This window comes from Streptomyces sp. NPDC048584 (assembly GCF_043199595.1).
Taxonomy (GTDB): Bacteria; Actinomycetota; Actinomycetes; order Streptomycetales; family Streptomycetaceae; genus Streptomyces; species Streptomyces edwardsiae.
On sequence record NZ_JBICWF010000008.1, the window covers coordinates 57,672 to 111,650 of the forward strand.

Sequence of the window (53,979 nt, forward strand, 5' to 3'; positions counted from 1 at the left end):
CGACCCCCTCCGTCCCGGCGACGCAGTGCGCCGGCCAGGACCGTACGAAGTCGGGGTTGTCGGCGAAGTGCCCGCCGGGCGCGATGTGGTGATCGCGGGTGGCCACGACATGGCGGTACCCGCCGGCCGACGCGGCCTGCCCGATCAGCTCGGTGATGGCGGCGGCCACATCCGCCCCGCCGGCCACGGCGAGGCTGCCCCCCTCGCAGAAGTCGTTCTGCACGTCAACGACGATCAGTGCGCGGCGCATGACAGATGTCCTTCGGCTATGAGACGGACGGCCCGGGGACGGGTAACCCCCGAGCCTATTGAACGACGGACGACACGGACAGGGGCAGGACAGGCGGCTAACCGCCCGACCCCACATGCACGTACTCGGTGGGAAGCACCGGCTCCCCCCGCGACAGCTGCGTGGCCGACAGCGGCAGCCCCGCCCGCGCGGCCGCGTGCCGCTCGCGGACCACGTCCAGCGGCTCCCGGGCGATCACCTCACCGCCCGACACCAGCGGCACCAGCAGCTCCCGCCCGGCCGCCTCCTCCGGGACGGCCCCCGTGCCGATCACCTCCGCCTCGGCGACGCCGTACGCGTCCAGCCGCCGCGCGGCCCACTTGCGGCCGCCGATGGAGGTCTTCCCGCCGGTGGATCGTTTCGCCACCGGCACCAGCGGCGCCTTCGGGTCCGCGGACTCGGCGCGGGCGACCAGCTTGTACACCATGGACGCCGTCGGGTGCCCCGAGCCGGTCACCAACTGGGTGCCGACCCCGTACGCGTCCACGGGCGCCGCCGCCAGCGAGGCGATGGCGTACTCGTCCAGGTCCGAGGTCACGATGATCTTCGTGCCGGTGGCGCCCAGCTCGTCCAGCTGCTGCCGCACCCGGTGCGCCACCAGCAGCAGGTCCCCGGAGTCGATCCGTACGGCGCCCAGCTCCGGCCCCGCGACCTCCACGGCCGTACGGACCGCCTCGGCCACGTCATAGGTGTCCACCAGCAGCGTCGTACCGCCGCCGAGGGAGTCCACCTGGGCCCGGAAGGCGTCCCGCTCGCTGTCGTGGAGCAGGGTGAAGGCGTGCGCGGAGGTGCCCACGGTGGGGATGCCGTAGCGGAAACCGGCCGCGAGGTCGGAGGTGGAGGTGAAGCCGCCGATGTACGCGGCCCGCGAGGCGGCCACCGCGGCCAGCTCGTGGGTGCGCCGGGCGCCCATCTCGATCAGCGGCCGGTCCCCGGCCGCCGACGACATCCGGGAGGCCGCCGCGGCGATGGCCGAGTCGTGGTTGAGGATCGACAGGATCACCGTCTCCAGCAGCACGCACTCCGCGAAACTGCCCTCGACCCGCATGATCGGTGAGCCCGGGAAGTACACCTCGCCCTCCGGGTAGCCCCAGATGTTCCCGGAGAAGCGGTAGCCGGCGAGCCAGTCCAGGGTCTCCTCGTCGACGATGTCGTTCGCCCGCAGGAACCGGATCATGTCCGGGCCGAAGCGGAAGTTCTCCACCGCGTCCAGGACCCGCCCGGTGCCGGCCACCACGCCGTAGCGGCGGCCGTCCGGCAGCCGCCGGGTGAAGACCTCGAACACGCTGCGCCGCTCGGCCGTACCGGCCTTCAGTGCGGCGCGCAGCATGGTCAGCTCGTACTGGTCGGTGAAGAGCGCCGTCGACGGAACATCCACCGGCAGCCCAAGATCCGCTACGTCCACCGAACTCTCCTCGTCGTGACTCGCCGGGCACCCCCGGGCAGGCCGGGGGTCCGGGGGGTGTCCCCCGGTATGTGCCGCATACGAGGGATGCTACCCCCATTTCGTCAGTTTGACGATTTCAGTTCGGGCGCCGGAACAGCGGGCCGGTTTGTGCGTCCACCCCCCTGCGGTGGCAGCATGGGGCGTGTGACGTCACCCGCACCCCTGGAGATCGAACGCACCGAGTCGGCGGAGGAGGTCTTCGCCGTACCCGAGCCCGACGTCCCGTGGGTCACGATCGTGCACAACGACCCGGTCAACCTCATGAGCTATGTGACGTACGTCTTCCAGTCGTACTTCGGCTATCCCAAGGACAAGGCCACCAAGCTCATGCTGGACGTCCACCACAAGGGCCGGGCGGTCGTCTCCAGCGGCACCCGCGAGGAGATGGAACGCGACGTCCAGGCCATGCACGGCTACGGACTGTGGGCCACCCTCCAGCACGACCGCAAGTGACCGATCCGGACATGACCGAACCGGACATGACCCGCCCCCGCCCGCAGGACCGGAAGCAGCGAATCGCCGCCATGCCAGGACACTTCGAACCGCTCCCCGGCGGCGGCGCGGCCGTCGCCCTCGACGACGTCGAGATCTCCATCATCCGGTCCCTCGCCGTGCAGCTGCTGGAGCTCATCGGCCCCGGCCCGGCCGAGGACGCCTCCGGCGACCCGCTCGCCGAACTCTTCGCCGAGGGTCCGAGCGAACCCCCCTCCGACCCGGTGCTGCACCGCCTCTTCCCGGACGCCTACCGCGACCCCGAGGGCACCCCCGGGCCCGAGAAGGCCGAGGAGCAGAAGGCGTACTCCGCCGAGTTCCGCCGCTACACCGAGAACGACCTGCGGGCCGGCAAACGCGACAACGCCCTCGCGGTGATCCGCTCCCTGGACGCGCTCAGTCCGGCCGGGGAGGGCGGAGCGATACTGGAACTCTCGCCGGAGAGGTCCCGGCAGTGGCTCGGCGCCCTCAACGACCTGCGCCTCGCCATCGGCTCCCGCCTGGAGATCAGCGACGAGGACGACAGCGACCTCCTCTTCCATCTTCCCGACGAGGACCCGCGCAAGCCGATGGTGATGGCCTACCTGTGGCTCGGCGGCCTCCAGGAGACCCTCGTCAACACCCTTGTGTCCTAGGACCTGTCCGGCACATGCCCGCGGCGTCCTCATACACCGGACACCCTGACCCCGTCCGGGTGACCACCATGCCGTGAGTCGGCGCGGGATGTCCGGAAAAGTGCGCTGACGTGTTCGCTCAGAGGACACTCAAATCCGGATAACGAATCTGTGAAAGAGCCCGCCATCTATGGGCTCTTCAGGTGTCTTTTGTCCGCTTCTCCCTGTGAAGCACGCCACAGACCGACCCTGTGATCAGTATGGCGGCCGTGATAAATCTTCACGACCGCCCGGCGAACACCACCCGAATGTTCCGCCGGGTGCGCCACCGAGCCGGCGACCGCCGGCCAGGCACGGGCGGACTCCCAGAGCCCGCCCAGCTCCATCAGTCCGGGGGGATCGAGACCCGATCCGGGGCCGACAGCGGCCCGGGTCGGCATGGAGAAAGGCGCACCACACATGGCCTCACCGCAGGTCGACACGGAGTCCGTACCCGAAGAGGGGTACGAGCGCGGCCTCAACAGCCGCCAGGTCCAGATGATCGCGATCGGCGGCGCCATCGGCGTCGGCCTCTTCCTGGGAGCCGGCGCGAACATCGCCAAGGCGGGCCCCAGCCTGATCGTCATGTACGCCCTGGCCGGCGTCATCATCTTCTTCATCATGCGGGCCCTCGGCGAGCTGCTGCTCTACCGTCCCGTCTCGGGCTCGTTCGCCGAGTACTCGCGCGAATTCCTCGGCCCGTTCTTCGGCTACTTCACCGGCTGGACGTACTGGCTGATGTGGGTGGTCACCGGCATGGCCGAGCTGACCGCCGCCGCCATCTACATCAACTACTGGTTCCCGGCCATCCCGCAGTGGACATCGGCCCTGGTCTTCCTGGTCATCCTGTTCGGCGCCAACCTGATCTCGGTGAAGCTGTTCGGCGAGATCGAGTTCTGGTTCTCGATGGTCAAGGTCACCGCCATCATCGGCATGATCGTGATCGGCCTCGGCGTCCTCACCCTCGGCTTCAGCCAGGCCGGTGACACCGCCGCCGTCTCCAACCTCTGGGCCTTCGACGGCTTCTTCCCCAAGGGCATCGGCTCGTCCCTGATGACGCTGCAGGGCGTCATGTTTGCCTACCTCGCCGTCGAACTCGTCGGCGTCACGGCGGGCGAGTCCGAGAACCCCGAGAAGACCCTGCCCAAGGCGATCAACACCCTGCCCTGGCGCATCGCCCTCTTCTACGTCGGCGCCCTCACCGTCATCCTGTGCGTCGTCAAGTGGACCGAGTTCTCCGCCGACGCGAGCCCCTTCGTGAAGGCGTTCGCGGTCATCGGCATCCCGGCCGGCGCCGGCATCGTCAACTTCGTCGTCCTCACGGCGGCCCTGTCTTCCTGCAACTCCGGCATGTACTCCACCGGCCGCATGCTGCGCAACCTCGCCGACAACGGGGAGGCCCCGCAGATCTTCCGGAGGCTGTCCTCCACCAAGACCCCGGCGCTCGGCATCACCACCTCCGTGGTCTTCATGGGCGTCGGCGTCGTCCTGAACTACGTCGTCCCCGAGAAGGCCTTCGGCTACGTCACCTCCGTCGCCACCGCGGCCGGTATCTGGACCTGGCTGATGATCCTGATCAGCCACGTCCTCTACCGCCGCAAGGTCGTCGCGGGCCGGCTGCCCGCGTCGTCCTTCCCGGCTCCCGGCGGCTCCGTCTGCTCCTACATCGCCATCGCGTTCCTGGTCTTCGTCCTGGGCCTGATCGTGATCGACGAGGATGCCAGGATCTGCCTCTATGTGATGGCCGGCTGGGCCGCGGCCCTCGGGGTCGGCTGGGCCGTCCTGAAGTCCCGCAATCCGCAGGTCACCCGCCGCGACGAAGGCGACTTCGAGAAGGTGGGCTGACCACCACCCGGGACGCCGGGACGCAGGGAGTACTCGTGGCACCCCCTGCGCCCACCGCTCAGGCGTCCGGCATACGGGCCGTTCCGTACCACCCCTCGGTACGGAACGGCCCGTTGCCTATCCTGGGCCCCATGCTGACCATCACCCAGGACCTGTACGACCGGATCGTCGCCCACGCCCGCGAGGACCACCCCGACGAGGCGTGCGGCGTGGTGGCGGGCCCGGTGGGCGCCGGCCGCCCCGAGCGCTTCATCCCCATGCTGAACGCGGCGCGCTCGCCCACCTTCTACGAGTTCGACTCCCAGGACCTGCTGAAGCTGTACCGGGAGATGGACGACCGGGACGAGGAGCCCGTGGTCATCTACCACTCCCACACCGCCACCGAGGCCTACCCCTCCCGCACCGACGTCACCTATGCCAACGAGCCCGGCGCCCACTACGTCCTGGTCTCCACCGCCGACACCGACGGCTCCGGAGAGTTCCAGTTCCGCTCGTTCCGCATCGTCGAGGGCGAGATCACCGAGGAGGAGGTCAAGATCCTAGAGGCGTACTGAACCGGACGGCAGACCCCCGATCCCGTATCGCGGAAGGAAGGTGTCCGAAGCGTGAGATCACACTCCGGGAACCCGTCCGGGAATCGATACGATGACCCCATGGTTCTCCATGACGTGAGCGAAACGACGCCGGGCACGCTGCTCGTGGCGCGGCTGCACGTCGACCTGTGCAGGCTGAACAGCGCCATCTGTTGATCTTCCGCTGCCGCCGTGGGCCGTGAGCCGCGGCGAACTGCCGCGCGCCCCCGCGCGCCCTTACGTACCCACGACAGACACTTCCGACAGGAGCCCTCAGCCATGGCCATCGAGGTCCGCATCCCGACCATCCTCCGCCAGTACACCGACGGTCAGAAAGCGGTGGACGGCACCGGGAACACCCTCGCCGAGCTCTTCACCGACCTCGAGACCCGGCACACGGGCATCCACGCCCGCCTCATCGACGAGGCGAACGGCGAGCAGCTGCGCCGCTTCGTCAACGTCTACCTCAACGACGAGGACGTCCGCTTCCTCGACGGCATCAACACCAAGCTGACCGACGGCGACAGCGTCACGATCCTGCCGGCCGTCGCCGGTGGTATGGCCTGATACCGGATGCGTTACGACTCCCCGCTGGCCGCGGTGGGCAACACCCCTCTGGTGCGCCTGCCGCGGCTGTCGCCGTCCGCCGACGTCCGCATCTGGGCGAAGCTGGAGGACCGCAACCCCACCGGCTCCATCAAGGACCGCCCCGCCCTCTTCATGATCGAGCAGGCGGAGAAGGACGGCCGCCTCACCCCGGGCTGCACCATCCTCGAGCCCACCAGCGGCAACACCGGCATCTCCCTGGCCATGGCCGCCAGGCTCAAGGGCTACCGCATGGTCTGCGTGATGCCCGAGAACACCTCCCAGGAACGCCGGGACCTGCTCGGCATGTGGGGCGCCGAGATCATCTCCTCCCCGGCCGCGGGCGGCTCCAACACCGCCGTACGCGTCGCCAAGGAACTCTCCGCCGAGCACCCCGACTGGGTGATGCTCTACCAGTACGGCAACCCCCACAACGCCGGCGCCCACTACGCGACCACCGGCCCCGAGATCCTCGCCGACCTGCCGTCCATCACCCACTTCGTGGCCGGCCTCGGCACCACCGGCACCCTCATGGGCGTCGGCCGCTATCTGCGCGAGAACAAGCCCGAGGTCAGGATCGTCGCCGCCGAACCGCGCTACGACGACCTCGTCTACGGCCTGCGCAACCTCGACGAGGGCTTCGTCCCCGAGCTGTACGACGCCTCCGTCCTCACCACCCGCTTCTCCGTCGGCTCCGCCGACGCCGTCACCCGCACCCGCGAACTCCTCCAGCAGGAGGGCATCTTCGCCGGTGTCTCCACCGGCGCCGCCCTGCACGCGGCGATCGGCGTCGCCAACAAGGCGGTCAAGGCGGGCGAGAGCGCCGACGTCGTCTTCGTCGTCGCCGACGGCGGCTGGAAGTACCTCTCGACCGGCGTCTACACCGCCGCCACCACCGAAGAGGCCATCGACACCCTCCAGGGCCAGCTCTGGGCGTGACGCCGCGTGCGTGACCGAGGGGCCGGAGCCGTGCTCCGGCCCCTTTCGCATGTCCCGCGCGGGCTCACTTCCGCTCGCCGTCCCGCCGCCCCGGCCCACGCCGTCGCCGGGGCCGGTGCCCCCGGCCCCACCCGTCGACGAGCGCCGTGACGAACCCGAGCAGTACCACCGCGGCGAGCGCGAGCCACCAGGCCGTGTCCATGTCCCGACCGTACCGGCGTGCACCGCCACCGCGCGCCCCTTCCCGCCCCGGCATGCGCCCCATCCAGCCGAACCGGTGACAGCACAGGTGAGTTCGCCCACAACAGCCCCTGGCGGAGGAGCGACCACAGGTTTTGCGCCTTACGCTCGACAAACCGCACGACCCCCGTCTTCCCACACCCGCCAGCGGAGGTTTCTGCTTCATGAAGCTCACCGTCGTCGGCTGCTCGGGGTCGTTCCCGTCCGCGGAATCGGCCTGCTCGAGCTACCTCGTCGAAGCCGACGGCTTCCGGCTGCTCCTCGACATGGGCAACGGCGCCCTCGGCGAGCTGCAGCGCCACTGCGGTCTCTACGACCTCGACGCGATCTTCCTCAGCCATCTGCACGCCGACCACTGCATCGACATGTGCGCCTACTTCGTGGCCCGTTACTACCGGCACGAAGGCGGCCGCTGCGCCCCCCTGCCGGTCTACGGCCCCGAGGGCACCGAGCACCGGCTGACCACCGCCTACGCCGACACACCCACGGCCTCCTCCATGAGCGAGGTCTTCGACTTCCACACCGTCAAGCCGTCCACCTTCGAGATCGGCCCGTTCCTCGTCCACACCGAGCGCGTCGCGCACCCGGTCGAGGCGTACGGCATCCGTATCGAACACGGCGGGAGGACGCTTACGTACTCCGGCGACACCGGAGTGAGCCCCGCGCTCGACGACCTCGCCCGCGACGCCGACCTCTTCCTGTGCGAGGCCGCGTTCACGCACGGCAAGGAGAACATCCCCGACCTGCACCTCAACGGCCGCGAGGCGGGGGAGACGGCGGCCCGCGCGGGCGCCCGCCGCCTGATCCTCACCCACATCCCCCCGTGGACCGACCCGCAGATCAACCTCACCGACGCCCGCACGGCGTACGACGGCCCGGTGGGGTTGGCGGCGCCGGGAGCGACGTACGTGATCTGACCAGGCGCAAAGGGGAGGGCCCCGGAACCGAACTCGGTTCCGGGGCCCTCCCGTTCGTACGGGACCGCTCACGCCTTGGTGAGGTCCTCGACCTCCTCCTCGGGCTCGCGGCCCGGAGTGGTCAGGTTGAACCTGGTGATCGCGAAGCGGAAGACCACGTAGTAGATCGCCGCGAACACCAGACCGATCGGGATGATCAGCCATGGCTTGGTCGCCAGGTTCCAGTTCAGGAAGTAGTCGATGGCGCCGGCCGAGAAGCTGAAGCCGTGGTGCACGCCCAGCGCCCAGGTGACGGCCATCGAGATGGCGGTCAGTACGGCGTGGATGACGTACAGCACCGGCGCGATGAACATGAACGCGAACTCGATCGGCTCGGTGATGCCGGTGACGAACGAGGTCAGCGCGAGGGAGACCATCATGCCGCCGACGGCCTTGCGGCGCTCGGGACGGGCACAGTGGGTGATGGCCAGGGCAGCGGCCGGCAGGGCGAACATCATGATCGGGAAGAAGCCCGTCATGAACTGGCCGGCGGTCGGGTCGCCGTGGAAGAAGCGCGGCAGGTCACCGTGCCAGACGGCACCGGCGGAGTCCTTGAAGGAACCGATCTCCTGCCAGGCCACCGTGTTGACGAACTGGTGCATGCCCACCGGGAGCAGGGCGCGGTTGATCGCGCCGAAGATGCCGGCGCCGACTGCGCCGAGCCCGGTCATCCATTCGCCGAAGTCGGTGATGACACCGCCGATGGGCTCCCACACCAGGCCGAACAGGACACCGACGGCGGTGCCGATGAACGCCATCAGGATCGGCACGAGGCGGCGGCCGTTGAAGAAGCCCAGCCAGTCGGGGAGCTTGGTGCGGTGGTAACGCTGCCAGACGACCGCGGCTATCAGGCCCATGACGATGCCGCCGAGGACCTTCGGGTCGTTGTAGGTGGCGGCGATGTCCGCACCCTTGGTGACCTTGGCCTCGGTGATCGGGAAGGCGGTCAGGACGTTCTTGTAGACGAGGAAGCCCACCAGCGCGGCGAGGGCGGTGGAGCCGTCGGCCTTCTTGGCGAACCCGATGGCGATGCCGACGCAGAACAGCAGGGGCAGGTTCGCGAAGACGGCGTCACCAGCGGTGGCGAACACGTCCGCCACCTTGCCCCAGCCCAGGCCGTCCGCGCCGAACACGTCCGGCTGGCCCAGCCGGAGCAGGATGCCCGCCGCCGGCAGGACGGCGATCGGGAGCTGAAGGCTGCGGCCGACCTTCTGCAGGCCCTGGAACAGGCCGGATCCCCGCTTCTTCGCGGGGGCCGCCGAGGCGGTGGCGGTGCTCATACTTCCTCCATCGGTGGTGGTCTACACCACTAGTGGTGTAGACCTGTTGTAGCACGATGAAGGCCGCATAAGGAACCCACGATTCCTGCTATCGCCGGGCTACACACGGTGGCCGCCGCACCGGTTAAACGGAACCCGCGCGAAGGCGCACCGAAAAGCCCCCGGACCACCAGGTCCGAGGGCTCCACAAGCCGCCTCCAGCCTACGAGATCACCCCTTCGCCGCGTCCTCGACCTCCTCCTCCGGCTCCCGCCCCGGAGTCCGCAGATCGAACCGCGTGATCGCGAACCGGAAGATCGCGTAGTACACCGCCGCGAAGCACAGCCCGATCGGGATGATCGCCCACGGCCGGGTCGCCAGGTTCCAGTTGATGACGTAGTCGATCAGCCCCGCCGAGAAACTGAACCCGTCGTGCACCCCCAACCCCCACGTCACCGCCATCGACACACCCGTCAGCACCGCGTGCGCCACGTACAGCAAGGGGGCGACGAACAGGAACGAGTACTCGATCGGCTCCGTGATCCCCGTGACGAACGACGTCAGCGCCACCGACAGCATCAGCCCGCCGACCTCCTTGCGCCGGTGCGGCTTCGCACAGTGCGTGATCGCCAGCGCCGCCGCCGGCAGCGCGAACATCATGATCGGGAAGAACCCCGAGGTGAACTGCCCCGCGTCCGGATCACCCGCCAGGAACATGTTGATGTCCCCGTGCACCACCGTGCCGTCCGGCCGCGTGTACGAGCCGAACTGGAACCAGATGGGCACGTTCAGGAACTGATGCAGCCCCACCACCAGCAACGCCCGGTTCGCCAGACCGAACACACCGGCGCCCCACGCGTCCAGCCCGTCCATCCAGTCGCTGAAACTCTCCAGCGCGTCACCGATCGGCGGCCACACCCACAGACACAACGCGGCGAACACGATCGCCGCGAACGCCATGATGATCGGCACCAGCCGCCGCCCGTTGAAGAAGCCGAGCCAGTCCACCAGCCGCGTACGGTGGAACCGCTGCCAGAAGTACGCCGCCATCAAACCGATCACGATGCCGCCGAAAACCCCCGGATTCTGGAACGTGAACGCCGTGACCGTCCCGTCCGACACCTGGCAGCCCACCATCGGCACCGCCTTCGAGCCCCCGGGACAGTCCTCCGGGAACTGGCGCAGCACGTTGTAGTAGACGAGGAACCCGGCCACCGCCGCGAGCGCCGTGGATCCGTCCGACTTCTTCGCCATCCCGATGGCCACACCCACACAGAACAGCAGCGGCAGCCCCAGCGAACCGTCCAGCAGCGCCCCGCCCGCACCCACCATCACCTTGGAGACGTCCGTCCAGCCCAGACCCTCGTCCCCGAACACGTCCGGCTGCCCCAGCCGGTTCAGAATGCCCGCGGCCGGCAGCACCGCGATCGGCAACTGCAGACTCCGGCCCATCTTCTGCAAACCCTGGAACAAACGGTTCCAGCCCTCCCGCGCGGGAGAGACCGCACTCCCGGCGCCGGAACTCTCGGCACTCATCAGGGCCCCCTCGATCCGCGGCGGTGACGACGGGTTTGGCGGCAGTCCACCCGGTGGTGTAGACCAGTGAGGCAGGACGGTACCGCTGTCGTGACGCCATCATTCGGCACCCACGACGGGACCGCTCGCAAAGATGGGCCAACTGTGGGTTACTGCGACAAAGCGGTTCGGATCAGGGAGAACGAACATGGCCACCAAGGCTGAGAAGATCGTTGCCGGGCTCGGCGGCATCGACAACATCGAAGAGGTCGAAGGCTGCATCACCCGCCTCCGCACCGAAGTCGTGGACCCCGCCAAGGTCGACGAAGCCGCCCTCAAGGCCGCCGGCGCCCACGGCGTCGTCAAGATGGGCAGCGCCATCCAGGTCGTCATCGGCACCGACGCCGACCCCGTCGCGGCCGAGATCGAAGACATGATGTAAGCACCCCCGCTTACACCTTCGGGGCCCCGTCCACGCATCCGGAAGGGGCCCCCACCCCTGTACGGCTAGGCTCGGCGCCATGTCTCGAATCGACGGCCGCACCCCCGAACAACTCCGCCCGGTCACCATCGAACGCGGCTGGAGCAAGCACGCCGAAGGCTCCGTCCTCGTCTCCTTCGGCGACACCAAGGTCCTCTGCACCGCCTCCGTCACCGAAGGCGTCCCCCGCTGGCGCAAGGGCAGCGGCGAGGGCTGGGTCACCGCCGAGTACGCGATGCTGCCCCGCGCCACCAACACCCGCGGCGACCGCGAATCGGTCCGCGGCCGCATCGGCGGCCGCACCCACGAGATCAGCCGCCTCATCGGCCGCTCCCTGCGCGCCGTCATCGACTACAAGGCCCTCGGCGAGAACACCGTCGTCCTCGACTGCGACGTCCTCCAGGCCGACGGCGGCACCCGCACCGCCGCCATCACCGGCTCCTACGTCGCCCTCGCCGACGCCATTCACTGGGCCCAGGGCAAGAAGCTCATCCGCGCCGGCCGCCAGCCCCTCACCGGCACGGTCAGCGCCGTGTCCGTCGGCATCGTCGCCGGGGTCCCCCTCCTCGACCTCCGCTACGAGGAGGACGTCAAGGCCGACACCGACATGAACGTCGTCTGCACCGGCGACGGCCGCTTCGTCGAAGTCCAGGGCACCGCCGAGGCCGAACCCTTCGCCCGCGACGAACTGAACGCCCTCCTCGGCCTCGCCGTCACCGGCTGCGCCGAACTCACCGCGGTCCAGCGCGCCGCGCTTGAAACGGTCCTCGAAAGGTAAAAGACACACCAAGGCACGTGGCCGACGCGGGCAACCGCGCCGGCCACCGCCGCGTCTCAAGGGGTACGGGCGCACGGATCGACCCCGGGCGCCCGGCCGACGACCAGGGCCCCACCGGCCCTACAAAGGGGAGGGACCCATCCATGGCCGCGAGCCGCCGACGCCGCACCGCAGCCGTCGCCGCCACCCTGGCGGCCGTCGCGCTGACCGCCGGACTCACCACCGGCTGCGCCGCCGTCGACAAGGCACTGGACTGCGTCCAGACCGCCGACGCCATCGCCGACAGCGTCACCGACATGCAGCAGGCCGTCGAGAACGCCGGCGACGACCTGACCCAACTCGAGGAATCCCTCGACTCCATAGACAAGAACCTCGGCGAGATCGGCGACAAGACCGACAACGCCGACGTCGGCAAGGCCGTCGACGACCTCCAGACGGCCGTCGGGAACGTCCGCACCTCCATCCAGAACGGCGACGAGACCCCCGACATCAGCCCCGTCACCGACGCGGCCGGCGAACTCACCAAGGTCTGTACGCCGTAAGGACCCGAGCATGGGCCCAGGGATACTTGGGCCCATGACCCGCCTCATCCTCGCCACCCGCAACACCGGAAAGATCACCGAACTCCGGTCGATCCTCACGGACGCGGGCCTGCCCCACGAACTCGTCGGCGCCGACGCCTACCCCGACATCCCCGACGTCAGGGAAACCGGCGTCACCTTCGCCGAGAACGCCCTCCTCAAGGCCCACGCCCTGGCCCGGGCGACCGGCCTCCCCGCGGTCGCCGACGACTCCGGCCTCTGCGTCGACGTCCTGAACGGCGCCCCCGGCATCTTCTCCGCCCGCTGGTCCGGCACCCACGGCGACGACAAGGCCAACCTGGACCTGCTCCTGGCCCAGCTCGCGGACATCGAGCCCCCGCACCGGGCGGCCCACTTCGCCTGCGCGGCGGCCCTGGCCCTGCCCGACGGCACGGAACGAGTGGTCGAAGGCCACCTGAAGGGCACCCTCCGCCACACCCCCTCCGGCACGGGAGGCTTCGGCTACGACCCGATCCTCCAGCCGGAGGGCGAAACGAGGACGTGCGCGGAACTGACGGCCGCCGAGAAGAACGCGATCAGCCACCGGGGCAAGGCGTTCCGCGCCCTGGTCCCGGCGGTACGGGATCTGCTGGGCTGAACACCGGTGCGGCCGGAGGGACTCGAACCCTCACGGGAGTTACCCCACTGGGACCTAAACCCAGCGTGACTGCCAGTTCCACCACGGCCGCGTGATGCTGCCCGGCCATGCTAGCGGCCGGGCAGCGGGGTCAGATCCCCAGATCCTTGATGATCTTGGCCACGTGGCCCGTCGCCCGGACGTTGTAGAGGGCGTGCTCGACCTTGCCCTGCTCGTCCACCACGATCGTGGAGCGGATGACGCCCAGGTAGGTCTTGCCGTAGTTCTTTTTCTCGCCGTAGGCGGCGTAGGCGTCCAGGACCGTCTTCTCCGGGTCGGCGAGGAGGGTGACCTTCAGGGACTCCGCCTCGCGGAACTTGGCGAGCTTCTCCGGCTTGTCGGGGGAGATGCCGATGACGTCGTAGCCGGCGCCGGCCAGCAGGTCGAGGTTGTCCGTGAAGTCGCAGGCCTGCTTGGTGCAGCCGGGAGTGAGGGCGGCCGGGTAGAAGTAGACGATGACCTTGCGGCCCTTGTGGTCGGCCAGGGACACCTCGTTGCCGTCGGCGTCGGGCAGGGTGAAGGCGGGGGCCTCGTCCCCGGGCTGGAGGCGTTCACTCATCGGTCGGGTCTCCTCGTGCGTGGATCGGGTGCCGGGATCGAGGGTAACCGGGGGTCCTGACCGTGCGTGGCGGTGTGAAGCTGACAGACTGTCCGGCACAGGTACACACAGGTATCAGCGGATATCGGAGGCGGCACGGTGGCGGACACGGCGGACACCAGAACCCCGGCGCAGATCGAGGCGGACATCAGGCGCCGCCGTGCGGTGCTGGCCGAGACCCTGGACGAGATCGGTGTGCGGGTGCATCCGAAGACGATCGTGGGGGATGCCAAGGCCCGCGTGGTGTCGAACGTGGATCACACGCTGGGCCGGGCGTACGTCCGTGTCAACGGGGTGGTGAGCGATGTGAAGGCACAGTTCGTGGACCCGGAGGGCTCGCCGCGGCTGGAGCGGGTCGTTCCGGTGGCGGTGCTGGTGGTGGGTGCCGTGGGGCTGCTGGCCCTGGGGACCCGTCGGCGCAGGCGTTGACCCCGGCGGCGTGCGGCCGGCCCGGAGGCAGGTAGGTTTCAGGACGTGAGCGCCAAGAGACTCGAGCACGGTTCCCAGGACGACAAGCTCCCCATCCGGATGCTGCACGATCGCGTACTCGTGCGGCAGGACGCGGGTGAGGGCGAGCGGCGTTCGGGGGGCGGCATCCTGATTCCCGCGACGGCGGCGGTGGGCCGCCGGCTGGCCTGGGCCGACGTGGTCGCGGTGGGGCAGAACGTCCGGACCGTGGAGCCGGGCGACCGGGTGCTGTACGACCCGGAGGACCGGGCGGAGGTCGAGGTGCGGGGCACGGCGTATGTGCTGATGCGGGAGCGCGATCTGCACGCGGTGGCCGCGGACCGTTTCGAGGGTTCCGAGGATTCGACGGGTTTGTACCTGTAGTTCAATGGCCGGAAAGGGCTGGTGACCATGGTCACCAGCCCTTTTCGTGTGTCCGGGCCGGGCGGGGCCTAGGCTGGGGGGACCCGTGAGGGCCCCGACGAGACGCGCCGTACCGGGGTGAAGGCAAAGACGACGCACCCCCGTTTCCGTTCGTGTCCCGGAGGTGCCTGTCATGGCGTGGGTTCTGCTGGTGATCGCCGGTCTGCTGGAGGTCGGCTGGTCGGTGGGGATGAAGTACACCGACGGTTTCACCCGTCTGGTCCCGAGTGTGCTGACCGGCGCGGGCATCGTGGCGAGCATGCTGCTGCTGTCGTACGCGGCTCGTACGCTGCCGATCGGTACGGCGTACGGCGTGTGGGTGGGCATCGGCGCGGCCGGGGCCGCGGTGCTGGGCATGTGGGTGCTGGGTGAGCCGGTGACGGCGGCGCGGATCTTCTTCATCTGTCTGCTGCTGGTGGCGGTGGTGGGGCTGAAGGCGACGTCCGGGCACTGAGAGCGGAGGGCCGGGTCACTCGTCCCAGCGGGTGCCCTGGGTGAGTGCGCCGGTGAGGCCGTCGGAGACGGGGTTCTCGTCTCCGTTGGCGTCGCTCTCGCCGGTGTCGTCGGTGGGCGCCGCGCTGCCGTCGGTCTGCCGCCGGGGTGTCTCCGGCTCGTCCTGGCCGTCGGCGGACTCCTCGTCCGTCCCCGTCTCCGTCCCCGTGTCCCTCCCGTCCGGCGCCCCGCTGTCGCTGTCGTCGGGTTCGCCGGAGAAGGACGGGCTGTTGCTGGAGTCGCTGGGCGGCGGCTGGGTCTTGTAGGCGCCGGGCTGGAGCCGCAGGCTGAAGGGCGTGACCGGTACGCCGTCGAGGGCTTCGCGGGTGTACTGGCCCCAGATCTCGGCCGGGGCGCCGCCGCCGTTGATCCTGGGGAGGCCCATGACGCCGTAGAGGGGTTTGTGGCCGGCGGTGACCGGGTCCTGGCCCATGACGGCGACGACGGTGGCGAGGTCGGGGGTGTAGCCGGCGAACCAGGCGGCGGTGTCCTCCTCGGCGGTGCCGGTCTTGCCGGCGGCGGGGCGGCCGGCGGTCTGGGCGGCGGTGGCGGTGCCGTTCTCGACGACGCCGCGCAGCACGGAGGTGGTGGTGTCGGCGGCCTGGCGGGTGACGGCCTGGCGGGTGTGCCGTTCGGGCAGTTCGACGTTCCGGCCGTTCTGGGTGATCTTCTCGATCATGGTGTAGTCGCCGTGTTTGCCGTGGTTGGCGAGGGTGGCGTAGGCCTCGGCCATGTCGAGGACGCTGGCGGTCGCGACACCGAGGGCGATGGAGGGCCCGGCGTCGTCGAGGCTGGGGGTGTCCTCGGACAGGCCCAGGGCGACGGCGGTCTCGCGGACGCGGTCGGGGCCGACGTCGGTGGCCATCTGCGCGTAGACGGCGTTGACGGACTTGTCGGTGGCCTCGCGGACGGTGATGTCGCCGTAGTCGCGGTGGTCCTCGTTCTCGGGGGCGTAGCGGGCGCCGGGCCAGCCCTGGACGGGGCGTTCGCTGTTGCCGTCGTAGATGGCGTTGGGGGTGATGGGGCGGCCGTCCTGGGTGCGGGAGCCGTTCTCGACGGCGGCGGTGAAGACGAACGGCTTGAAGCTGGAGCCGACCTGGAAGTCCCGGCGGGTGGCGTTGGGGGTGTACTGCTTGACGTAGTCGATGCCGTTGTACATGGCGACGACCTTGCCGGTCTTGACGTCGACGGAGGCGCCGCCGGCCCGGACGTAGGTGTCGGCCTTGCGGTTCTTCTGGTCGAGGCGGTCCATGAGGTTGTCGTTGACGGCGTCGACGAAGGCGTCCTGCTTGTCCTTCTGCAGGGTGGTGGTGATGCGGTAGCCGCCGGTGCCGAGGGCGGCCTCGTCGACGATGTCGTTCTGGACGAGGTGGTTCTTGACGATGTTGACGATGTAACCGCGCTGGCCGGAGAGGCTGGTGGAGACGGTGGTCTTCTCCGGCATCGGGAACTTCATGCCGGCGCGTTCGGCGACGCCGAGCCAGCCTTCGTCGACCATGCCGTCGAGGACGTAGTTCCAGCGGTGTTCGACGGTGTCGCGGTTCTCGGGGTGGGTGATGACGTCGTACTGGCTGGGGGCGTTGACGAGGGCGGCGAGGTAGGCGGCGCGGCCGGCGTCGAGCTCGGCGGCGTCGATGCCGTAGTAGGCGTGGGCGGCGGACTGGATGCCGTAGGCGCCGCGGCCGAAGAAGCTGGTGTTGAGGTAGCCCTCGAGGATCTGGTCCTTGGTCTGTTCGCGGTCGAGCTTGATGGAGATGAAGAACTCCTTCACCTTGCGGGTGACGGTCTGCTCCTGGCGGAGGTAGTAGTTCTTCACGTACTGCTGGGTGATGGTGGAGCCGGACTGGCGGCCTTTGCCGGTGGCGGTGTTCCAGGCGGCGCGGACCATGGCCTGGGGGTCGATGGCGGACTCGGTGTAGAAGTCCCGGTCCTCGGCGGCGAGGACGGCGTGCTGGGCGTCCTCGGAGATCTGGGAGAGGGTGACGTTCTCCCGGTTGACCTCGCCGTCGCGGGCGATGACGGTGCCGTCGGCGTAGAGGTAGACGTTGGCCTGCTGGGTGGCGAGGGCGTTGGCGGCGGGGATCCGTACGAGGTGGTAGCCGAGGAAGAAGCCGCCGACGACGACGGTGGCGGTGATGAGGAGCCCGCCGAGGGTCATGCGCCAGGTGGGGACGAACCGGCGCCAGCCGGTGCGTCCGGGCTTCTTGGGGGCGCCGGCCGCCCGGGGGTCTCTCGGCGCCCAGCCCTTCTCCGGCTGCTGCGGCTGCGGCTCGTCGCTCATGTCGTGCACGGACTCCTGTTTCGCCTTGTTCGTTCCACTGCGCCGTAGTGTGTGCGGCTACGCCGTGTTGTGTGCCTCTTATTCAAGACTGTCCCATCCGGCGGGGCGTGCCCGGTGACGCCGCGCGTGGAGCGCGCACCCGGCTTGTCACGCGCATGGCCGCACCTCGCGGGGGAGGGCCGCCGTCGAAAATGCGTGGCAGGGGGTGTGGCGGGCGGTTTAGGCTCCTGCGCTTTGGTGCCGATTGCGGGAGGAGGGTGGGGCGTGGGCTCGGCGCGGTTGTATCTGTCCGTCGCGGTGGGGGGTTTCAGGCGGTACGCGTCGTATCGGGCGGCGACGGCGGCGGGGGTGTTCACCAATACGGTGTTCGGGCTGATCCTCGTGTACACGTATCTGGCGCTGTGGGACGAGCGGCCGGGTCTGGGCGGCTACGACCAGGCGCAGGCGGTGACGTACGTGTGGCTGGGGCAGTGTCTGTACGCGACGCTGGCGATCCAGGGCGGGGGTGCGGAGAAGGAGCTGATGGAGCGCATCCGCACCGGTGAGGTCGCCGTGGATCTGTACCGGCCGGTGGATCTGCAGCTGTGGTGGCTGGCGGGTGATGTGGGGCGGGCGGCGTTCCAGTTGCTGGGGCGCGGGTTGGTGCCGTTCCTGTTCGGTTCGCTGTTCTTCACGATGGCGCTGCCCACGGAGGCCGCCGCGTGGCTGGCGTTCGCGGTGACGCTGGTGCTGGCGGCGGTGGTGAGTTTCGCGATCCGCTATCTGGCGGCCCTGTGTGTGTTCTGGCTGATGGACGGCATGGGCATCGGCCAGGTGCTGATGATCACGGGGGTGTTCTTCTCGGGCATGGTGCTGCCGCTGAACGTCTTCCCGGGCACGCTCGGCGAGGTGGTGCGGGTGCTGCCGTGGGCGGCGCAGATCCAGGTTCCGGCGGATGTGCTGATGGGGGAGACGGATCCGTCGGCGGCGTTCGCGTTCCAGGCGGCGTGGGCGGTGGCGCTGCTGGCGGCGGGCCGGCTGCTGCAGTCGGTGGCGACGCGCAGGGTGGTGGTGCAGGGTGGGTGAGCGCGCTGTGTTCGTGGAGGGGCTGCGGGCGTACGGGCTGATCGCGGGGATGTGGGTGCGCTCCGGGATGACGTACCGCACGTCGTTCGTGTTCACGGTGTTCGGGAACCTGCTGATGACGGGCCTGGACTTCGTGGGGATCCTGCTGATGTTCACGCAGGTCGACTCGCTGGGCGGCTGGTCGCTGCCGGAGATCGCGATGCTGTATGGGCTGTCGGTGACGTCGTTCGGCATCGCCGACATGCTGCTCGGCTCGATGGACGTGCTGGGCGCGCGGATGCGGGACGGCTCGTTCGACGTCCTGCTGGTGCGTCCGGTGCCGGTGCTGGCGCAGGTCGGCGCGGACCGGTTCGCGCTGCGCCGGCTCGGCCGGGTCGCCCAGGGCGCGGTGGTGCTGGGCTGGGCGCTGTCCTCCGTCGACGTGGAGTGGACGGCGGTGAAGGTGCTGCTGGTGCCGGTGATGGTGCTCAGCGGTGCGGCGATCTTCTCGGCGGTGTTCGTGGCGGGCGCCGCGTTCCAGATCTTCGCGCAGGACGCGGCCGAGGTGCAGAACGCGTTCACGTACGGCGGGACGACGCTGCTGCAGTATCCGCCGACGGTGTTCGGGAAGGATCTGGTGCGCGGGGCGACCTTCATGCTGCCGCTCGCCTTCGTCAACTGGGTGCCCGCCGCCCACATCCTGGACCGCCCGTACCCGATCGGTCTGCCCGGGTGGGCGTCCTTCGCGTCGCCGCTGGTGGCGGTGGGCTGCTGCGCGCTGGCGGGACTGGCGTGGCGGACGGGACTCAGGTCGTACCGGAGCACGGGGAGTTAGCGGAAGATGGACGACGTATTCATCGAACTCGACGGCGTGGAGAAGGTCTTCGACGTCCGCAGGAAGACCGGTTTCCTGAAACGGGAGCGGCGTCGGGTGCGGGCGGTCGACTCGATCTCCTTCACGGTGGCGCGGGGCGAGATGGTCGGCTACATCGGCCCGAACGGTGCCGGGAAGTCGACGACGATCAAGATGCTGACCGGGATTCTCACGCCGAGCGGGGGACGGCTGCGGGTCGCCGGGATCGACCCGTCCCGTGAGCGGACCCGGCTGGCGCACCGGATCGGGGTGGTGTTCGGGCAGCGTACGACGCTGTGGTGGGACCTGCCGCTGATCGACTCGTACAAGCTGATGCACCGCATGTACCGCATCCCGGACGCCCGTTACCGGGAGAACCTGTCCCGGCTGACCGAACTCCTGGACCTGGGCGACCTGCTGGACGTACCCGTCCGTCAGCTCTCCCTCGGCCAGCGGATGCGGGGGGACATCGCGGCGGCGCTGCTGCACGACCCCGAGGTGCTGTACCTGGACGAGCCGACGATCGGTCTGGACGTCATCTCCAAGACCAGGGTGCGGGACTTCCTGCGGCAGTTGAACGCCGAGCGGGCCACCACGGTCCTGCTGACCACGCACGATCTGCAGGACATCGAGCAGTTGTGCTCGCGGGTGATGGTCATCGACCACGGCCGTCTGGTGTACGACGGTGCCCTCGCCGGGCTGCACGAGGCGGGGGAGAGCGAGCGGACGCTGGTGGTGGACCTGGAGCGGGAACTCCCGCCGATCGAGGCGCCGCCGCCCGCGCGGGTGGTACGGGTGGAGGGGCCGCGCCAGTGGCTGGCGTTCCCGGCGTCGGCGTCGGCGTCGGAACTGGTGTCGCGGATCGCGGCGGAGTACCCGCTGGTGGACCTCTCGGTCCGGGAACCGGACATCGAGGCGGTGATCGCGAGAATGTACGAAGATAGGGCGGACCGGCCCGTCACGTGACCCTCGTAGCCGTGTGGCGGAGATAACTCGTAGGCTGCTGTGTATGACCGAAGACGCAGCCGTCCCGGACCTTCGTGCCTCCGACGCCGACCGTGAACGGGTCGCCGAGATCCTGCGGGACGCCCTCGCGGAGGGCCGCCTCGACATGGAGGAGTTCGAGGAGCGGCTGGACGCGACGTACCAGGCGCGCACCTACGGGGAACTGACGCCGATCACCCGCGACCTGCCGGACCACGCGGCGGCCGTACCGGCGGTGTCGCTCACCAAACAGCCGGAGCGCGGCGGCGGTTGGGCGAGCCGGATCGTCGGCGGCGACGACTCCGGCACGTCGTCGTGGGCGGTGGCGGTGATGTCGGGCTTCCAGCGCAGGGGCCACTGGACGGCACCGCGCCGCTTCAACTGTCTCGCCTTCTGGGGCGGCGGGGAGATCGATCTGCGGGAGGCGAACTTCGCGGACCGCGAGGTCGTCATCAACGCGGTCGCGATCATGGGCGGGGTGGAGGTCATCGTCCCGCCCGGTGTCGAGGTCATCGTGCGCGGCATCGGCGTCATGGGCGGCTTCGACCACCGCGAGGAGGGCGTACCGGGTGACCCCGGCGCCCCGAGGGTGATCGTCACGGGCTTCGCCTTCTGGGGCGGGGTGGGCGTGGACCGCAAGCTCCCGCGCGCGGAGAAGCAGCGCCTGCGGGAGGAGCGCCGCAGGGAACGACTGGAGCGCAAGGAGGACCGCCGTCGGGAGCTGGAGGGCTCCCCGGAGCGCGAGGACCGCGGCTGAGGTCTCCTGGGGGGCTCTTCAGCCCCTCCGGCGTTTGAGGAGCGGGGGTCCGGGGGCAGAGCCCCCGGTTCGGGACGGGAAGGGGCGGCGGGGGCGAGAAAACCCCGCCCCTACAACCGTGCCGGCGCCCCGCCCCTCAGCACATCGAGGTCGAAGACCTCACCCATCCGCGCATACCCCCGGTCACTCGGATGCAGATGATCCCCGGAGTCGTACTCCACCCGGAACCGCCGGGGGTCGTACCCGTCCCGAACAGCCCGGTCGAAATCAACCACCGCGTCGAACACCCGCCCCGCCCGAACCTCCGCGTTGACGACTTCCCGCACACCTTCCCGTCCCTCACTCCAGCCCCGATGCCCCCCGAACGGCATCAACGTCGCGCCGACCACCTTCACCCCCTGCCCATGAGCCCGCTCGACCAGCGACCGCAGCCCGTCCACGATCCGCCCCGGATCAGCCACCCCCGGCGTCCGCAGAATGTCGTTGATCCCCAGCACGACCACCACGACCCTGACATTCGGCCGCCCCAGCACATCCCGCTCGAACCGGTTCACCCCACTCGGATTCTCCGCGGGCCGCCCCAGCCCGTCCGCGAGCACCTGGTTCCCGCTGATCCCGGCGTTGACGACGCTGTACCGCGGCACATCCCGTCCGTCCCCGATCGCGGCCCGCAGCCGGTCGGACAGCACGTCGGGCCACCGCCGGTTCGTCCCGGTCGTCGAGGTGATCCCGTCGGTCAGCGAGTCCCCGAGGACGACGACGGTCCCCTCCGCCTCGGCACTCAGCACATCGAGCGCGGTCGCATACCGCCAGACCACGCTCTCCCCGCTGTACGGCATGCCCGTCGCGTCCCGGGTGTGCTCGCCGTCCGCGACGTACGAGATCTGACGGGCGTGCGGATGATAGGTGACGGGCCCGGACGCGCTCGGCGAGTACGTCGTGATGAGCACGTCCCCGTCCCGCGGAACGGCGACCCGCACGGCATCGCTCACCACCTCCCCGCCCGGCGGAACGACGACCCCCGCGCTCCCCGCGAAGGCCAGCGGCCGCACGCTGTCCACGACCGCCGCCGCCGTACCCGCCCCCGCGGACACCGCGACCGACGCGTGCGTGATGGTCAGCGGCGCCTGCCCGTACAGGTTGGACAGCGTGACCCGGGCGCTCGTACCGCCGACGCTGGTGTGCACGACGTTGCGCACCGAGCGTCCAGCGAGACCGCCGGTCTCCGTGCCGGGCTCGCCCCCGACCGGGGAGGCCGCCCAGGAGGCGACCCAGGTACCGCCGGCGACGGGCGCGGCCGGACCGTTCTGCGCGCCACGCCCCCCGGCGAGGGCGTCGCGCTCCCGCGTACCGTCACCGGACCCCACCCCGACGCCGGCTCCGACGTATATGGCGGCGGCGACCGCCACGATCGCGGCGACGACCGCGGCGAGCAGCGCGCGCTGCTTGGCGTCAGGCGCGTCCGCGCCCCCGTCACGACCCCGGGTCATGCTGTTCCGTTCTCCTCGGGCGATGGGGAGCCCGAGGCTCCGATCCGATGAACCCATGATGATCCATGAGCGGGGAAGACTGTCCGGGGGGACCCGCACGGGACCCCCCTGGGAGCCCCTAGGGGATCCCCCTGGACAAACCCCCTCCGAACAGACGCCGGGAACTCCTGTTCCGTTCCAGGAGTCGGTCAGGAAGGGACAATGTGTGAGGGATCACCGAACGGGTGGAGCGGATGGAACGGACCGAAGAGGCCGAAGCGGCCGGCACGGCGGAAACCGGCGACCGGATCGCCGACGGGCAGCATGCCCCCGCCGGCGCCTTCGTGAACCGCGCGATGGCGACGTTCAGCCCCGCGGACGAGGAGAAGCGGCGCGGAGTGCGCCGTATGAAGCTCACCGCCACCGGGCTGCTGCTGTTCGTCGCCGTCGTCTACGTCCTCACCACATGGGCGTCGCACCAGGGCGCAGGCCCGTGGGCGGGCTATGTCGCCGCCGCGGCCGAGGCGGGCATGGTCGGCGCGCTCGCGGACTGGTTCGCCGTCACCGCCCTGTTCCGTCACCCGCTGGGGCTGCGGATCCCGCACACGGCGATCATCCCCACCAAGAAGGACCAGCTGGGCGTCTCCCTCGGCGAGTTCGTCGGCGAGAACTTCCTCTCCGAGGCCGTCGTACGGCAGCGGCTGCGCGCGGTCGGCATCGGCAGCCGGCTCGGCGCGTGGCTCGCCGTCCCGGAACACGCCGACCGGGTGACGGCGGAACTCTCGGCGGCGCTGCGCGGCGCCCTCACCGTGCTGCGGGACTCCGATGTGCAGGCGGTGGTCGGGGAGGCCATCACCCGCCGGGCCGACGCGCAGGAGATCGCGCCCGGCATGGGCAAAATGCTGGAGCGGATCGTCGCGGACGGCGGCCACAAGCGGGCCGTGGACGTCATCGTCACCCGTGCGCACGACTGGCTGGTGCTGCACAGCGACACGGTGATGGACGCGGTCCACGGCGGCGCGCCCGGCTGGACGCCCAGGTTCGTGGACCGCAAGGTCGGCGAGCGCGTCTACAAGGAACTGCTGCGCTTCGTCACCGAGATGCGCGACATGCCGTCCCACCCCGCGCGCGGCGCCCTCGACCGGTTCCTCACCGACTTCGCCTCCGACCTCCAGTCCGACACGGACACCCGCGCCCGCGTCGAACGCCTCAAGAGCGAGGTCCTCGGCCGGGGCGAGGTGCAGGACCTGATCGCGTCCGCCTGGACGGCCGTACGGTCCATGATCGTGTCGGCGGCGGAGGACGAGCGCAGCGAACTCCGCCTGCGTGTACGTGCCTCGCTGCTCTCGCTCGGCGCGCGCATGTCGCTCGACCCGAAGCTCCAGGGCAAGGTGGACGGCTGGCTGGAGAGCGCGGCGGTGTACGTGGTCACCACCTACCGCAAGGAGATCACGTCCCTGATCACGGACACGGTGGCGGGCTGGGACGCGGAACACACGACGAAGAAGATCGAGGCCAACATCGGCCGCGACCTCCAGTTCATCCGCATCAACGGCACGGTGGTCGGCTCCCTCGCCGGCCTCGTGATCTACACGGTATCCAGAACACTGGGCGCGTAACGCTCCGCGCGGGTGCGTGGGGGGTCGTCCGCGCAGTTCCCCGCGCCCCTAGGGGGGCGACCCCGCCGCGGGTCCCCGAGCCCTTGCATGTCGGCCGGACGCCTCCCGGCCCGGGAGGGGCCGGCTCAGCCGCGCCGGTCGGCCACCGCCCAGGACGCCAGCGCCACCGCGCCCGCCACCCCGAACACCGCAGGCCACGCGCCCACCTTCTTCGACAGCGGGTGCGACCCCGCGAACGCGGCGACGTACGCCACCGTCAGCGCACCCGCGGCCTTGCCGCCGGCCCGCTCCCGCCACTGCTGCGCGGCAGCGGCCCCGGCGGCGGCGAGGACGACCCCGCCCAGCTGCCGCTTCCGGGTCCAGCGGGCCACGCCGTACCCTCCGACGAGCCCGCTCGCGGCCACCACGGAACTGGGAACCTTGGCCATGCCTGCCTACCTCCTGCCACACCGCCCACCCGGACGGCCTCTCACCGATCTCCGAGGCTAACGCCCCCGCAACCGGTTGGCGCATTCGCCCACGACCGTTCCCGGCAAGCCGCGCGCCACCCCCCCCGCCGCCCCCTGAAGAGCCATTTCCTCCCACCGGCCCGCCTCCACCGTCAAACGGTTGGACGCGCACCCTCCCCGGACGGCATCCTGCGACCGGCCGATCGGCCAAACGCGTCACCAACCGACCGTCCCCGGAGGACCGTTGAACCCCACCATCCGCCACATCACCTTCGACTGCACCGGCGACCCCTACGACCTGGCCCAGTTCTGGGGCGCGCTGCTCGGCAGGCCGCTCGCCGACGACGACAAGCCGGGCGACCCGGAGGCCTTTATCGCGGACCCGGACGGCGGTCCGGGCCTGCTGTTCGTCCGGGTGGAGGAAGGCAAGACCGCCAAGAACCGAATCCACTTCGACCTGCAGCCGAAGGGCCGCACCCGCGCGGAGGAAGTGGAGCGCGCCATAGCCCTGGGCGCCCGCCAACTGGCCGACCACACCCGTCCCGACGGCAAGGGGTGGATCACGATGACGGACCCGGAAGGCAATGAGTTCTGCGTGGAACGGGGTGAACGGGGCTAACCCTCACCCTCCCGGGGAGTGTACGGTCGTACACCTTCGAGGCGTACGATCGTACGCATGCCGACGGACGACTACTTCGCGAACGACCCGCGCACCAACCTCGAGCGCATGCTCGCGGGCGACCTCTACATCGCCGACGACCCGGAGATCGCCCGCCGGCAGCGCGAGGCCATGCGGCTGACCGCCCGCTACCAGGCCGCTTACCTGGAGGACCCCGCCGAAGCGCGCCCGATCCTCACCGAGCTGCTCGCCTCCGCCGGGGAGGACATCGACGTACGCCCGCCGCTGTACGTCGACTACGGCAGCAACATCAGCATCGGCGCCCGTACCTTCGTCAACTACAACCTGACCGCGCTGGACGTCGCCCGGATCACCATCGGCGAGGACTGCCAGATCGGCCCGAACGTCCAACTCCTCACCCCCACCCACCCGGTGGAGCCCCAGCCTCGCCGCGACAAGCTGGAAGCCGCGCTCCCCATCACCATCGGCGACAACGTCTGGCTCGGCGGCGGCGCGATCATCTGCCCGGGTGTGACCATCGGCGACAACTCCGTCATCGGCGCGGGCGCGGTCGTCACCAAGGACATCCCGGCGAACGTCGTGGCCGTGGGCAACCCCGCCCGCCCGGTCCGCACGCTCTGAGCCCCGTACACACTCCATGGCCACCGGACACACGGACCCCCACCGCCGCGCGCGCATCCTCGCGGCGGCGCTCGACCTGATCGCCGAGGAGGGCGTGGCCGGCGTCTCCCACCGCAAGATCGCCGTGCGGGCCGGGGTCCCGCTGGGCTCGATGACGTACCACTTCACCGGCATCGACGGCCTGCTGCTCGAGGCGTTCACCGGCTACGCCGACCACATAGTGACCGTCTTCGAACACCACCTGGCCCCCGCCACCACCCCCGACGAGGCCCGCGAAGCCGTCACCGACCTCATCCACACCCTGGCCGAGGGCCCCCGGCGCGACCTGATCCTCACCCAGGAGCTCTACACCCTGGCTGCCCGCCACGAGCCGTACCGCACACTGTGCGCCCACTGGATGGCCCGCAGCCGCACCCTCCTGGAGCACCACTTCCCCCCGCGCACGGCCCGCCAACTGGACGCCCTGATCGAGGGCTTGACCCTCCACCGAGCCCTGGACGACACCCCACCCGACCGCACGCTGACCCGCGACGCGGTGGTCCGCGTGACAGCGGTTTCGTAGCGCTGGGCGCGAAATTACCGCGCTCCCACCGCTGTTGACCCCGTCATGACCAACCGACCCGGGCCACGCCCCCTGTCCGACGAAGCCCTCTCCGACCTCCTCGCCCGACAGCAGTTCGGCACCCTCGCCACCGTCAAGCGCAGCGGCCACCCCCACCTGACCACCATGGTCTACAGCTGGGACCCCGAGTCCCGAACGGCCCGCTTCTCGACCACGGCAGACCGCGTCAAGCTCAAACACCTGCGCCACAACCCGCGCGCCGCGCTCCATGTGAACGGCGGCGACGTGTGGTCGTTCGCCGTGGCTGAGGGCGAGGCGGAGGCCTCGGAGGTCACGACGACACCGGGCGACGCGATCGGCCGCGAACTCCTGGGAATGATCCCGGAGAACGCGAGACCGGAGAACGAACAGGCCTTCCTGGAACAGCTGGTGGCCGAACGCCGACTGGTCATCCGCCTGAAGGCCGACCGCCTGTACGGAACGGCACTCGACATCGAGGGCTGACGGACGGAGGCCGGGGCGTTGTCAGTGGCCCCGGGTACCGTGCTCCGCGTTGGGCCGGACGGAGATCGTGAGGGACTCGCGGCCATGGGGGGTGGGTCGTACAGGCCCCGGCAGCCGGCTCGGGACTGTAGATGATTTGCCGTCACCTCACCCCCCATCCACATCCAACCGGCCCAAAAGGCGTTGCCGGGGCAGGCCGGATTGAATAAGGATCTCTCCGAGCCGCAAGAGCGCTCACGAGGCGACGGGGAGTACTGCATGGAGCCACCGGAACTCCGCCGAGCGGTCGAGGCGGCACGCGCCACGGCCGCGGAGCTGGGACTCGAGACCGACGACGTGACCGTCATCCACAACTCGGACCGCGTAGTACTGCGCCTACTCCCCTGCGATGTCCTGCTCCGGGTGGCCCCGCCGGGACACCTCGCCGACTCCGAGTTCGAGGTGGAGGTCGCCCGCGCCCTCGCCACCACCGACGCCCCGGTGGCGGAACTGGACCCCAGGGTCCCCCCGAAGGTCCATGTCCGCGACACCTTCGCCATCTCCCTCTGGACCTACTACGAACCGCTGGGCACGGACATCACCCCGCCCGCCTACGCGACCGCGTTCCTGCGGCACCACGCGGCGCTGCGCCACACCGACCTGAACGCACCGCATTTCACGGACCGGGTCACCGCGGCCCTGCGCGTGGTGAACGACGCGGACCAGTCCCCGGACCTCCCGCCGGCCGACCGAAGGTTCCTCGCCGACACCCTCACCGCCCTGAGCGCGGAAATCAGCACAGGCGGGGCCCCCGACCAACTGCTCCACGGCGAACCCCACCCGGGCAACCTCCTCAACACCACCACAGGCCCCCTCTTCGTGGACCTCGCCACCTGCTGCCGCGGACCGATCGAATTCGACCTGGCCCACGCCCCCGAGGAAGTGGCCGAGCACTACCCGGGAGCCGACCAGCCCCTGATCAACCGCTGCCGCGCCCTGAACTGGGCGATGTTCTCGGCCTGGCGCTGGCGCGAAGCCGACCAGATGCCGGACCGGGCCCACTGGAGAGCCGAGGGCCTGAACAAGGTCCGTACCGCACTGGATCGTTGCCGACGGGACTGACCCGAGCCAGAGGGCCACGGCCGGTCCCGGTCCCCTGTGTAGCATCCCGGCGAGGCTATGCCGTACGTGAGTTGGGTGCCCCGTTCGTCAGGGACCGTATGAACACGAGCCATGGTCCTCTCGCTACGTGGACCATCGGGCCGCCCGCCCACTTCGAGTCGCGTATGAGTGTGCCGTCGGCGGCGTGCGCGCATTCCACGCACTCGGTCGTGTTCGCGCCGCTGTACGTCGACTTGAACCAGGCGAGCTCACGACGGGTGGAAGGACGGGCGGGCATCTACAGCTCCTTGCGTGCGCGGTGGATCAGGGCGGAGGAGGCCTCCATGTCCAACGCTTGTGCGCGGAGGTACTCGAACGCAAGTCTGTATCGCTCCAGTTCTTCGTCCTTCTCCAGGAACAGCGAGCCGGTGTGGAAGTCCACGTAGACCACGTCGAGGGCTGACTCGGTACCGCCGATGATCACGAAGCTGCCGAGAGCGGCGCCATGAGCTCCGTTTGAGAACGGCAGCACTTGAAGCGTGATGTGCGGTGACTCCTGGATTTCGAGAAGTTGGCCGAGCTGCTCCTTCATGATCTCCGGTGAGCCCACGACCCGGCGGATCACGGACTCGTCGAGGATCGCCCACAGGCGAGGCGGCTTCGGACGCGTGAGGATCTCCTGCCGCTTCATGCGGATGTCGACCAGGCGCTCGATCTCGGCCGGTTCCAGGGGGATCTCGTTGGCCCTCTGCAGAGCGGTGCTGTAGGCGCGGGTCTGGATAAGGCCGGGGACGTAGACGCAGGAGAAGTGGTCTTCGCGTACGGCCTCGTCCTCAAGGGTGAGCAGGAGGTTCATGCTCTCCGGGATGGAGTCGGCGAACGAGCTCCACCACCCCTGCTGTTTGGCGTCCTTCGCCAGACGCACCACGGCCTCGCGCTCGGCATCCGCAGCCCCGTACTCACGGCACAGCGCGTCCACGACGATCCACTTCACCGGCCCAGCCTGTGTCTCGTACCGGCTGACCGTCGCCTTCGATACGCCGACCAGCCCGCCGGCCTCCTCCAGGGTCAGCCCTTTGCGGGCCCGCAACTTGCGTAGCATCGCGCCGAGTTGACGACGGCGTGTAGTGGTCCGTACGGACATGGAACTCCTCAAGCGCTCACCGGGCGGGTGCCCGGGGTGTGAACAGGCTAGGTAGCGCCGCAGCCCGCTCACTATGCGATTCACCCGATCGAGGCTCGTGAGAAGTTACACAGAGAGAGTTCTCTGTGTCATTCTCTGTGACGGACAGCTACGCAATGCAGCCGTTCGGATACGGCGGGCGCAGCATGCGCGTGGCACGGGAGGGAAAACCGCTCATGCCTGGAATCGACATCAAGGACCGTCAGCGCCGCTGCGTCCTGCCCTTTGAGGCACTGCCGGCGGAAGTACGTCTGCTGCGGCGGGCCGCCGCCACGCAGCTCGGGCAGTGGGGCGTTCCGACCGCCTGCGACGCGGCACAGCTCGTGGTGACGGAGCTGGCGACGAACGTCATCAAGCACGTGGGCGAAGGCTCGCCGGCGACCCTGATCCTGGAGTGGAAGCGCGAGCGGCTGCGTGTCGAGATGCACGACAAGAGCAGCGCCCTGCCCTCGGTGCGCACGGCCGACTGCGACGCGGAGTGCGGCCGCGGCCTGCACATGCTCGCCGCCATGACCGTGGACTGGGGGACGGTCGTCACCGCGCTGGGCAAAGCGGTGTGGTGTGAGATCGAACTGGGTTCGGACGCCGTGTGCCTGCGCATGGAGCGCGCCATTGACGCGCTGGAGAGCTATCGAGAGCGCGGCACGCCTGTCCTGCCCGGCCGGTGCGAAACGGTCATGGAGGAGTCAGCGGTCGAGCTGATCGCCGACCTGCTGCACTGGACATCCGCACGCGGCCTGGACCCAGACGACGTGCTGGACCGGGCGCAGATGCACTATGAGGCCGAAGCGGATGCCGCCTATTGGTTGGTCGCCTCAGCATGCTTTCGCATGAGTTCCCGGAGAGTGGCTGGCGTGCGCCAGGATTCTCCGGGGCGGGTTCTGTGGCACATGCGGTGACAGTTGGCACACAGGCATACAAGATCCTCCAGCCTGGTTTCCCTGACACCAGCGACGTAGAGGGGCGTGACATGGTGCACCTCGATGTAGCCGAGACCCAGCTCGCCGTACGTGCGGGCGAAATCGAAGGCGCAGACGTCACACTGCAGCGGGAGCCCTCGACGTTGTACGTGCTCGATCTTCCGGGCGCGGAGTCTGGGGTCCCGCTCGCGAACCAGCGCCCGGCGGACGAGGAGACGACCCTCTACGGCCGTTGCTCCCGTTTCGTCGACCTCGTCGGGCTGCGGCGGTATGAGGTGCAGTTCGCCAGAGCTGATGCTTTCCGCGAGGACTTCGGCTGCCTGGCACATCTCAGCTTCACGCTTGGTGAAAGCCTGGATCATGAGCAGGGTTGGGCTTGCCGCAGCGTGTGGCCTTACCGGTGTACGCACTGTGGTTGGTCATGAAGTCCGTGGTCTTGCGGCTCACGCTGTCCAGGGACCTGAAGCCCGGCAGGGCGCGGGCTTCGGCTGTGTGGAGAGGCAGCGAACGCAGCAACTCTGAGAGCTCCTGGACCTCCGGGTCCCTGGTGCGCAGCTCGCGCCAGCCGTTCCTCACGACCAGGGCCCCAGCAAGCACAAGTTCATCCTCGGTCCAGGCAGGTATCCGCATGCGCAATATCGTATAAGTGTTCGGCAGGGTAGAGGGTGCGTTCCAATAACTGCGGGGCGTGTTGCACACTTGGTCGGGTCTCGTTGTCAGTGGGGTCTGTCACCCTCAGTGATGGTGGATCGCAAGGTGTGTCTGCCACTGCACGGCTGTAAGGAGGGGCATGACCCACACGCAGGAAACTCAGGGTGCCAGTGCGGCGCCCATGGAGCCTCAGTTCACATCGATCGAAATCTGTGCTGGAGCTGGCGGGCAAGCCATCGGTCTTCACCAGGCAGGCTTCGGTCACCTGGCGCTGGTCGAGATTGATGCGCACGCGGTCGAGACGCTCAGGCTGAATATCGAAGACCACGAGGTATGGGCTTGGGAAAGAGAGCACTGCGACGTCCTGTCAGCAGATGTCAAGGAGTTTGACCCCTACCGAGATGTGCGGAAAAGTGCCGAGCTGTTGAAAATGCGGGGCTTGGACCTGCTGGCCGGCGGTGTGCCTTGCCCTCCGTTCTCCCATGCCGGGAAGCAACTGGGTAAGGATGATGAGCGAGACCTCTTCCCGCGCATGCTGGAGCTAGTTGAGGCCCTCAAGCCGCGTGCTGTCATGATCGAGAATGTCCGCGGAATTATGGATCCAAAATTCTCGGATTATCGTGACTGGATTACGGCCAGGCTTCAGGGGGGCACATATCGTGGCGATGATGGCCAAATGGCTGAGGAGTCCGGCCTCGGCTACACTCTCGCAAATTGGGGAGTCCTGGAAGCCAGTGACTTTGGGGTGCCACAGCTCAGGCCACGCGCCATTCTTGTGGCCTTCCGTGATGACGTCATCAAGGACTTGAAGTACGAGTGGCCGACGGCTACGCATGACGAACCGGTAAGCATTGCTGATGGACTTCAAAAGTCAATGCTCGAGCGTTATGCGCAGTACTTCGACGGGGTCCATTCGCGCCGGGCTCATGCGGCCTATGAGAGATGGTACGGGAAGGCGAAAGAGCGAGAGAATGAACTGAGAGGTAAGGGCGGAGGGGTTGCCCCTACCCTCGTAGGGGGTTCAAAGAAGCATGGCGGTGCGGATCTTGGACCAAGCCGCGCGAAAGCAGCTTGGCGCCAGCTTGGAATCTCCGGAATGGGCGTGGCAAACGACGCCGCCACGTGCAAGGTGAAGCAGACTGAGGAACGCGACCTATTTGGCCCGGACGGGCCGATGCTCACCGTGCGGCAAGCCGCGATTGTTCAGGGATTCCCAACGAGTTGGGATTTCTTCGGCGGGAAGACGGCGCAATACCGGCAGGTTGGTAATGCCTTCCCGCCGCCAGTAGCTAAGGCGGTTGGGCAATCTATTATCGATGTGCTTAAAGCGGCAGACGAGCGTGACCAGTCCGCACGCTGATTCAGCTGCACGGCTTTTCTCGCTGAATCGTGCTGCGGCGCCTTTCGACCTCATCTGTAATATGCGCAGCGCAATGCTCCGGTGGCTCGTGTTCCCAGAAGCGGAGCACCGTCCAGCCAGCCTTCGTCAGACGCTGATCGGTGTCCCGGTCACGAGCTATGTTGCGGGCAACCTTGTCTGACCAGTAGCCAGGGTTGGTTTTCGGCGGGACGTAGTGCTGAGGGCATCCGTGCCAATAGCAGCCATCGATGAAGACAGCCACCCTCGCCGGGCGGAAGACCATGTCTGCCGTCCGGCGAAGGTCGGGCAGGGGCCTGGCGGCCACCCGGTAGCGCAGGCCGTGAGCATGAACCAATCGCCTGATTAGCCTTTCAGGCGTGGTGTCGCGACTGCGGATGGCCTGCATGTTCCGGCGGCGGGCGGCTGATGAGGCCCAGGAGCCGACTGGCGGCTCCCAGGCATCTGGGCCGACCATTTCGGGCTCCACTGTCCCTTGGCCGCTGTCCGGTTGATCAGGATTCTTCTTCACCGGTGACCCTTGGTAGCCGGGGTGCTGTCATCACTGGGTCAGCGTCTCCTGCGAGCACCCAGCGGCGTCCTTCCAGCTCGACGTGGGGGTAGTCACCATGATGAGGCATGGCCTCGGTCACCCGGAAGCTTACAAACTCTCCTCGCTGCGGCACCTCGGCTCCAATTTGGCGGGCGATCTCCTGATGCTTGCTGTAGGGACCGACTATTACGATGCCTTCCTCGCGGAGCACCGTTCGAGCTCGGCCTGCGCCTTCCCGTAGACGCGCCATGTAGTCGAGTTGCTGTGCCGCGGTCCGGACGGAGCCTCGCCCGATGCGGCGGTTCTGGACCCTGCGGAACAATTCGATCACACGTCTCTGGCCCTTGCGGGGACCCTCGATGAGGATCTGATTGCGTGTGGCTTCAGGAAGATGAAGAAGTACGTTTTCTGGAAGTGGCGCATTGCGCCAGAGCCAATGGACTTTATCCTCGCGATGCTCCGCTTTCAAGGTTAGTTTCTTGTCGCGGTTACTGCCGACATTGAGCCAGTCCTTGCGTACCCGAAAGATTCCTGCACTCCAGTGACTCTGGTAATCATCCGCCCAGACAAGGAGGCATAGATGTCCCATGGCTTCCGGTGGAATCATCCATCCTCCGAAGTCCTGGGAGAACTTGCAGTCTACGTCGATTCCGAGGATCCGATAGTCCATGGGATGCTGGCCGTGGTCGCCTACGTCACCTCCGTCGGCGAACTTGAATTCGCGTTGCAAGTTGATTTCGACGAGGGTGCCGGCGTGGGTCTTCTCCGTTTTGAAGAGTTGCTTCCATGCGTACCGTCCGGTTGCCTCGCCATTCAGCAGCTGATCAATGGTGTCGCGGAGGACAGCAGCGAATCTGTTTCCGTCTGGATCGAGTGAATAGATGTAATCGGCCACCTTCTTGACGTCAAGGTCTTGCTCGTCTAATTCCTTGTGTGCAATGCGAGTGGCGGCTTGGGTGATGGCGTCTTCATCGAAGGGCAGCAATTTCTCTCCTTTTGACGGAAGTTGAAGGACGGCCTTGCGCATGTGGGGCCAGGAGAGCTCTGTGCCCTTCGTGTAGCACAAGGGCGAGACGTACGTCTCTTGCCATCCTGGGCGCCATCCCGTGCGTAATGATCACTGCTCCGCATCGAAATCAAAGAGCAGGGCTGTGACCCTTGCAGGCGCCTTGTCGAGCAGGAAGTCATCGACGAACACCACGTCTGGGACGTCGGGGCTGTGTTCTGCGACGGCGGCGCGGACTTGGGAGAGGCGCTCGGCCTCCATGCCCGTATCTGCAGCTTCGAACGGGCTCTTGGCCGCTACCCATACCCGGTCCTCGAAGAGGACCACGGGTCCCGTGCCCCTGACGTCGTCAACGAACTCGGTGTCCTCGGCGTCAGAGGCCCAGCTTTCCAGCAGGCTGGCGGCTGCGCGGGGCTGGTGTCTGGAAGCCGTGTCCTCACATCGGAGAATCGACAGCAAATCACCGGCGAGGCGCCAGTCGAGCAGGCTGTGGTAGGCCATGTTCGTGTAGTCGCGGAGACACTCGTAGCAAGAACCTCGGCACTCTCTGCTGTGTGTGCCTGACCCGTAATCGGCAAGCAGGCCACTGGCAGCCGACATGAGTTCGCTGAAGACATCTGGCTCAGCGAGGTGTGTGCAGTAGCCCGCACCGTTGTCGAGGGTGTCGGAGAGGAAGGCGAACGTGCGGGCTTCTCTGTGGGCTGACCCCGCTCCGTGGATACCAGAAGCGATCTCGGTGGGCTGGACCTGAAGCAGTGACCCTGCGGCGGTCCGGAGCAGGGCGGCGAGCGAGTACCAAGCGGCGCGCCGGCCTGATCGGTCGTCGGGGAACCCGGTCTTCTGCGGTACTGATGCGAGGTTCAGGCGCAGTCCGGTCTCGGGCAGCTCGCCGGCCCTGGGGCCAAGGAGGAACAGATCCGTGTGCTGCGAGGCTCCAATGGCGGTCACGAGAGCGTCAGAGCCGGAGGAGATGTCCTTGGCAAGCCAAGGGAACTGCTCCACGGCCCCTGCTTCCAGATACGCCCCCGACCAAGGGGCCGCCGGACTCACCTTGGAGAAGGCGAAGAGCCGACCGCCGTTGTCATTGACGGCGTAGCGCCTACCCTTCCCTGAATGAACGACCAGACCCCGCTCTGCTAGTCGCTCCGGGGCCCCGTGTTCCAGGTCAGCCGCTGTTCTAGGGGCGAGTGACCGGGCATGCCAAGAGAAGTTGCCGTCGAAGTCGCGTGCCTTACCCGAGCAGAAGAAGCCGGCCGGCTCCCGCAGTCCCACCTCTCGGTATGAACCGTCAGCGGCCCCGCAGGCCGGACAGGGCTGGGAAGGGCGGTCCTCGTCCTCAGGCAGTTGCGGCTGAACGTGCTCCGCCAAGTGGCCACAGGCGCGGCAGAGGCCGATGAGGCCATCCGGGCCGAGCGGGTTGTCCACTGCCCGGGGGCGGTGCCCTGTGGGTTCGAAGGCCACAACACCGGTCGCCGTATGGACTTGGCCGTCCTTCACAGTCTCCGCACCCGGAGCGAACTGCGAGATGGCGATGTCCAGGGAACGGTCGACCACTCCCTTTGGAGGCCATGGGTACGAGTCGTAGGGACGCTTGGTGTACAGGTACCGGGCTGACGTGGGGAACCCGAACATGGGAAGCAGGCCCGCTTCGGCCAGCCGTTGACTGAGCTCGGGGTGCCCATGCGAGGCTTCGGCGATCTCGGTCACTCGCGGGGTGAGCTTTTCCGTCACCCATGCCGTCATCTCGTCCGGAGACCATGTACCGCGAGTGTGCTCAGCGAGGGCTCCGGTGAGTGCCCTGACTTCAGAGTGGTGAGAGTCGATCCACTTGGCCACCGCCCCACGGGCAGCAGACCAGTCCGCACAGCGTCCGAACTGACCATGGACGTTGCGGGTCGGATCGAGTTCCTCGCCGTCGTTCCCTTCCGGACGTACGTCGGAGAACGCTTGCCGTAGTACCTCAGCGGCGAGGACCCGCTCGTAGATGTCCCGCATCTCGGTGGAGAGGTAGGGCCGCGGCGTCGCGTCGTTGGTGATGCGCTGGGGGTCCTGGAAGTAGTGCTCGTCGTGGCTGCGGCCACGGCATACGGTCAGTGCGAGCGCGACTGGTGACGTCCGCCGGCCTGCCCGTCCGACGCGCTGCTGGTAGTTGAACCGAGTCGGCGGCATGTTGGCCATCAGGACCGCGGAGAGCGGGCCGATGTCGACACCGGCCTCCATGGTTGTAGTGACGGAGAGCACGTCGAGCGTATCGGGCTTCTCGTGTTCCTTGCCGTCGAGGAAGATTCGCTGAAATCGGGCTTGGCGGTTTTGCGCGTCAATCCGGTCAGTCTGACCGGTCAGCTCGGCGGTGTTCAGCCGGAAGGCGCCCAGTCGCCTGCGGGCCATCCACGCGTAGTAGTCACTGTCGGTGTTGTCGAACGGCACCGACTCCGCAGGGAGGAGGGCTCCGCACTTTGTGCAGAGACCCACGCCCGGATGGAGGTGGCGTCGACGGCAGTTAGGGCACGTCCAAGAGGCGGCACGGCCGTGCCTCAGGGCGACGTGCTCTGGCTGGATGAGGTATTTGATGACCGCGTCTCCCCAAGTCCGTTCAACCGCCGCCCGGATGTCATCGCTGCCCTGGCCCAAATGCTGTGCGGCTGCCTCCCAGAACACCCGGAGCTTGCGCGGAGGCTCGTCGGCATGACTGCGGAGGCCGGCGAAGCGGCGCATGTGGCCCAGGACGCGCAGACTGGCGCGGGTCAGGGCGACATAGGACGCACGGTCCGCTTCCAGCGGGGCCTGGTCTGAGGTCTGTGTGAGCCAGCCCAGCCCGAGTGACTCGAAGTCGCGTCCGGCACTGCCGAACAGCCCGCCGAGCAGCTCGACGCGAAGGGTTTCCTGGATCTCCTGGCGCAGATGCTCCTGCGGTTCGCTCAGTTGTATTGCTGAGGTGTCCCGGACAGGACCATCACCATCGGGCCACTGGTACAGCGTGGTCCAGGGCTCCGGATCTGTGCCCTTGGGGCGATGGGCTGTCTCCTGGAGTGATGCCTTAGGGCCGCCGGGATTGACGCCCTGCTGCACGAGACGTTCGGTGATGGTCGACGCGTGACTGTCGAGACTGGGCACATGGCTGAGGATGGTGCGCAGCTCAGCCTCTTCCGCTGGGTCTGGTTCGGCGGCGTGCAAGTCGGAGAGGCTGGGTCCAGCAGCAGGCCTGTGGTGCTTCTCCCACCGGTCGTACGTCTCCGGATCCCGCGCGCGGAGACGCTTGTGCGCGGCCGAGGCAGCGGCGGGATCAGCATGGTCGCCCGCTGCCGTGCGTGCGTAGTAGCGGACGACCTCCTCAAGATCCTTGGCAGGGTCGCCCTGATTCGTCACCTCATCGGCAAGCAGGAGACGCAGCAGGTCTTGGTAGTGACGGAGGCCCAGACCTGCGGAGAGCTTTGCCGCATCCTGCCGGCTGTCCGAGAAGACGACAGCTTGCCGGTGCGGCATCAGGGATAGCAGACCTGTGGTGAGCACCTGATTGATCTTCTCGAAACCCGTTCGCATACTGCGGACAGGAGTACGCATGCGGCGCGGATCGCTCAGGCTGAGCCGTTCACTGCCAAGCTGGCGTACTTCCCAGTCATCCCCGCACGAGGGGCACTGAGTGGGAGCCGCTGGGAGGTTCTCGAGCTTAAGACGGTTATTGCCCCGTGCGGACTGTGGAACGGTGACATGGAACGACCAGCCGGTGTAGTCGCGGTGGTTCCGGAGCATTCCGGTGCGCGGGTCGTACTTGCTTCGCTTGAACTCGAAGCTCGCGCTGAGAGACCCCTTGTCTGAGGTGGGGGACCAAGCGAGCTGGTTTATGGATGGTTTGTCGCGCTTGGGCCAGTAGACGACATAGTTGGCCGCGCTGGGGCCGAGGGCGGCGGCGTCCGGGAGCGCATCGAGATCCGGCAGGTCAGCCAGCAGACCCGCTTCGAACGCGCCCTTGGAATCAGTGAAGGCCGACTCGGGCGCGTACCCGCCGAGGTAGACGTCACCGCAGCTCTGGCAGTAGAGCAGTTCGAGTACACGTGCTCCGCAGCCGCACCGTGGAGTAGGGCGGGAGTAGAGCTTGCCGACGGTCCGTTCATGGCCCTCAGGGCGTTCGGCCTCGCGGCAGTCAGGGTCTGAACAGGCCCACACGCCTGGAATGTTCCGGAAGAAGAGGTGCCCGCGAAGCTTGGGGGTAGCTGGGTCCTCCGATGTGCGCAAAGCGGCCAGAACGCCTCGCAGGGCCTTCATGCGGATGGACGGTTCGGCTTCGGAGAAGAGCCGGGCAGCCACGCTCTGGTCGAAATCCGCGATCAGCCGGTCACCCTCACGAAGCGCGTTGACGAAGGCATCGCGCCCTCCGCTCTCAGTGAGGACTCTGTCAGCAGTGGAGGAGTCAGGAGCTGCCTCGGCGAGACGTGCGTAGATGTCGGCAGAGGAAGAGATATCGGTGTGCGTGTGCTTCGGCAGGAGGAGCTGCCCGCCCAGAACCTCGAAACGTTCACGATCAGTTCCGAAGAACTCCTGGAGGAAATCCAGGTCCCGCGGAGCTTCGAGGGACGCGGAAGCGGCCAGAATCCGGAATTTTTCCGGCTTGTCGTCCAGCCCCAGGCGGTGCCGGAGGTTGCGCAGAAGGTAAGCGATCTCGGTGCCTGCGGTCCCGCGGTACATATGCAGCTCGTCGACGACGAGGGTGAAGCGGGCCTCGGGCACCTCCTCCAGCCAGCGGCGCGTCTTCTCGAAGATGCTTCCCTCACGCGACCGCATCAGCATCACATTGAGCATGCTGTAGTTCGTGATCATGATGTCTGGCGGTGCCTGGATCATGTCCCAGCGGCAGCGCATTTCAGCGCCGTCAAGCCGGGGAATGAAGAACCGGCCGTCTCCGCCGGCCTTGTGTGCCTGCCGCGAGCGTTCCTCGGTCGAAGCGAACTCCCTACGCAGCGTCTTCACCCCAGACCGGGAACCGATATCTCCGGGAACTGGTGTGGCACCCGTGTACCGCCCGAAATAGAAGCGGTGGCCAGGACGGTTCCGGGCGAACCAGCCCCGCACCTCGTCACTGTCCAGCGCCTTGCGCAGTCGCATCATCTGGTCGTCAACCAGAGCGTTCATGGGGTAGAGCACGAGAGCCCGGACGGCGGCATGACGCCCGCGCTCTCCGGCCCGCTGCGGCTGGTACTCGCCGTTAGGCGCGCCCCACCAGCGATTCACTGGGAGACTCGCAGTCGGCCAGGCCGCTGATTCCTGGACCAGGCCAGCCAGGATCGGAAGCATGAAGGACTCAGTCTTGCCGGAGCCCGTGCCCGCGGTGACGACCACGTTCCGGCCGTCGCGCATGGCCGAGACGAGGGCCTGGTGCTGGTGCTGGTAGAGCGACGGAACACCGCGGAGCAGACCGAGCTGTGCCAGTTCCGACAGGTCTGGATGAGCTCCCGCCTCGCGGACAGAACCAGCGAGATCGCTGCCGACCGACGCGTACTGAGGACGGACCTCAAGGAGGGGATAACGCCAGGCACCGCCGTCGATGTCGAAAAGCTGCTGCCGCTCCCTCTCCAGGAGTTCGTCAGCAAGACCGAACGGAGTGTTGTAGTAGCGGAACAGCGCGTCCCTGAGGTGGTCGAAGGTCCCCAGGACGTCGAGTTCCCCTCCCGCGGCTTCGGGGTGGTCCGCGGTCGTGTCAGTCATCGTTCCCCCCGAGGCTCTGCCTCAGTGACTCAGCGATCTTCATGGCTACTGTTTTGGGCACGTTGTCGTATGCCAGATTCCTGGCCGGCTCGTTGATGCGCGGGGCGAGCCCGGAGCACATGACCGCTACGCGTCGGTGGAGGTCAGGCAGCGGATAACCCCAGTCGACGAAGAGAGTGCCGAACCGCTTGCGCCCGCTGTCCTTCTCCGGCAGCCAGCGCAGAACATCCGCCTCTGTGCTCCGAAACGCGAGTGCGGTGTAGACCCCCGCCTCGTGGCCTGTCTCGTACCACTTGCCGTCCCGCAGGATCTGGCATACGCGCTTACCCTCCCGCTGCTTGAACCGGTACAGGCCATTGGACTGCGGCCGGAGCACTGGCTGGTACTCGCCTCTTTCCAGGTCGTACCGCTCCAGCGGTCTGCCGTACTCCGGGGTGGCCCCCCTTGCCCCGAACCCAAGAGGCGGCAGCAGGGCAGCGGCCTGGAGGGCGAAACAGGGGGTGTAGGTGACGCCGAGGTCCGCTGCCCAGGCTTTGAGGTCATCCTCGCCGTTGAACTGGACGATCAACGAGACCGGCAGCGGAATATCCCGGGGCGGCCGGGCACTCGACACCCGGAACAGTTCAACCGGGCCGTCCTCCATGGTCTGCTCAAGCCGCCGCTCGAACGCTGCCGTCCTGCTGCCAGTCAGCACGGCCAGTCCTCGAGCCTGGGGAAGCTGGGTCAGCACGGGAGGTGCGGCACACCAGCGTCTGTTACGCCAGTCGATATCCAGCATCGCGAGAGAAACGGCATCCCGGAGCCAGCGGCCCGGAGCGCCGGGCTCGACTTCCTGGCAGCGAGTGCCGGCGAGCCACCACGCTCCCTGCTTGACGTCAGACAGCACGCCCGCGCCCTGCTCGCTGACCCAGCGCAAGAGCAGATCTCCTGGCTCGATCATCGGTTGTTCCTCTTTCCAGCGATGGCCTCAGCCGCGGCTACGTAGTCCTGCCATGCAGGCAGCTGCGACCGCTGGGCCGCGCTGAGCACGGCGTACGTCCACGCGAAGGCGCCGGGGGAAGGGCTGGGGGCAGGAATGTCCACCGCTTCCAGCAGGGGCCGGACTGACCATCGCGAGGGCGTCCTGTAGATCAGCCAGACGTATCCGGCAGGTACCTGGACCTCAAGGCAAGGGCCCCGGGCTCCTTCCGGCAGACGCGACGTCATCCAGGCAGGCGGTGAGTTCTGTGCGATCTTGCGCACGTCGCCATCCGGGGTGATCAGCATGGCTTCCAGAACCGTGCACCGCAGGACTACGGTCCGCGGAAGCCGAATGCTCTCGGGCGCGTACGCGCCACGGATCGCTGTCTGGCTGTCCTCGGTTTCCAGGGGCTCACCCCGTGCGGTTCCATCGCAGGGATACCCGAGCGTCCCGGTCTGAGGCGGGAGCCCTTCGTGCAATCCGTCGTGCACGGTAAAGGTCTGGCTGCTGAGCGCGGTACCGACGGTGTGCTCGCCCTCTTCCAGAGGCACGACCCACAGAGGAAAGGGAACCCGCGGATCTGTCCGCAGCGACTCTGTACGGCCGTCGAGGACGACATCGACCTTACGGTCGGGGCTGGTACCGGGAGGCAGCAGCAAGTCCGGTGCTGCGTGACGCAGGTAGTGGCCGACGACGCCGGCGCCCGCCCGGTACTCCGGGGCTATGCGAAGGCCCCCGGAGAGCTTCGTGTGCTGCCTGATCTGAGGTTCCAGCACATGCGTGTGCTTTCCGCCCTGGTCCAGAGTGCGGGTGAACGCCGTTCCGTTGACCGCGCGTACCCCCTTGAAGAGTTTCCAGCCCGGTACAGGAGATGGCGTTTCCCTGATGGTGCGGCCGCCCAGAGCTCCGACCATGGCACGGACCTCACTCACGGCTGAGTCGGCCACGAGGAGCCAGTGCTGATCACCGGGTTCGAAGTACTCGGTGCTTACCCAGTCGCCCAGATGCGGATGCTTGCGGAGCAGGACAACGTCCTGGGGCGCCCATTCGATGACGAGATTCTTGCCTCCTAGGCGTACGCCGTGGGAAAGCTGCTGGGCTGAGGGATGCAGCGACTCCAGCCCGCTGTAGGTGTTGGCGTAGTCCTGCTGGAGTTTGAACGTCCGTCCGTCAGGCAGCAGGCTAACTTCCGTTTCGGGGAGTTCTGCGACTGACTCTGCCAGCCACTCCAGCCGTTTGCCGCGGTCGGCGACTACCAGGCGCAGGCCGAGGGCGCGGCGCCGGTGCTCGTGCTCTGGTTCGTGGAGTCTGCCGTCCCATTCATCGGCGAGTCGCTTCAGAAGGCTGACGATGAGCGTGTCACCGCTGTCACCCGCGTTGGCCAGTTCATCCATGAGCCGGGGCGAAAGCCGCCGGTCTCTGCCAGCTGTCCAGACGCGAAGCCGTCGAAGCAGCTCCCGGCCGGAGACCTGACCCGGGTTGTTCGGCCGCAGGCGGGTAGCCGCGAAGAACCTGGTGAGAATCTCCCGGTCGGAACCTCGCACCAGTGCCTGGGAGATGGGGTAGCCGATCTTCCAGTAGTGCTCGTCCGTGCTTACGGTGCTGGTTCCGCAGAGGCCGCCGGTGCTGTCGAGCCACTGGTCAAGCTGTTCCCACATGGCGGCAACGTCTTCGAACGCACTCTTGAGCCTGTTCGCGCGGTAAGTGCCTGACTCTTCGCCGAACAGCTGAACCCAGCGGCCGTAGAAGTTGGACTTCAGCATGCCGTCAGAGGACGTCATGCGAGTCGCGGCGAGTACCGACAACGCCAGAAGGGGCAAGCTGGGAGGAGGCCCTGAACTGCCACCGCTCTCCCATACAAAGCATGCACTCTTGATGCGGTGGAGCAGCGGCCTTTCTGGGCTGCCCCAGTTCACCTCTTCGGCGACGGCGTGGGGAAGCGCCGTACTGAGGTCGTTGCCCTGCGCCAGATCCTGCGCAACCTCGTCATCGACGTACAGGACCACACTGCGAAAAGCCTGGCCTGCTCCGAAGAACTCCCCACCGAGAACTTCCTGCCAGCGCTCATATGCCCCCCTCATCGCCCTGCCTGATCCCCTTCCGTGCAGCGCGCGCCCTGTGAATGCTGGGCATGCTCGCTCGGCGGGCAGCCCGCGGCTGGTCGCCCAGGTGGGCGGCAGCCGTTGTCCGCAAAGCAGGGCAGGCGGAACGAACGCACAAGGTGCGTATACAGCAGAATCACAATACTCAGGAAGTACTTGGTGAGACAGGTGTAGACCGAAGGTATTTGATCTATCAGTCTCAGCGGACCCTGGCGGCGGGCCTGGTGACTGAGTCTGGTCAGCGCGGTCCAGCCGCGTCCGCAGCAATAGACTCCTTGCATGGTGCAAAGCACGGCGAAGGATGTCGACGCCTACCTGGCCGAGGTCCCCGAGGAGCGCCGGGAAGCGCTGGCCAGGTTGCGCCGGCTGTGCCAAGCCGAGCTCACGGGATTCGACGAGGTCATGGCGTACGGCATGCCCGTGTACCAGCGGGGCGGGACCGCGGAGATCGCCTTTGCGAGTCAGAAGCGGTACATCTCGGTCTATCTCATGCGCGGTGATGTCCGGGAGGCCTTCGAGGAGCGGCTGGCCGGGCAGGACATGGGCAAGGGGTGTCTGCGGTTCCGTCGGCCGGAGAGCGTCGACTTCGGACTGGTGCGGGATCTGCTGCGGGCTACCGCGGCCGCGCCGGGTGAGGTGTGCTGACCGTTACGTGGTGCTTGACGAGCTCGATCTTGGCGGGAGTCTCCGATGCGAGCCGTGCCGCCACTGACCAGCCGCACGCCGTGTAGAAGGCGTTGGCCGCCGCGTTGTCGGCGAAGCTCTCCAGGCGGAGTGCCTCGTACCGGGCGAAGAGGGTCTTCTCGGTGTGGGAGAGCAGCAGCCGTCCCAGGCCCCGGCGGTGGTGGGCCGCGTCGATCATCATCAGGTCGATGGTCGGCCCGTCGAGGATCGTCAGGCCCACGAGCCGGCCGTCCACCTCCATGCAGTGGGCGTGAGCTTGGCGGACATGCGCCGCGATGTGATCGTCCGAGGCACCCGAGTCGAGGAACCAGTCCACGCTCTCGTCGCCGAGGAACGAGCGGTAGCTCGCGTCGATCGTGCGGCGGGCGAGCTCCTGGAGCGGTGCGAGGTCCCTGGTGAGAGCGGGGCGCACGACTGGGAGGGGCTGGTGGGGTGGCACACGGACTCCGGGCCTCGATGCTGACGTCGACGGCAGTCTGCCATCGTCGATGCCCCGTTTCCGCTCCTCCGCCGTGCACCTGTGCGGTAGACACACCTCCTATGGATCAGGGGTTGGCGGCGTTGCTCGGCGCGACCGTCGGTGTGGCAGGTACCGTGCTCGCCTCGGCGATCACCGGGTGGTCGAGTCGGCAGCAGGTGCAGGCTCAGGCACGGGCCGAGCATGCGCACTGGCGCAGGCAGGTGCGGCGGGACGCGTACGGGGCCTTTCTCGCTCCGGCGACCGAGTGTCAGCACGCTCTGAAGACGGCCGGGCGTGCGTTCGTGGGTGAGCGGGACACCGAGGAGGTCGATCGCCGGTTACGGCATGCCCAGGGGCAACTGGTGCTCGCGCAGGCGGCCTGGGCGAATCTGGCTGTGGAGGGGCCGGCGACGGTGGAGCAGGCCGCCCGGAGCGTCTACACCGCGCTCAAGTCGACGCAGAACACTCTGCTGGCCTTCCGCGACTCGCCGCCGAACGCCACCGACGGCAACGTCCTCTTCGTGGAGCGCCACGCCGTCGAAGTGGCCCGGCTGTCGGAGCGGGTGGGCGAGTTCACCGCGGCGGCACGGTCGGCCCTGGACGACGTCGGCTGATCGCGGTGCGCTGTACGGCCGTCTCCCGCTGCTACGGTCCTTTGCATGACGCTCTCCGTGTCCTCGGGCCCGCAGGTCGATCTGCGGGTGCACCCGGTTGACGACGTACTTGATCGCGTCGCGCTGTCCCTCCGGACGGCCTTGCTCCCGGACACGGTGGTGCGCAAGCGCCGGTCCGTGGGAGCACGGACGGACCGTGACACCTGGGTCCGCATCGAGCGGCGGCTGCCCGAGAAGATCGCGGGTCAAGGGTGGAACGGCACCGAGTGCGCCGCTCGTCTGGAAGGCGTCGCCCGGCCGGCCTGGCACGGTTGCCTGGTGTGGCGGGAAGCGAGCGGACCTGTGATGTGGCGGGCCGACGAGACGGATCTGTTGCCGGGCGCCCCTGTCGGAACCGCGATCCTGAGCCAAGCCCCGGAGCTGCCGGAGGAGTGGTGGACGGCGCTGAATTCCTCCTTGGACGCGCTCGCGGCACACCGCACGCGACGGATTGCGACGCCCGACACCGAGACCATCACCCAGGAAATGGTCACGGAGTCCCTTCACGGTGTCTTCTCCGACGACTTCGATACGACCGTCCGGCACTGGGTACCGGCCCACGCCGACCTGAACTGGGCCAACGTGACCGTTCCCGTGTTCAGCCTCTTCGACTGGGAGGACTGGGGGAACGCGCCCCAGGGACTGGACTCCGCCTCGCTGTGGGCGAGTTCGCTCGCCGTCCCCGCTCTGGCCGATCGCGTACGACGGGAGCGGCGACGCGATTTCGAGAGCCGGGACGGCAAGCTGATGACACTCTTCGTCTGCTCGAAGATCCTCGGACCGTGCGCGCACCCGGAGGACCCTCGGCTGGAGCCCGCTCGGCGCATGGCCGAGTGGGTCGTCGGGGAACTTCAGGCGGAATGACCGCGTGAGTGGTCGTGGAGGAGTCTGCGGTACTCCTCAATGGCTCGCTCCTCGACTTCGCAGGCCAAGGCGTCGACTAGCTCGCCCAGGTGGTCGCGGTCGTCGGTGCCCACAGCGACGTAATCGACCCGCGGCAGGTGGTAGGCGGTACGGAAGGCCGCCTGCACGCGGGAGAACCGAGCGCCGTCCCGCAGGAAGAGGCGCGGGTCGATCCTGCTCCACACCGGGGCGTCGGCACTGCCGCCGAAGGGACTCATCCCCCACACCGTACGGTCGCCGAGGTCCCATGCCTTGATGAGATTTTCAGCGGCGTCAATTGCTCCGGTCCCGACCAGCAGGCCGGACCGGACCATGAGGACCGACGGCTTCGGTGTGGTCGGGTCGATCAGGTTCAGCAGTGGTGCCGGGTTCCAGGAAGCGACGCCCCAGGCGGCGCACAGTCCCTTCACCGAGGCGGCGTCGAGAGCGGCGCATGCCTGAGCGAGTACACCCCGGCCGTGAGGGGCGGCTTCACGGAGCGAGTGCTCCGGATTGTGCAGGAACACCAGGTCGGGCTCCCGCCCGAGGTCGCTGACCGCCTGTTCCACAGACGCGCGCAACCGGACGGGATTGAGGCAGTGCTTCCGGCCTGGAAAGTATCCGACCTTCGTGGACAGCGTGAACTTGGGCAGCAGGTCGCCGGACGCCTGGGCCAGAACCCGATGGGAGTGGAATCCGAGGTAGTTGGTACTGGTGTCGAGCGCGGTGACGCCGAGATCGAGCGCCGCTGTCAGGAGACGGCGTTCGTGACGAGACCGGTGTAGCCCGAGGACAATTCGGGGGTCAGCACCGCGCACAGTTCCTCCTCCACCAGGATTTCGGCGACCTCCCGCACCTCCCTTCCGACGACGGCCGTTGCCTGCTCCAGCAGGACCGGACCGCCGCTCAGCAGCAGCCGTAGCGCGGGCAGGGCCTTGGCCGTGAGGGTCAGCTTCTTTCCTGCGGCCACCACTTCGGCTGTTTCCCCGTTCTCCACCACCCGGGGCGGAAAGTGGGTGGTGCATACGACCGCGTCGAGCGGTCCGAGGATGTCGAGGAACGGAAGATGGCGTGGAAGAGCTGTCTCCTGCTCGTGCGCGGTCAGGAAGTCGGCCGGGGAACGGTCGTCGACCAGTGCTTTCGCGGCCTCGGCCAGCGCTTGGCTGTCAGGGCCGCGCCGACGGTCCAGGTCGTGCCGGAAGATCTCGCGTTCACGGCACCAGTCGGCCAGCCACGCGAGCCAGCTCGCCCCTGTGCGCTTGGTGATGCCGAAGGTGACGTGGAGGCTGTTGCCGGAACCGCTGCCGCTTCGGGTGGCCTGGTGCCAGTGTCCTCGGGGGATGTGCATGACGTCGCCGGTCTTCATCACGCCGGACCAGATGATCTCGTTGCTCGGGGTGTTGTTGGGGGCGGAGTCCCGGTACATGGGGACCTCACGGGAGGCCGAGCGGACCTCCCACTCCTTCTCGCCCGCGAGTTGCACGATCACGACGTCGTGGTCGTCCCAGTGCAGGGTGAAGCCGGCGGCGTCATTCGTGGTCAGGTAGGCATTGACCTGTACACGCTCACAAGACCACCACTGCAGCGCCCGGCAGGCGACCTCCATCGTCGGGTCGAAGACGTTGGCCTGGTCGAGGATGAGGGTCGCACCTTCCCGCAGAAGCCTTCCGAGGCTCCGCATGTTGACCATGGAGACGCTCTGGCCCCGCGGGCTGACGGTGTCGGTGTAGTAGATCGCCGGGTGAACCTCGTCCCCCTTCTGGAAGCACCGGAACTGCGGGCGGTCCAGACTCCTGCGCATCACCATGTCGAGCAGACGGTTCGGGGTCAGGAGGCCGGAGATGAGTGTGGGGTCGTCCACGCTTCCCCGGGCGAAGCCCTTGCCCAGCTTCTCTGCTCCGCTCCATCCGAGCGCTGTCTCGATCGAGCTGATCAAGCGATGTTCCATAACTGTGTCCTCCACGGGTTCGACCACACGATGCGGACGTGGTGGGCGGCGCGGCCAGTCGCGCCGCCCACCGCCTGGGGCTTACTCGCTGTCGTGCAGGTTGCCGTCGCCTCCCGGCCATGGGGCGTCGCCGGAACTTCCGGAATTGTCGGACCGGAGGCTGTCGTACCGGTCGTGGACGGCGGCCAGCTCCTCCACCGCCATCACGAGGCCGCTCCGGACCAGACACGGCGCCTTGTGCTCGTCCACCACGTGCTCCTTCCTCTTTGCTTCTCCCGACAGGGCTCAGGCGGGAGTTCATGGCCGCCCAGGGCAGTGGAAGCCGCAACTCCGTGTGGGCGGTGGACCGCCGAACGGTGCGACGAGCAGCAGTGCTGCAGCGGCGCGCCGCTCGCGGGTATTTCGGATGCGTTGGAGAAGGGCGCCGGTGGCCCCATCCCCGACGGGGTACGGGAACGGGGCCGCCGGCCTGGGAAGCCACGAGGGCTTGTGTTCAGTCAACGGCGTTGGTCTGCAAGCCGGAACGTTTCCAGGGGGTTCCTCCTGAGGCCGCCCACGCCACGGAGGTGGACACACGGAGTAGCCTGCCGACCACGCACTGGTGGGGTGACGGGAGTGATGGCGTGCACGGTGAGCCGTTAGCAGTTCATCCGCTGAGCTTCGTTCTCCAGACGCGAGGGTGGGGGAAGGCAGAGTTCGCCCGGCTTATGCAGAAGCACGGCAGGTCGCTTGGGATCGCCCTGGCGACCAACCGGACGACTGTGTGGAAGTGGGAGCACGGGCAGGAGCCCGACGCGGACGCCCAGCGGGTTCTCGCGGACCTGCTGCGAGTGCCGTGCGAGCGGCGGCGCGCGGAAGGCTGGCCCCGGTGGCTGCCGGTCTGGGAGGTCACAGGGCTCACGGCTCCGTGGACCGAGGCCGGTACGGTCGAGACGCTGTCCGATCTGGTGGGGAGTGGCCGTTTGGATCGCCGGGGCTTCCTCACCATCACTGGAACCGCCTTGACGGGGATCGCGGCGAGCTGGGTGGACGCGCCTGCGGCCTTCGCCTCGGCGCTCAACGGCGACCAGGTCACGGACAGGATGGTCTCGGTGATCGGACAGCGCATCGGCACTCTGCGCACACTCGACGACCAGCTCGGGGGTGTCCGGCTCCTGGAGCAGGCACGCGGGGACCTCGCCCTGATCACCGGTCTCCTCAGCACCGGCCGATACACAGACAGAATCCGCCTCCGTCTGTATGCACTGGCAGCCCGGGTGGCGCACCTGACCGGGTGGATGGCCTATGACGCCGGCCTACGGTCTGCCGGGCAGCGCTACTACGTCGGCGCCCTGCGCAGCACCCGCACTGCGGGAGACGACGCCCTCGGCGCTTTTGTCCTCGCGGAGATGGGTGTACACGTTTCCGAGGCCGGACGCACTGCCGAGCGGGTCGCCCTCATCTCGACCGCCATCGACAACGCTCCCCGCTCGCTGTCGCCGTGGACTCGGTCCTTCCTCTGTCTGCACGAGGCCGAGGCATTGTCACGCGACGGCGATCATCGTAAGGCCGGATCGGCGTTGAACCGTGCGGCTTCCCTTTGGGAGCGGGACTCGGCCGGTGAAACCCCGGACTGGCTCGACTGGTTCGGCGAGGCACAGTTGAGGTCGACCGAGGGCAAGGTTCTGTTGCGCTCTGGGCAGGTGGGGCAGGCTACGGAATCTCTGGAGGCATCGGTGGCGAGCGCAGCTCCCCGGGACAGGGCCGTACGGTGCAGTCGCCTGGCCGAGGCACGGCTTGCGGGAGGTGATCTGGAGGGAGCACTGGATGCCGCGAACTACGGTGCACGGCTCCTGGAGGACAGCGTCAATTCCGTACGGGCCCTCGATCGCTTGAAGGAGTTCTCCGCTCAGCTCGAACCGCACAAGCGGGTGCCCGTTGTCCGCGAGTTCCGTGAGCGCCTGCAGGCACTGCCTGTCGTTGTTTGACAACCGTCCTCGAGGCGCCGGGAGCGTGACGCCTCGCCGGTGAGCGCGAATGAAGTGCCAGGATGAGCGGCATGACGACGATCGAGGGTGAGGTGGCGCCCGGGTTCGAGCCGGTGCGTGAGGCGTTCACAGCGAACTTCACCAGGCGCGGAGACATCGGTGCGGCGGTGTGCGTATACCTGCACGGCCGCCCGGTAGTGGATCTGTGGGGCGGATCCGCCGACCCGGAAACCGGACGTCCGTGGACGCGGGACACGCTGCAACTGGTCTACTCGGCGACCAAGGGAGTTACCGCGACCGCGGTGCACATGCTGGCCGAGCGCGGCGCACTCGATCTGGACGCGCCGGTGGCGAAGTATTGGCCGGAGTTCGCTGCGAACGGTAAGGCGGACATTCCGGTGCGCTGGCTCCTGTCCCATCAGGCAGGACTCGTCGCGCTGGATCAGCCAGTGCCGTTGAAAGAGGCGCTGGCCTGGCATCCCGTAGTGGCGGCGCTCGCCGCGCAACGCTCCCTTTGGACTCCGGGCGAGGCACACGGCTACCACGGACGTACCTGGGGCTGGCTGGTCGGAGAGGTGATCCGCCGGGTTACCGGCCGCACGCCGGGCTGCTTCGTCGCCGAAGAGATGGTGGCTCCCCTCGGTCTGGACTTCTTCATCGGCTTGCCGGCGTCGGAGCGAGGGCGGGTCAGCCGCATGGTGTACCGCCGGCCAGACGTCGACCTCACCACACTGCCTGCCGGCTCGGTGCCGGAGGAGCTTCGCGAACAGGTCGCCGCGTGGCGCGACCCTGACTCACTCAGCAACAGGGCCTACGCAGTCACCGATCCAGCCGCGATCGACTTCGGCTCACCAGATGTGCAGGCCGCGGAACTCCCGGCCTCCAACGGCATCGGTACCGCGCACGCCCTTGCACGCATGTACGCCGCACTGATCGGCGAGGTGGACGGTGTTCGCCTGCTCACCCCGGAGACCCTGAGGTCGGCCACGAAGGAGGAGGCCGCGGGGAAAGACCAGGTGATGCTGGTCGAAAGTCGTTTCAGTGCCGGTTACATGCTGCCCACCATGCCCGTCCCCATGACCGGGACCACTGCCTTCGGCCACACAGGCAGAGGCGGCTCGCTCGGCTTTGCCGATCCGGAGCACGGCATCGCCTTCGGCTATGCGATGAACCACATCATCGGAGGAGCCGGCGATGTCCGTGCAGCATCGCTTGTGGATGCCCTACGAAAGTCGCTGGATGTGAAATGGCTTTGAACGCCCAAGCCGCATGATGGGAGCGATTCTCCAGCGGCACGCTGTGTACGTGGTGCCATGCCTGGAGGACCGCTCCAATCACCGGGGAGAGCGACGGCATCCCCCGTCACCGGCGGCCGCCCGGTGCTTACCGGCGGCCGGCGTGGGCGGGGTCAGGGCTTGCCGTGGCAGTCTCCGTAGGGCCGGCCCGACTCGCACCAGCATGCCGCCGTCCGCTCCGGGGGCCATGCCGCCGCCCGGCCGCGGGCCGCGAGGGTCGTGGCGTACTGGGGGAGGAGGGCCGGGTCGGAGGGGGAGGTCAGTTCCGAGGCGGCGAAGGCCTCGTACGACGGGACCGTGCCCGTGACGATGCCGAGGTTCGGGGTGCCGGACCCGGCGAGTTCGCGCAGGGCCGCCTCTATCGAGGTCAGGTGTTCCGGGTGCGAGGGGTACTCCTCCGCCAGCGTCGGGTACGCCGACAGGAGTTCCGTCAGCTCGCTGGCCGGCCAGTGCAGCACCGCCACCGGGAACGGGCGGGACAACGCCTCCCGGAACGCGCCCAGTTCGGCGCGCAGGCGGATGATCTCCGCCTCCAGTTCCGCCGGGTTCTCCGAGCCCAGGGACCACACCCGCTTCGGGTCGTGGAGTTCGTCCAGGGTGATCGGGAGGCTGTGGACGGTGTCCGCGAGGGCGTCCCACTCGTCGTGCGCCGCGCCGAGCATCCTGCGCACGCGGTGGCGGCCGAAGAGGAGCGGGTGGGTGGTGCGCGGGGGTGCCTCGACCCCGGTCAGGAGGAGGTGGACCGCCTGCGTGAACGTCTCGTGCGCCTGCTCGAGCTCGTCGTGCGCTTCCAGGGACTCCGCGACGATGACCCAGGGGGCGGGGTCGCGGGGGGCCGTCGTGCGGATGCCGGTGATGATCGCGCGGGCCTCCGCCTCATGGCCGTACTCCCAGAGGTTCGACGCCTTGAGGGCGCGGACCAGGAACGGTTCGTCCAGTTCCCGGGAGGAGGTCAGCAGGCGGTCGTAGAGGGCGGTCGCGGTGGGGCGGTCGCCGGAGAGTTCGCGGTGGGCGGCGGCTCGCAGGAGCAGGGCCTCGGCGTCCTCGGGGTAGAGGTCGGCGGTCCGCTCCAGGCGGTCGGCTTCCGCGGTGTGGTCGACGTTTTCGGCAGGCGTGTCGGGGCGCATGGGGGACACCGTACTGCCGGTGGGTGACAAAGAAGAGACCGCAGCGGGCCACGGGGCCCGCGCGGGGCGGCCCGCGTGTCGGCGGGCCGCCCCGCGCGTCGTACGTCAGCGGCGTCCGCGCAGGCTCACGACCGACACCGCGGCCACCAGCGCCAGGACGGCCGAGACCACCATCGCGATGTCCGTGCCCCGGGCCACCCCGCCGCTCGACGACGTGGCGATCGCGATCGTCAGCGCGACGCCCGCGCAGGAGCCGATGTAGCGGAAGGTCTGCTGGGCGCCGGAGCCCATCGCCGCCCGCGCGGGGGGAACGGACTCGACGGCGAGGAGGGGGAGCGCCGCGTTGAGCAGGCCGCTGCCGACACCGGCGATGATCATGCCGGGGACGAAGCGGGCCGCGGAGCCCGAGCCGACCGCGCCGAGCATGGTGAGGACACCGGCCGCGTGCAGGGCGAAGGCGATGGCCAGCTGGACGCGGGTCGGGACGCGCCCGGCCAGACGGCGGGCCTGGAGGGCGACGGCGAAGGCGAGGCCGGCCCACAGCAGGGTCAGCCAGGCCGTGTCCAGCGTGGACATGCCGAGGGTCCGCTGGAGCACCGCCGGGAGATAGCTGAACAGGCCGATCACCGCCAGGCCCGTGAACAGACCGCCGAGGGAGGAGGCCAGGAAGTCCGGGCGGCGCAGCAGGGCCAGGTCGATCATCGGGGTGCGGGTACGGCGTTCCACCCGCGCGAACGCGGTCAGCAGCACGACCGTCGCCGTGAACAGCAGCAGCACCGGGGCGCGCAGCCAGCCGTCCCGGCCCAGGGTGAGGCCCGCGACCAGGGAGATCAGGGCCAGACCGAAGGTCATCGCTCCGGCGAGGTCGGGGCGGCCCCCGCGCGGGGAGCGCGATTCGGTGAGCGTGCGCGTGCCGAGGGCGGCGACGACGAGGGCCCCGGCGCCGAGGACGCCGTATGTCAGCCGCCAGTCCGGTATCGCCGCGGCGAGGAGCGGGCCGACCGCGATCCCGCCGGTGACGAACGCGCCCCACACCCCCGTCGCCCGCACCCTGCCCGACGCGGTGGGGAAGGCGTGCACGATCAGGCCCAGGCTGCTCGCCAGCAGTGCCGCGCTGGCCGCGCCCTGGGCGATACGGGCCAGGGTGAACAGCCAGGTGCTGGTGGCGAACGCGCCCAGCGCCGTGGTGATGCCGAGCGCGAGCGTGCCGGAGACGAAGATCCTGCGCCGGCCGTAGTCGTCGGCGAGGCTGCCGGCGACCAGGAGCAGGGCGGCCAGGCCCAGCGGGGTGCCGTTGAGCAGCCAGGCCTGGGCCGAGAGCGGGGTGCCGAGGGCGGCCGCGGTGTCGGGGAGCGTGATGATCGGCGTGGTGTACGTCATCAGCGCCACGGCTGTGGCGGCGCTGGTCAGGGCGAGGGTGGCGCCCGGGTGCGGCGGCGAGTCCCGGCGGGGGGCGGTGTCCGGTGCGCGCTCTCGTACGGCTGTGTGTTCCGCGGTCGCGGGGGAGGAGTCGGTGCCTGTCATGTCTGTCAGGGGTCCTCTGCGGATCGGTCGGCCTGCTGGGGCGAGGGGTTCTGGGTTTCCGGGGAACGAGTAGGTTCAATGAATGAACCTACCTCGACCCGACCACCGTAACATCTTCGGTTCGGTCATTGAACCAACGGCTGGGAAAGTGGTTACAGTGGACGGCATGGCACTGGGCAAGGACTACGCGACACAGGAGTGCTCGATCGCGAGCGCCCTCGAGGTCGTCGGGGAACGCTGGACGCTGCTCGTGATCCGCGACGCCTTCTACGGCGTACGGCGCTACAACGACTTCCTCGTCCACCTCGGCATCCCGCGCGCGGTGCTCTCCGCCCGCCTCCGGGCCCTGACCGAGCAGGGGATCATGGAGAAGCGCCGGTACCAGGAGTCGCCGCCGCGCGACGAGTACGTCCTCACCGACCGCGGGATCGCGCTGTGGCCCACCCTGCGGGCGCTCGGGGCGTGGGGACGCGAGCAGCTCACACAGATCCAGTTGCGCGTGTTCCGGCACGCCGACTGCGGCACCGAGCTCGGGGCGTACAACGAATGTCCGGCCTGCGGAACCATCGTGCCGGTGTCGGACGTTGAAGTGCTGCCGGGGCCCGGACTCAGCCGGGATCCGGCGGATCCGGTCAGCCGGGCGCTGCTGAAGCCGAAGCGGCTGCTGCAGCCTGTGGTGATCGATCCGGTGTGAGTTCCGGGGGCGACCAAGAGGGGGAGGGGGCCGCGTGATCCGTCAGTGGGTGGGTGCGCGCTTCGTCTTCGCCGTGCTTCCGGTCGTACTGCTTCTCCTGCCCGTCGCCGGGCTCTCCGTGGTCGATGTCGCCCTGGCCGCTACCGCTGCGGCCGGTACGGCCCTTGTGCTCTGCGCTCTTGCCGCCGCTCGGTGTGCGCCCGTTGTCGCGCCCACGCGG

58 protein-coding genes, 1 tRNA gene and 1 riboswitch (2 of these 60 running past the window's edge) are annotated in these 53,979 nt (G+C 68.4%); of the genes, 35 read left to right on the forward strand and 24 right to left on the reverse strand.

The genetic code is table 11. The features are described from left to right. Together ACGFR9_RS18925 and ACGFR9_RS18930 are read right to left on the reverse strand one after the other, a co-directional pair. A protein-coding gene (locus ACGFR9_RS18925) for an isochorismatase family protein (RefSeq protein WP_393209709.1) crosses the window boundary here: on the reverse strand, window positions 1-250 show its 5' portion. The gene continues 344 nt to the left of window position 1, outside the view; the window shows 250 of its 594 coding nt (coding positions 1-250); it begins with the start codon at window positions 248-250; its stop codon lies beyond the left edge, outside the window. Between the two features lie 97 nt (window positions 251-347). Next, complete coding sequence (locus tag ACGFR9_RS18930; RefSeq protein WP_393209712.1) at window positions 348-1,694, reverse strand: nicotinate phosphoribosyltransferase; 1,347 nt, start codon at window positions 1,692-1,694, stop codon at window positions 348-350. A gap of 177 nt (window positions 1,695-1,871) precedes the next feature. Here ACGFR9_RS18930 and clpS point away from each other — a divergent pair, with 177 nt between their 5' ends. The 7 genes from clpS (at window position 1,872) to ACGFR9_RS18965 (ending at window position 6,822) form a co-directional block, all read left to right on the forward strand. After that, entirely contained in the window at window positions 1,872-2,189 is a 318-nt protein-coding gene (clpS, locus tag ACGFR9_RS18935) for an ATP-dependent Clp protease adapter ClpS (protein WP_030224767.1), read from the forward strand. Between the two features lie 71 nt (window positions 2,190-2,260). Continuing rightward, window positions 2,261-2,863: a DUF2017 domain-containing protein gene (locus ACGFR9_RS18940; RefSeq protein WP_393210411.1), complete on the forward strand. Its 603-nt coding sequence runs from the start codon at window positions 2,261-2,263 to the stop codon at window positions 2,861-2,863. Between the two features lie 438 nt (window positions 2,864-3,301). Beyond that, window positions 3,302-4,726, forward strand: a complete 1,425-nt coding sequence (locus ACGFR9_RS18945; RefSeq protein ID WP_393209716.1) for an amino acid permease — start codon at window positions 3,302-3,304, stop codon at window positions 4,724-4,726. A gap of 131 nt (window positions 4,727-4,857) precedes the next feature. Next, on the forward strand, window positions 4,858-5,280 hold the full coding sequence (locus ACGFR9_RS18950; protein WP_393209719.1) for a Mov34/MPN/PAD-1 family protein: 423 nt from the start codon (window positions 4,858-4,860) through the stop codon (window positions 5,278-5,280). A gap of 99 nt (window positions 5,281-5,379) precedes the next feature. Further along, on the forward strand, window positions 5,380-5,475 hold the full coding sequence (locus tag ACGFR9_RS18955) for a putative leader peptide (protein ID WP_311646246.1): 96 nt from the start codon (window positions 5,380-5,382) through the stop codon (window positions 5,473-5,475). A gap of 102 nt (window positions 5,476-5,577) precedes the next feature. Continuing rightward, window positions 5,578-5,865 (forward strand): MoaD/ThiS family protein, encoded by a 288-nt coding sequence (locus tag ACGFR9_RS18960; RefSeq protein ID WP_393209722.1) that lies wholly within the window; start codon window positions 5,578-5,580, stop codon window positions 5,863-5,865. A gap of 6 nt (window positions 5,866-5,871) precedes the next feature. Next, complete coding sequence (locus tag ACGFR9_RS18965; protein WP_393209725.1) at window positions 5,872-6,822, forward strand: PLP-dependent cysteine synthase family protein; 951 nt, start codon at window positions 5,872-5,874, stop codon at window positions 6,820-6,822. Between the two features lie 64 nt (window positions 6,823-6,886). Here ACGFR9_RS18965 and ACGFR9_RS18970 read toward each other — a convergent pair whose 3' ends face one another. Continuing rightward, complete coding sequence (locus ACGFR9_RS18970; protein WP_393210448.1) at window positions 6,887-7,024, reverse strand: hypothetical protein; 138 nt, start codon at window positions 7,022-7,024, stop codon at window positions 6,887-6,889. A 202-nt stretch (window positions 7,025-7,226) separates the two neighbouring features. Here ACGFR9_RS18970 and ACGFR9_RS18975 point away from each other — a divergent pair, with 202 nt between their 5' ends. Beyond that, window positions 7,227-7,979, forward strand: coding sequence for an MBL fold metallo-hydrolase (locus ACGFR9_RS18975; RefSeq protein ID WP_311646243.1), 753 nt, complete (start codon window positions 7,227-7,229; stop codon window positions 7,977-7,979). A 68-nt stretch (window positions 7,980-8,047) separates the two neighbouring features. Here the strand turns inward: ACGFR9_RS18975 and ACGFR9_RS18980 are convergent, their stop codons facing one another. Further along, a complete protein-coding gene (locus ACGFR9_RS18980; RefSeq protein WP_393209728.1) occupies window positions 8,048-9,298 on the reverse strand; it encodes a PTS transporter subunit EIIC in 1,251 nt (416 codons plus the stop codon). Between the two features lie 210 nt (window positions 9,299-9,508). After that, the gene (locus ACGFR9_RS18985; protein ID WP_030224753.1) at window positions 9,509-10,813 is read right to left on the reverse strand and encodes a PTS transporter subunit EIIC; all 1,305 of its coding nucleotides are present in this window, start codon (window positions 10,811-10,813) and stop codon (window positions 9,509-9,511) included. 187 nt (window positions 10,814-11,000) lie between these two features. Between ACGFR9_RS18985 and ACGFR9_RS18990 the strand changes: the two genes are divergently transcribed. The 4 genes from ACGFR9_RS18990 to rdgB all read left to right on the forward strand — a co-directional run bounded on the left by ACGFR9_RS18990 (window position 11,001) and on the right by rdgB (window position 13,230). Further along, the gene (locus ACGFR9_RS18990) at window positions 11,001-11,234 is read left to right on the forward strand and encodes a glucose PTS transporter subunit EIIB (RefSeq protein WP_030224752.1); all 234 of its coding nucleotides are present in this window, start codon (window positions 11,001-11,003) and stop codon (window positions 11,232-11,234) included. A gap of 79 nt (window positions 11,235-11,313) precedes the next feature. Next, on the forward strand, window positions 11,314-12,051 hold the full coding sequence (gene rph / locus ACGFR9_RS18995; protein WP_393209733.1) for a ribonuclease PH: 738 nt from the start codon (window positions 11,314-11,316) through the stop codon (window positions 12,049-12,051). A 143-nt stretch (window positions 12,052-12,194) separates the two neighbouring features. After that, window positions 12,195-12,593 (forward strand): hypothetical protein, encoded by a 399-nt coding sequence (locus ACGFR9_RS19000; protein ID WP_030224745.1) that lies wholly within the window; start codon window positions 12,195-12,197, stop codon window positions 12,591-12,593. A 34-nt stretch (window positions 12,594-12,627) separates the two neighbouring features. After that, entirely contained in the window at window positions 12,628-13,230 is a 603-nt protein-coding gene (gene rdgB / locus ACGFR9_RS19005; protein ID WP_030224743.1) for an RdgB/HAM1 family non-canonical purine NTP pyrophosphatase, read from the forward strand. A gap of 7 nt (window positions 13,231-13,237) precedes the next feature. Here the strand turns inward: rdgB and ACGFR9_RS19010 are convergent. After that, window positions 13,238-13,321 (reverse strand) — tRNA-Leu (locus ACGFR9_RS19010). A 39-nt stretch (window positions 13,322-13,360) separates the two neighbouring features. Beyond that, entirely contained in the window at window positions 13,361-13,828 is a 468-nt protein-coding gene (gene bcp, locus ACGFR9_RS19015; protein ID WP_030224740.1) for a thioredoxin-dependent thiol peroxidase, read from the reverse strand. A 138-nt stretch (window positions 13,829-13,966) separates the two neighbouring features. Here bcp and ACGFR9_RS19020 point away from each other — a divergent pair, with 138 nt between their 5' ends. From ACGFR9_RS19020 to ACGFR9_RS19030, 3 genes are all read left to right on the forward strand, one after another. Then, window positions 13,967-14,296 carry a DUF3618 domain-containing protein gene (locus ACGFR9_RS19020; protein WP_393209738.1) on the forward strand — a complete coding sequence of 110 codons (330 nt, stop codon included), beginning with the start codon at window positions 13,967-13,969 and terminating at the stop codon, window positions 14,294-14,296. Between the two features lie 99 nt (window positions 14,297-14,395). Next, complete coding sequence (locus ACGFR9_RS19025; protein ID WP_311646272.1) at window positions 14,396-14,698, forward strand: co-chaperone GroES; 303 nt, start codon at window positions 14,396-14,398, stop codon at window positions 14,696-14,698. Window positions 14,699-14,775: 77 nt separating this feature from the next. Then, window positions 14,776-14,837: riboswitch (guanidine-III (ykkC-III) riboswitch) on the forward strand. A 33-nt stretch (window positions 14,838-14,870) separates the two neighbouring features. Next, window positions 14,871-15,191, forward strand: coding sequence for a multidrug efflux SMR transporter (locus ACGFR9_RS19030; RefSeq protein WP_030224734.1), 321 nt, complete (start codon window positions 14,871-14,873; stop codon window positions 15,189-15,191). A gap of 15 nt (window positions 15,192-15,206) precedes the next feature. On the opposite strand, the gene ACGFR9_RS19035 is transcribed toward ACGFR9_RS19030, so the two are convergent. Then, window positions 15,207-17,510: a transglycosylase domain-containing protein gene (locus tag ACGFR9_RS19035; protein WP_393209742.1), complete on the reverse strand. Its 2,304-nt coding sequence runs from the start codon at window positions 17,508-17,510 to the stop codon at window positions 15,207-15,209. Between the two features lie 264 nt (window positions 17,511-17,774). Here ACGFR9_RS19035 and ACGFR9_RS19040 point away from each other — a divergent pair, with 264 nt between their 5' ends. From ACGFR9_RS19040 to ACGFR9_RS19055, 4 genes are read left to right on the forward strand one after another with little or no spacing between them, the layout of a single operon-like run. Continuing rightward, entirely contained in the window at window positions 17,775-18,575 is an 801-nt protein-coding gene (locus tag ACGFR9_RS19040; protein ID WP_037893997.1) for an ABC-2 family transporter protein, read from the forward strand. Between the two features lie 49 nt (window positions 18,576-18,624). Beyond that, on the forward strand, window positions 18,625-19,389 hold the full coding sequence (locus tag ACGFR9_RS19045) for an ABC transporter permease (protein ID WP_199809041.1): 765 nt from the start codon (window positions 18,625-18,627) through the stop codon (window positions 19,387-19,389). Window positions 19,390-19,395: 6 nt separating this feature from the next. Further along, window positions 19,396-20,373, forward strand: coding sequence for an ATP-binding cassette domain-containing protein (locus tag ACGFR9_RS19050; RefSeq protein ID WP_393209746.1), 978 nt, complete (start codon window positions 19,396-19,398; stop codon window positions 20,371-20,373). Between the two features lie 43 nt (window positions 20,374-20,416). Beyond that, window positions 20,417-21,148 (forward strand): DUF1707 domain-containing protein, encoded by a 732-nt coding sequence (locus ACGFR9_RS19055; RefSeq protein ID WP_393209749.1) that lies wholly within the window; start codon window positions 20,417-20,419, stop codon window positions 21,146-21,148. Between the two features lie 110 nt (window positions 21,149-21,258). Here the strand turns inward: ACGFR9_RS19055 and ACGFR9_RS19060 are convergent, their stop codons facing one another. Further along, a complete protein-coding gene (locus ACGFR9_RS19060; protein ID WP_393209752.1) occupies window positions 21,259-22,638 on the reverse strand; it encodes an SGNH/GDSL hydrolase family protein in 1,380 nt (459 codons plus the stop codon). Window positions 22,639-22,871: 233 nt separating this feature from the next. Between ACGFR9_RS19060 and ACGFR9_RS19065 the strand changes: the two genes are divergently transcribed. Next, the gene (locus tag ACGFR9_RS19065) at window positions 22,872-24,236 is read left to right on the forward strand and encodes a DUF445 domain-containing protein (protein WP_393209755.1); all 1,365 of its coding nucleotides are present in this window, start codon (window positions 22,872-22,874) and stop codon (window positions 24,234-24,236) included. A gap of 125 nt (window positions 24,237-24,361) precedes the next feature. Here the strand turns inward: ACGFR9_RS19065 and ACGFR9_RS19070 are convergent, their stop codons facing one another. Beyond that, window positions 24,362-24,664, reverse strand: coding sequence for a hypothetical protein (locus ACGFR9_RS19070; RefSeq protein WP_030224709.1), 303 nt, complete (start codon window positions 24,662-24,664; stop codon window positions 24,362-24,364). 265 nt (window positions 24,665-24,929) lie between these two features. On the opposite strand from ACGFR9_RS19070, the gene ACGFR9_RS19075 reads away from it, so the two are divergent. The 5 genes from ACGFR9_RS19075 (at window position 24,930) to ACGFR9_RS19095 (ending at window position 28,113) form a co-directional block, all read left to right on the forward strand. Beyond that, window positions 24,930-25,304, forward strand: a complete 375-nt coding sequence (locus tag ACGFR9_RS19075) for a VOC family protein (protein ID WP_030224707.1) — start codon at window positions 24,930-24,932, stop codon at window positions 25,302-25,304. Between the two features lie 57 nt (window positions 25,305-25,361). Further along, window positions 25,362-25,946 (forward strand): sugar O-acetyltransferase, encoded by a 585-nt coding sequence (locus ACGFR9_RS19080; RefSeq protein ID WP_311646213.1) that lies wholly within the window; start codon window positions 25,362-25,364, stop codon window positions 25,944-25,946. 16 nt (window positions 25,947-25,962) lie between these two features. Continuing rightward, the gene (locus ACGFR9_RS19085; protein WP_311646212.1) at window positions 25,963-26,508 is read left to right on the forward strand and encodes a TetR family transcriptional regulator; all 546 of its coding nucleotides are present in this window, start codon (window positions 25,963-25,965) and stop codon (window positions 26,506-26,508) included. Window positions 26,509-26,553: 45 nt separating this feature from the next. Next, window positions 26,554-27,012, forward strand: coding sequence for a TIGR03618 family F420-dependent PPOX class oxidoreductase (locus tag ACGFR9_RS19090; RefSeq protein WP_030224698.1), 459 nt, complete (start codon window positions 26,554-26,556; stop codon window positions 27,010-27,012). Between the two features lie 258 nt (window positions 27,013-27,270). Next, the gene (locus ACGFR9_RS19095) at window positions 27,271-28,113 is read left to right on the forward strand and encodes a phosphotransferase (protein ID WP_311646209.1); all 843 of its coding nucleotides are present in this window, start codon (window positions 27,271-27,273) and stop codon (window positions 28,111-28,113) included. 55 nt (window positions 28,114-28,168) lie between these two features. Here ACGFR9_RS19095 and ACGFR9_RS19100 read toward each other — a convergent pair whose 3' ends face one another. Beyond that, a complete protein-coding gene (locus tag ACGFR9_RS19100) occupies window positions 28,169-28,390 on the reverse strand; it encodes a DUF397 domain-containing protein (protein WP_311646207.1) in 222 nt (73 codons plus the stop codon). Further along, window positions 28,391-29,236: a helix-turn-helix transcriptional regulator gene (locus tag ACGFR9_RS19105; protein WP_311646205.1), complete on the reverse strand. Its 846-nt coding sequence runs from the start codon at window positions 29,234-29,236 to the stop codon at window positions 28,391-28,393. A 215-nt stretch (window positions 29,237-29,451) separates the two neighbouring features. Here ACGFR9_RS19105 and ACGFR9_RS19110 point away from each other — a divergent pair, with 215 nt between their 5' ends. Next, window positions 29,452-30,174 carry an ATP-binding protein gene (locus ACGFR9_RS19110; protein WP_393209763.1) on the forward strand — a complete coding sequence of 241 codons (723 nt, stop codon included), beginning with the start codon at window positions 29,452-29,454 and terminating at the stop codon, window positions 30,172-30,174. Here the strand turns inward: ACGFR9_RS19110 and ACGFR9_RS19115 are convergent. Then, window positions 30,075-30,353, reverse strand: a complete 279-nt coding sequence (locus ACGFR9_RS19115; protein ID WP_393210415.1) for an HNH endonuclease — start codon at window positions 30,351-30,353, stop codon at window positions 30,075-30,077. The genes ACGFR9_RS19110 and ACGFR9_RS19115 overlap by 100 nt on opposite strands. Here ACGFR9_RS19115 and ACGFR9_RS19120 point away from each other — a divergent pair. Then, the gene (locus tag ACGFR9_RS19120; RefSeq protein ID WP_311646276.1) at window positions 30,246-30,620 is read left to right on the forward strand and encodes a hypothetical protein; all 375 of its coding nucleotides are present in this window, start codon (window positions 30,246-30,248) and stop codon (window positions 30,618-30,620) included. The genes ACGFR9_RS19115 and ACGFR9_RS19120 overlap by 108 nt on opposite strands. A 365-nt stretch (window positions 30,621-30,985) precedes the next feature. Beyond that, complete coding sequence (locus ACGFR9_RS19125) at window positions 30,986-32,206, forward strand: DNA (cytosine-5-)-methyltransferase (RefSeq protein ID WP_311646201.1); 1,221 nt, start codon at window positions 30,986-30,988, stop codon at window positions 32,204-32,206. Window position 32,207: 1 nt separating this feature from the next. Here the strand turns inward: ACGFR9_RS19125 and ACGFR9_RS19130 are convergent, their stop codons facing one another. The 5 genes from ACGFR9_RS19130 to ACGFR9_RS19150 all read right to left on the reverse strand — a co-directional run bounded on the left by ACGFR9_RS19130 (window position 32,208) and on the right by ACGFR9_RS19150 (window position 42,429). Then, the gene (locus tag ACGFR9_RS19130) at window positions 32,208-32,681 is read right to left on the reverse strand and encodes a very short patch repair endonuclease (RefSeq protein ID WP_393210418.1); all 474 of its coding nucleotides are present in this window, start codon (window positions 32,679-32,681) and stop codon (window positions 32,208-32,210) included. Between the two features lie 37 nt (window positions 32,682-32,718). Then, a complete protein-coding gene (locus tag ACGFR9_RS19135; protein ID WP_311646200.1) occupies window positions 32,719-33,783 on the reverse strand; it encodes a NaeI family type II restriction endonuclease in 1,065 nt (354 codons plus the stop codon). A gap of 90 nt (window positions 33,784-33,873) precedes the next feature. Next, window positions 33,874-39,462 (reverse strand): DEAD/DEAH box helicase, encoded by a 5,589-nt coding sequence (locus ACGFR9_RS19140; protein WP_311646199.1) that lies wholly within the window; start codon window positions 39,460-39,462, stop codon window positions 33,874-33,876. Continuing rightward, window positions 39,455-40,402 (reverse strand): hypothetical protein, encoded by a 948-nt coding sequence (locus ACGFR9_RS19145; RefSeq protein WP_311646197.1) that lies wholly within the window; start codon window positions 40,400-40,402, stop codon window positions 39,455-39,457. The genes ACGFR9_RS19140 and ACGFR9_RS19145 overlap by 8 nt, the downstream gene beginning before the upstream one ends. Further along, a complete protein-coding gene (locus tag ACGFR9_RS19150) occupies window positions 40,399-42,429 on the reverse strand; it encodes a hypothetical protein (protein ID WP_393209769.1) in 2,031 nt (676 codons plus the stop codon). Before ACGFR9_RS19150 ends, ACGFR9_RS19145 begins: the two co-directional genes overlap by 4 nt. Window positions 42,430-42,804: 375 nt before the next feature. Between ACGFR9_RS19150 and ACGFR9_RS19155 the strand changes: the two genes are divergently transcribed. Continuing rightward, the gene (locus ACGFR9_RS19155; RefSeq protein ID WP_393209772.1) at window positions 42,805-43,170 is read left to right on the forward strand and encodes a DUF1801 domain-containing protein; all 366 of its coding nucleotides are present in this window, start codon (window positions 42,805-42,807) and stop codon (window positions 43,168-43,170) included. On the opposite strand, the gene ACGFR9_RS19160 is transcribed toward ACGFR9_RS19155, so the two are convergent. Then, entirely contained in the window at window positions 43,139-43,621 is a 483-nt protein-coding gene (locus tag ACGFR9_RS19160; RefSeq protein ID WP_393209775.1) for a GNAT family N-acetyltransferase, read from the reverse strand. The genes ACGFR9_RS19155 and ACGFR9_RS19160 overlap by 32 nt on opposite strands. A gap of 128 nt (window positions 43,622-43,749) precedes the next feature. Here ACGFR9_RS19160 and ACGFR9_RS19165 point away from each other — a divergent pair, with 128 nt between their 5' ends. After that, window positions 43,750-44,283, forward strand: coding sequence for a hypothetical protein (locus ACGFR9_RS19165; RefSeq protein WP_311646190.1), 534 nt, complete (start codon window positions 43,750-43,752; stop codon window positions 44,281-44,283). A 45-nt stretch (window positions 44,284-44,328) separates the two neighbouring features. After that, complete coding sequence (locus ACGFR9_RS19170) at window positions 44,329-45,186, forward strand: hypothetical protein (protein WP_393209778.1); 858 nt, start codon at window positions 44,329-44,331, stop codon at window positions 45,184-45,186. On the opposite strand, the gene ACGFR9_RS19175 is transcribed toward ACGFR9_RS19170, so the two are convergent. The 3 genes from ACGFR9_RS19175 to ACGFR9_RS19185 form a co-directional block, all read right to left on the reverse strand. Next, the gene (locus ACGFR9_RS19175) at window positions 45,174-46,022 is read right to left on the reverse strand and encodes an aldo/keto reductase (RefSeq protein WP_311646186.1); all 849 of its coding nucleotides are present in this window, start codon (window positions 46,020-46,022) and stop codon (window positions 45,174-45,176) included. The genes ACGFR9_RS19170 and ACGFR9_RS19175 overlap by 13 nt on opposite strands. Further along, complete coding sequence (locus ACGFR9_RS19180; protein ID WP_393209781.1) at window positions 45,956-47,152, reverse strand: JmjC domain-containing protein; 1,197 nt, start codon at window positions 47,150-47,152, stop codon at window positions 45,956-45,958. The genes ACGFR9_RS19175 and ACGFR9_RS19180 overlap by 67 nt, the downstream gene beginning before the upstream one ends. Before the next feature lie 81 nt (window positions 47,153-47,233). Beyond that, window positions 47,234-47,401 carry a hypothetical protein gene (locus tag ACGFR9_RS19185; RefSeq protein ID WP_393209784.1) on the reverse strand — a complete coding sequence of 56 codons (168 nt, stop codon included), beginning with the start codon at window positions 47,399-47,401 and terminating at the stop codon, window positions 47,234-47,236. A 374-nt stretch (window positions 47,402-47,775) separates the two neighbouring features. Between ACGFR9_RS19185 and ACGFR9_RS19190 the strand changes: the two genes are divergently transcribed. Continuing rightward, the gene (locus tag ACGFR9_RS19190; protein ID WP_393209786.1) at window positions 47,776-49,119 is read left to right on the forward strand and encodes a transcriptional regulator; all 1,344 of its coding nucleotides are present in this window, start codon (window positions 47,776-47,778) and stop codon (window positions 49,117-49,119) included. A 71-nt stretch (window positions 49,120-49,190) separates the two neighbouring features. Beyond that, entirely contained in the window at window positions 49,191-50,375 is a 1,185-nt protein-coding gene (locus ACGFR9_RS19195) for a serine hydrolase domain-containing protein (RefSeq protein WP_393209789.1), read from the forward strand. Between the two features lie 152 nt (window positions 50,376-50,527). On the opposite strand, the gene ACGFR9_RS19200 is transcribed toward ACGFR9_RS19195, so the two are convergent. Next, window positions 50,528-51,541 (reverse strand): SEC-C domain-containing protein, encoded by a 1,014-nt coding sequence (locus ACGFR9_RS19200; RefSeq protein WP_393209792.1) that lies wholly within the window; start codon window positions 51,539-51,541, stop codon window positions 50,528-50,530. Window positions 51,542-51,646: 105 nt separating this feature from the next. Next, window positions 51,647-53,065, reverse strand: coding sequence for an MFS transporter (locus ACGFR9_RS19205; protein WP_393209795.1), 1,419 nt, complete (start codon window positions 53,063-53,065; stop codon window positions 51,647-51,649). A 166-nt stretch (window positions 53,066-53,231) separates the two neighbouring features. On the opposite strand from ACGFR9_RS19205, the gene ACGFR9_RS19210 reads away from it, so the two are divergent. Both ACGFR9_RS19210 and ACGFR9_RS19215 read left to right on the forward strand, forming a co-directional pair. Then, window positions 53,232-53,759, forward strand: coding sequence for a winged helix-turn-helix transcriptional regulator (locus ACGFR9_RS19210; RefSeq protein WP_393209798.1), 528 nt, complete (start codon window positions 53,232-53,234; stop codon window positions 53,757-53,759). A gap of 34 nt (window positions 53,760-53,793) precedes the next feature. Beyond that, window positions 53,794-53,979, forward strand: partial view of a DUF6412 domain-containing protein gene (locus ACGFR9_RS19215; protein ID WP_393209801.1) — the 5' portion only. The gene runs 123 nt beyond the window's last position; 186 of the gene's 309 nt are visible here — the first part of the coding sequence; its start codon is at window positions 53,794-53,796; the stop codon falls past the right edge of the window.

What these genes read in the sequence shown, in the direction of transcription:
- ACGFR9_RS19090 (WP_030224698.1), top strand. Translation starts at nt 26,554, where the DNA reads ATGACCAACCGACCCGGGCCACGCCCCCTGTCCGACGAAGCCCTCTCC.
- ACGFR9_RS18960 (WP_393209722.1), top strand. Translation starts at nt 5,578, where the DNA reads ATGGCCATCGAGGTCCGCATCCCGACCATCCTCCGCCAGTACACCGAC.
- ACGFR9_RS19055 (WP_393209749.1), top strand. Translation starts at nt 20,417, where the DNA reads ATGACCGAAGACGCAGCCGTCCCGGACCTTCGTGCCTCCGACGCCGAC.
- ACGFR9_RS18980 (WP_393209728.1), bottom strand. Translation starts at nt 9,298, where the DNA reads ATGAGCACCGCCACCGCCTCGGCGGCCCCCGCGAAGAAGCGGGGATCC.
- ACGFR9_RS19035 (WP_393209742.1), bottom strand. Translation starts at nt 17,510, where the DNA reads ATGAGCGACGAGCCGCAGCCGCAGCAGCCGGAGAAGGGCTGGGCGCCG.
- ACGFR9_RS19195 (WP_393209789.1), top strand. Translation starts at nt 49,191, where the DNA reads ATGACGACGATCGAGGGTGAGGTGGCGCCCGGGTTCGAGCCGGTGCGT.
- ACGFR9_RS19030 (WP_030224734.1), top strand. Translation starts at nt 14,871, where the DNA reads ATGGCGTGGGTTCTGCTGGTGATCGCCGGTCTGCTGGAGGTCGGCTGG.
- ACGFR9_RS19025 (WP_311646272.1), top strand. Translation starts at nt 14,396, where the DNA reads ATGCTGCACGATCGCGTACTCGTGCGGCAGGACGCGGGTGAGGGCGAG.
- ACGFR9_RS19210 (WP_393209798.1), top strand. Translation starts at nt 53,232, where the DNA reads ATGGCACTGGGCAAGGACTACGCGACACAGGAGTGCTCGATCGCGAGC.
- ACGFR9_RS18940 (WP_393210411.1), top strand. Translation starts at nt 2,261, where the DNA reads ATGCCAGGACACTTCGAACCGCTCCCCGGCGGCGGCGCGGCCGTCGCC.
- ACGFR9_RS19200 (WP_393209792.1), bottom strand. Translation starts at nt 51,541, where the DNA reads ATGCGCCCCGACACGCCTGCCGAAAACGTCGACCACACCGCGGAAGCC.
- rdgB (WP_030224743.1), top strand. Translation starts at nt 12,628, where the DNA reads ATGACCCGCCTCATCCTCGCCACCCGCAACACCGGAAAGATCACCGAA.
- ACGFR9_RS19130 (WP_393210418.1), bottom strand. Translation starts at nt 32,681, where the DNA reads ATGGTCGGCCCAGATGCCTGGGAGCCGCCAGTCGGCTCCTGGGCCTCA.
- ACGFR9_RS19000 (WP_030224745.1), top strand. Translation starts at nt 12,195, where the DNA reads ATGGCCGCGAGCCGCCGACGCCGCACCGCAGCCGTCGCCGCCACCCTG.
- ACGFR9_RS19145 (WP_311646197.1), bottom strand. Translation starts at nt 40,402, where the DNA reads ATGATCGAGCCAGGAGATCTGCTCTTGCGCTGGGTCAGCGAGCAGGGC.
- ACGFR9_RS18945 (WP_393209716.1), top strand. Translation starts at nt 3,302, where the DNA reads ATGGCCTCACCGCAGGTCGACACGGAGTCCGTACCCGAAGAGGGGTAC.
- rph (WP_393209733.1), top strand. Translation starts at nt 11,314, where the DNA reads ATGTCTCGAATCGACGGCCGCACCCCCGAACAACTCCGCCCGGTCACC.
- ACGFR9_RS19155 (WP_393209772.1), top strand. Translation starts at nt 42,805, where the DNA reads ATGGTGCAAAGCACGGCGAAGGATGTCGACGCCTACCTGGCCGAGGTC.
- ACGFR9_RS18965 (WP_393209725.1), top strand. Translation starts at nt 5,872, where the DNA reads ATGCGTTACGACTCCCCGCTGGCCGCGGTGGGCAACACCCCTCTGGTG.
- ACGFR9_RS18975 (WP_311646243.1), top strand. Translation starts at nt 7,227, where the DNA reads ATGAAGCTCACCGTCGTCGGCTGCTCGGGGTCGTTCCCGTCCGCGGAA.
- ACGFR9_RS19180 (WP_393209781.1), bottom strand. Translation starts at nt 47,152, where the DNA reads ATGGAACATCGCTTGATCAGCTCGATCGAGACAGCGCTCGGATGGAGC.
- ACGFR9_RS18955 (WP_311646246.1), top strand. Translation starts at nt 5,380, where the DNA reads ATGGTTCTCCATGACGTGAGCGAAACGACGCCGGGCACGCTGCTCGTG.
- ACGFR9_RS19050 (WP_393209746.1), top strand. Translation starts at nt 19,396, where the DNA reads ATGGACGACGTATTCATCGAACTCGACGGCGTGGAGAAGGTCTTCGAC.
- ACGFR9_RS19100 (WP_311646207.1), bottom strand. Translation starts at nt 28,390, where the DNA reads ATGCCCGCCCGTCCTTCCACCCGTCGTGAGCTCGCCTGGTTCAAGTCG.
- ACGFR9_RS19140 (WP_311646199.1), bottom strand. Translation starts at nt 39,462, where the DNA reads ATGACTGACACGACCGCGGACCACCCCGAAGCCGCGGGAGGGGAACTC.
- ACGFR9_RS19070 (WP_030224709.1), bottom strand. Translation starts at nt 24,664, where the DNA reads ATGGCCAAGGTTCCCAGTTCCGTGGTGGCCGCGAGCGGGCTCGTCGGA.
- ACGFR9_RS19165 (WP_311646190.1), top strand. Translation starts at nt 43,750, where the DNA reads ATGGATCAGGGGTTGGCGGCGTTGCTCGGCGCGACCGTCGGTGTGGCA.
- ACGFR9_RS19045 (WP_199809041.1), top strand. Translation starts at nt 18,625, where the DNA reads ATGTGGGTGCGCTCCGGGATGACGTACCGCACGTCGTTCGTGTTCACG.
- ACGFR9_RS19120 (WP_311646276.1), top strand. Translation starts at nt 30,246, where the DNA reads ATGGTGCACCTCGATGTAGCCGAGACCCAGCTCGCCGTACGTGCGGGC.
- ACGFR9_RS19060 (WP_393209752.1), bottom strand. Translation starts at nt 22,638, where the DNA reads ATGACCCGGGGTCGTGACGGGGGCGCGGACGCGCCTGACGCCAAGCAG.
- ACGFR9_RS18970 (WP_393210448.1), bottom strand. Translation starts at nt 7,024, where the DNA reads ATGGACACGGCCTGGTGGCTCGCGCTCGCCGCGGTGGTACTGCTCGGG.
- ACGFR9_RS19105 (WP_311646205.1), bottom strand. Translation starts at nt 29,236, where the DNA reads ATGTCCGTACGGACCACTACACGCCGTCGTCAACTCGGCGCGATGCTA.
- clpS (WP_030224767.1), top strand. Translation starts at nt 1,872, where the DNA reads ATGGGGCGTGTGACGTCACCCGCACCCCTGGAGATCGAACGCACCGAG.
- ACGFR9_RS18985 (WP_030224753.1), bottom strand. Translation starts at nt 10,813, where the DNA reads ATGAGTGCCGAGAGTTCCGGCGCCGGGAGTGCGGTCTCTCCCGCGCGG.
- ACGFR9_RS19065 (WP_393209755.1), top strand. Translation starts at nt 22,872, where the DNA reads ATGGAACGGACCGAAGAGGCCGAAGCGGCCGGCACGGCGGAAACCGGC.
- ACGFR9_RS19135 (WP_311646200.1), bottom strand. Translation starts at nt 33,783, where the DNA reads ATGCGCAAGGCCGTCCTTCAACTTCCGTCAAAAGGAGAGAAATTGCTG.
- ACGFR9_RS19095 (WP_311646209.1), top strand. Translation starts at nt 27,271, where the DNA reads ATGGAGCCACCGGAACTCCGCCGAGCGGTCGAGGCGGCACGCGCCACG.
- ACGFR9_RS18990 (WP_030224752.1), top strand. Translation starts at nt 11,001, where the DNA reads ATGGCCACCAAGGCTGAGAAGATCGTTGCCGGGCTCGGCGGCATCGAC.
- ACGFR9_RS19170 (WP_393209778.1), top strand. Translation starts at nt 44,329, where the DNA reads ATGACGCTCTCCGTGTCCTCGGGCCCGCAGGTCGATCTGCGGGTGCAC.
- ACGFR9_RS19110 (WP_393209763.1), top strand. Translation starts at nt 29,452, where the DNA reads ATGCCTGGAATCGACATCAAGGACCGTCAGCGCCGCTGCGTCCTGCCC.
- ACGFR9_RS19080 (WP_311646213.1), top strand. Translation starts at nt 25,362, where the DNA reads ATGCCGACGGACGACTACTTCGCGAACGACCCGCGCACCAACCTCGAG.
- ACGFR9_RS19085 (WP_311646212.1), top strand. Translation starts at nt 25,963, where the DNA reads ATGGCCACCGGACACACGGACCCCCACCGCCGCGCGCGCATCCTCGCG.
- ACGFR9_RS19205 (WP_393209795.1), bottom strand. Translation starts at nt 53,065, where the DNA reads ATGACAGGCACCGACTCCTCCCCCGCGACCGCGGAACACACAGCCGTA.
- bcp (WP_030224740.1), bottom strand. Translation starts at nt 13,828, where the DNA reads ATGAGTGAACGCCTCCAGCCCGGGGACGAGGCCCCCGCCTTCACCCTG.
- ACGFR9_RS18950 (WP_393209719.1), top strand. Translation starts at nt 4,858, where the DNA reads ATGCTGACCATCACCCAGGACCTGTACGACCGGATCGTCGCCCACGCC.
- ACGFR9_RS19125 (WP_311646201.1), top strand. Translation starts at nt 30,986, where the DNA reads ATGACCCACACGCAGGAAACTCAGGGTGCCAGTGCGGCGCCCATGGAG.